This window comes from Phycisphaerae bacterium (genome assembly GCA_018003015.1).
Taxonomy (GTDB): domain Bacteria; phylum Planctomycetota; class Phycisphaerae; order UBA1845; family PWPN01; genus JAGNEZ01.
The window spans coordinates 1-47,216 of the sequence record JAGNEZ010000051.1 but is presented as its reverse complement, the minus strand read 5'-3'; the positions used below and the strand labels follow the sequence as shown (position 1 = coordinate 47,216).

Below are 47,216 nucleotides of genomic sequence, written 5' to 3'. Positions count from 1 at the left end.
GACAAGGATCAGGGCAGGGTTCGGGCAAGGGCTCAGGACAGGGCAGCGGCCAAGGCCAAGGGCAGGGACAAGGATCAGGGCAGGGTTCGGGGCAGGGTCAAGGTTCGGGGCAAGGCCAAGGACAAGGACAGGGGCAAGGTTCAGGCAAGGGTTCAGGGCAGGGCAGCGGGAGCGGGATTGTGGGCAGCGGCGGCTCGCAGGACTCCAGCTACGGCGTCGAACGGTCGAGCACCCCATCGACCCAGCCCAGCGGTTCCGTCGAGCCCCTTGAGTCGCCCGACAAGCCTAGCCCCAGACTTCCCTCCACCGGACGCATCGAGCAGGCGGTTGACGCCCTCGAACGCTCGCTGCGTCGCGGTGATGTCGATGAGAAGCTCCTGGCCGATCTCGGCTGGACCATCCCCCAGGCCCAACAGTTCGTCGATGCGTACAAGCGCGCCAAGCCGTCAGCCCAGCCACCCCGGGCCGACCGCACCTCTGTCCCAACCACGCAAGTCTTCCGCGAGGAGAAGCCTCCCGGCGATCGCGCGGTTCTCCGTGCCGGCAGTCCGACCGCGCCCGGGGCCAGGAGCCTCAATGCCTCAACGCGGCGATCCCCCGACACGACTCGCGACCTCATGGAAGTCGGTCGCCAGCGCGTCTTGCCCAAGTACGAACTGCTGATGGAAGCATACTACCGTTCGCTGACTTCCCAACCCGCCAAGTGAGTCGGCCGCCGATCGACGCGCCTTCGATGTGGCGTGACCAGGAAGTTTGGAAAGTGCCGCGGTGGCTGCGCCAATTCGGCTCGGGAAGACAAGCTCACCTATGGACCACATCATCAGACGCGGGCCTGATCGGTCGGACTCGCAGCGTTTGAGATTGCGAGAATCCCGCCGGTGCTCATCAGCTCATTGGGTCAAGCCCTCGCAATCAGGGTTGCTGGCCTGGGTCGCCTTGATGGACGGACCACTAAAGCAGGCCTGGAACTCCCAGAAGTCTTCTGCATCGACGGCGAGATTGTGGTTGCGATCCAGGAATCCGCAGCCGATCCGGTATCGCTCGAAGGGACCGCTGAAGCAGACCTGGAAGAAGCCGAAGTCCTGTTGATCCACGTCGCCATCGCCATCCACGTCGGCGAAGGGGACGTTGGCCTTGCAGTTGGGGTCTTGGCCGCAGTCCGGGTCGGCACAGTCGGCCAGCCCGTCGCCGTCATCATCCATGAAGTTGGTGCAGTCCGTTTCCACCGGGCAGGACGCCACGCCCTGGCAGTCGGGATCCTCACAGTCGATCAACTGGTCTCCGTTTTCGTCCAGGAGGTTGTTGCAGATCTCGCAATTGTCGGGATCCTGGCACGTCTGGGGCCGGCCGACCATGATGTGGTCAATCCAGAAAGTGGCCGTCCCGCTCCAGTCGCCGTTCGTGTAGCTGGTCGCATCGTCCACCATGAAGTCGAGAAGGACCTGGGTAAGTTGATCCCGCGCCGGAACGCTGGAGGACGGCAGGAACGCGTCAACGACGTGCCAGCCCCGGTCATTCACGCCCACCCCGCTGGAGAGGAAGTTTGTCCAGCCGGGGACATACTCCCAGGTCGTGCCCATGTTGCGGAACACGATTCCGCCTTGGGCGTGGGCGCCGTAGGTGGTCTTGGGGGAGGCGGGGTCAAACTTCACGCGGGCGATAATCCAGCTGTAGTCCCGCAAATCGATGCCAAGGGGTGAGCCGGTGGAGACATCCCGCTGGAAGGTGAGTCGGTTCTGGTCGCGGGTGAGGTTCTTGTCCCATGTGACCGTGACTTTCATGGAGCCGGAAGCGGGGTTGTCGGCGTAATCCACTGTGCCGTCCCACTCCACGTGGCTCGGAACCGCGTTGGCGGTGGCGTTGCATGTATCGCCTCCGGTGGGGCACCAATCGGCGATACCGTCGGCCGTGTCGAACTCGCTCCACACGTGAAAACCCTGGGGCGCTATGGGCGGCGTGGCCAGCACGATGTTGTCGATCCAAATGGTGACCGGGCCGGTCACCCGGGCGACGGTGTCCCAACGGGGATCATTGCCCCAGAACTGGATCCTCCAGGCACGCACGTCCTTGAGATTCAGGGAGGAGAAGTTGCTCATGGGCATGGAAACGTGGTACGTCCCGGCTCCGCTCATGCGCGTACCACCGGAACGCACCCATGTCAGATCCGGGCCGTAGATGGGTCCGAACTCGACGTAGGCACTGGTGCCCTCGTTCTGGGCGCCGAAATCGACGCGCATGTCAATCTCGAACGAGCCATATCCGCGAAGGTCTAGGCCTACCGGCGGAGTGCCACTCAGGGCGAAATCCTTGGTGATCCAGAAGTTGTTGCAGCCCCTGTCGGCCGGGTCTTCCGGGTTGGTGCATACATCCTGGTGCTCGGTACCCGCGCAGGCGTCGCAGTCGGTGGCGTCGCCGGCATAGTTGACCACCACCTTCATCTCCCCACCTTCCACGGTTTTGGAAACCAGCTCGCCGCCCATGTTTTCGCCGGCCACCCACTGATCCGCCTCGGCCGGGTCGTTGAACTTGTTGATGGTCAGCGGCTCGGTCGCCGGCGGGGGCGGCGGCTCCTTGGGAACAAACTTGATGTTGTCAACCCAGAAGGTGACGTCGCCGGCCATCTTGCCGAGCAATTCGAAACCGACTCCCTGAACGTTCGAAGCCGAACTGGGGTTGCCGGCGTAGTTCTTGAAAGAGGCCATGGGGATGCTGACGTGAAACCACTGGTCGTCATTGAAGCCATTGACGCCGCCGCCCAGGGATCGGGCTGTGGCTGCCTGCCCCATCCATTGCGATTGCGCAACACTGCCGTAGAAGTAGCCGATGGTCAAGTAACCGTGATCACCAGTGCTTCTCGTGGCCGAAGTCGAAGTGACGTAGATGTCCATATCCAGAGTGGCGACATTGAGCATGTCGCCGAACGGCGTCGGTCGGGCGATCGCGATACGGCGGTTGGCGGTTGCGTCGGTGAAGTGATAGACGATCTTCATGGCCCCACTGGTAGCGGAGCCGGCGGCATCTGCGGTGGCGTCAAAGGTGAGCAGGTCCATGAGCACGCTGGCGTCACCCCAGACCTTGGACCACGAACCGGGCACTTCGTCCGCGGTGTCAAATGTGTTGACGATCTGCCCGAACGCGGCGGGCACCATCAGACCAAGCAGCAGCACCGCCCACGGGCCGGCGATCTTGTTCCGCGACCACATTCCAGCACCTCCATTCAGGTAAGACCATGGCCCGCGCCCGGGCGACTGAGCCGTCGGTGACTTGCGATGCTCAGAGCGCGCCCCCATGCGGCCAACACGCGCCGCCACGCTGCGAAGCCATGCGTGTCCGCGACGACATGACATGCACTACACCGGATGGGTCGTAGCCATCAGGCGGAAACGATGAGCCTGCTCCGCGAGGGCGTTCTTCACGCCCCACCCATGCAGCGGCTCATCGGAAAACCCTCCCCGCAAACAGGGGGCCGGCCCACACGACGACCGAGAACCCAACTCGATCACCATGCCGGCCGGACCGTCGAATACCAGGGCCGTGGGCGAAGCCGCCCGGCCAACGCTCGACCTGCCCTCAGGCGGGACGCCGGCGGCGAATAAGAAGCAGACCAGCCAGGGCGATCAAGCCGCTGGCCGGCTCGGGCGTTATGATCACGTTGTCCAGGTAGAAGTTGACAGGCACCGCGGCGTCGGAATTGGCGCCTGTCCAGAACTGGAACCACTCGTCGCCAGGTTCCCAGCCAAGCTGACTGAAGGGATAGTCAAAGTGCATGGTCAGGAATGCGGCGTCGTCGGCGGGATGCCACCCGGAGACGGTGAAGATGTTGTCCGTCTGGGTCCAGCCTGTGGTGCCGGCGCTGTTGCCCACAATGTTCAACTGAAACCACGTCTGGACTCCCGCTGGGAAGCTGGCGCCATCAACCATGGCGTCGAAGGAGATCCGGGCGGTCCCGAGGTTCGCCAGCCTCTGCATCTCCAGCTGCTGGTTGTCGTTTCCGCCCCCAGGTGCCCAAGAGAACTCCTTCGTCATCATCATCTGCCAGCCCCCGGCCGTATGCGTCTGCTGGACCGTGGGTGTCCCCGACCAGTCACCCGGGGCCGCGGGAGACCAGGCGACGTTCTGGAAACCCTCTTCATCATTCTCAAACGTGTAGGTCAGCTGACCGTACGCGGAAGCGCTGACGGCAAGCCCGGCGATGACCGCCGTCACCAAGTGAATCTGTCTCATCCTCTCCTCCCTTCAAAAGCGGTGAATTGACTTCCTTCCACACTTCGCCTGGTCTGGAGAGCCCTACACCATGTCGCTCCCCGTCAGCAGGCTGCAACAAGGTCCTGAAATGCGCCCATAGGCGAATGATGCCCCTCCACTATCCACGCTAACAAAGCCCGACAAAGCTGTCAAGCCGGCGTCAGGACCGATCGGTCCGGGCGAGCATTCTTCTCCCACGTCCGGCGAACTTGAAGTTCGGGCCGCGAGTTGACCATGGGCGGCGTTAGCCCATTGCCGCAAAAGGACATAGAGAAGCCCGCCAGACCTGGCGGTCGCCATCGCCCGAGCATGCCTCGGCCCAGGTCCGCGGACACCAGACGCCGGACGGTCAGGGCGATCGCCGTCTTCGTCGATCCGACAGATACTCCCGGTCCGGACACGACCGCCGGTGCAATCCGGGTCCTGGCCACCTTGCCGGCCCAGTCCGCCATCGTGGGCAAGTCTCTTTAAACCTTGGCCGTCTAAGTCGCTGATCCCTTCCGCCCTCCAAGCGACCACTATGGTTACTGCGTCCGCTCGTTTCGGCTATGATCACGACGGTGATGTTGGTTTGGACAGCTTCATGGTATTGCGGCATTGCGTTGCGGGCCCGAGGACGCTCCAGGACGGTTCAATGAGCCGTCGGTTGTTCGATGCGGATACGGATGGCGACGTGGACCAGACCGATTGTGGCCCGTTCCAGCGGTGCCTCAGCGGGGCGAACAACCATGCCGATCCCGATGGCACAGCCTGACCGTGCCATTGGGCTCCTGCGGTCCAGCTCTCCTTTCGTGCCAGCATGAGGCACGAGTACCATGTACGATGGACGCCAGCCATTCACTGATACGCATCGGCGGCGGATAGCAGTTCAAGAGGAACATGATACCCCGCGTCAATCGCTGTGTCGGAAATGCGTCCGCTCGCCAAAACGTGGGAGTTGCGAGTTGAGGATCAATCCGTGAGGCACACATTCCGATTGTCTTATCCTGTCCTGGTTGCCACATTGGTCATCTCGGCAGCGGCCATCGGTTCGTTCGCCGCCGATACCGGACCTGCTGCTCGGCCGAACATCGTCCTTCTCATGGCCGACCAGTTCCGCGCCGACTGTCTGGGCAGCGACGGAAACAACGCGATTCGCACGCCCAACCTCGATGGCCTCGCGGCCGATGGGGCGCGCTTTCGCTGTGCGTACACCTCCACACCATCCTGCACACCGGCTCGCAGCGGTCTGCTCACCGGTCTGTCACCGTGGCATCATGGCATGCTCGGCATGGGGCGGATGGCCGAACACTACGAGCGTGAGCTGCCCGCATTGCTCCACGGGGCGGGCTACTACGCAATCGGCGTCGGCAAGATGCACTACTACCCGCAGCGCAACCTTCACGGCTTCGATAGGACGATCCTGGACGAGTCCGGCCGCATCCAGACAGCGGACTTCGTCAGCGACTACCGCTGCTGGTTTCGCTCGCTGGCTCCGACCCTCGACCCGGACGCCACCGGCATTGGCTGGAACGACTACCGGGCCAAGACCTACGCCTTGCCGGAGGAACTGCACCCAACCCGCTGGACGACGGACGTAGCCGTGCGATTCGTCCAGAACTACAGCGGAGCTTCGCCCTTCTTCTTGAAGGTCTCCTTCGCCCGCCCGCACAGCCCTTACGATCCGCCCGAGCGGTTCATGAAGATGTACGTAGATACCCAAGTCCCGGCCGCTCACCTCGGCGGCTGGGCGAGCGGCAACGACGTCCCGCTCGATCCGCCAGACTACAATCGCTGGCGGGGCGATCTCGGCCCCGAGCAGGTTCGCCAGTCTCGCCGGGCCTACTACGGGTCGGTCACATTCGTCGATGAGCAGATCGGCCGCATCCTGGCGGCGTTGCGCGAACGCAAACTGCTCGACAATACGCTCATCCTCTTTACCGCCGACCACGGCGATATGCTCGGCGACCACCATCTGTGGCGAAAGACGTACGCCTACGAATCCTCGGTTCGTATTCCGATGCTCATCCGCTGGCCTGTGAGCATGGCGGCCGAGCGCGGGCAGGTGCTGGCTCAGCCCGTCGAGCTCCGCGATATACTGCCGACGTTCCTCGACGCCGCAGGCGTGGCCGCACCTGCGGACGCTTTCGACGGCAAGAGCCTGCTGGAACTCGTCCGCGGCAACGCGGCCGGCTGGCGGCCCTTCATCGACTTGGAGCATAGCCGCTGCTACAAGGGCACGGAACACTGGAACGCTCTGACCGACGGGCGGACGAAGTACATTTTCTTCTCCCACAGCGGCAAGGAGCAGTTGTTCGATCTGCAGTCGGACCCCGGCGAACTGCACGATCTCGCCGGCGACGCTGGCCACCGCGAACGGCTTGAGACCTGGCGCGCCCGCTTGGTCAGGCATCTGGCCGAGCGCGGTCCCGCCTTCGTTCGCGACGGCAGGCTCGTTTCGCCGCGCCCGGATATGCTCTACGGCGATCGGTTTCCCAAGAAGGCTGGATAAGAGCCGTCGAATACCCTCCGCATTTTCAGGGGGTGCCTGAAAGGTCGGCAACGATCCTGTGTGCTGAGAAACCAGACCCCGCGAAAGCGTTTGCCGCAGTGCTGCCCGAAGTGGTATAAGCTCGGTCTTTGAGAGCGTCCCTCCCCGCCGGATGTGTTGCAGGAGGGGGAGCTCCCTCCGAGACCCAGAGTCGAGACAGGATCTTCCGTGAACGAACCGCTCACTCCCCAGCGTATCATGGAATCGCCGCCCGGCCCTGAGACCGTCATCGACGGCCGGCGGTACGTTTACTTCGGAGGTACAAGCTACCTCGGCCTGCACGGCCACCCGGACATCATAGAGGCGGCCTGTGCGGCAATCCGCAAGTACGGCATTCACACCGCGACCTCCCGGCGCGGCTTCGGCAACAACCCCGTCACGCTCGAGGCGGAGCGGTTGGCCGCCGCCTACTTCGGCACGGCCGGCGCCTTCTACTTCCCGTCCGGCTACTTCGGTACCACCACGCTCATCCACGCCCTCGGCGACACGTTCGATCTCATCCTGGCCGACGAACATTGCCACTTCAGCGTCATGGAAGCGGCCCCGCTGCCGGGTCGTCCGATTCACCGCTTTCCCCACTGCGACCCGGACGGCTTGGCCGCCGCCCTTCGCGAACACGTGCCCGTGTCCACACGGCCCCTCGTGCTGACCGACGGCGTCTTCTCATCCACCGGAGAGATCGCCCCCGTCGATGCGTACCTGACAGTGCTCCGGGCCCGGCCGGGGGCGACCATCCTGCTCGACGATGCCCACGGCGTCGGAACCGTCGGCGAAAACGGGCGAGGAACACTGGACCACCTGGGCCTCTGGTCCGACTGGGTCAACGCCGACGCGAGTGAATGCCCCGCGAACTCCACCCGACTGTGCTTCTGCGGCACCCTCAGCAAGGCCCTCGGCGGCTTCGGTGGAATCATCCCCGGAACAACCGCCTTCATCGATCGCCTGCGTTCGGCTTCCCATCTGTTTGACGGGGCCAGCGCCCCGCCGACGGCCGCCGCCGCCGCGAGCGCGAGAGCCCTTGAGATCGTCATGGCCAAGCCGGAAATACGTGCCCGGCTTCTCCGGAACGTGCTCCACCTTCGCCGGGGCCTGCGCGACCTCGGGATCGCTGTGGCCGATAGTCCCGCTCCTATCGTCTCCGCTCGATGCGGCACCGGTGAGCGCATGCGGCAACTGCACGAGGCACTCAAGGAGCGAGGCTTCCTCGTACCCCATACGCGAAACTATGCCGGCGTCGGCCCGGAGGGCCACATGCGAATCGCGGTTTGTGCCGGCCACACCCAAGAGATGATCGACCGCCTCCTGGCCGCGCTTCGACGACTGCTATGAACAGGTCGCAGCGGTCGGCCTCGAGACATCACCTTGACGCCAGAACGGTCACGTGATCCCCCAGCGGTCGCCACACGCGCGGATCAGTGGTCGTGAAAACGGCCAGCGTACGCACGCCGAGGGCCGCCGCCAGATGCGTCATGCCGCTGTCGTTGCCTGCAAACAGGTCGGCCTCGGCGATCTCCCGGGCTGCCACGAGAAGATCCGCCTCGATGATCAACTTCTCGCCACGCCGCTGGATTCGATCGCGCAGACCGGCAAAGCGATCGTCACCTGCCTCGCATTCCGCCGGCCCAAGCATCCAGGCGATCGCCACGCCGTCCATCTCGTCCGCCATCACCATGAATCGTTCGACCGGCCAACACTTGCCTCGACCACCGCTGCCGGGATGAATGACAACCCGCGCCGCTGAGCTCTCGCCAGTGTCCCCAATAACCGGGCTGTCTGGTGATGACCCTGCCGGCGTCTTCTCCATCCGGATGAACGTCGGCTTCGCGCTGCCGATCGCCAGAGCCTGGGCTCGAACGGCCGCTACCCACTGGGCGGTGATGTGCCGCCCGGCCGCCAGGGTCTCCTGGTTCGGACGAGGATCGACCGACACGACGCGTCCGGGCGTCGCCGCACAAAGGCGGTGGTGAGACGCCTCCGCCGGTCCGCCGAGGAAGCTCAATACCAGCGACGCCTGCTCCAGTCGCCGAACGAGGCCCTCGTCCAGATCGCTGCCCTCTCCAAAGAGCGTGTGGAGGCCCACCTGCTCGGGCGAAGTCCAGGTATCGACAACGCTTCGCCCGGCCGCAACCCGGGCCGAGCTCGCCGAAGCGACCACTTCGACACGTGCAGCCCCGGCCGCCTCTCTCGCAGCTTGGATGACCGGAAGCGTCAACAGAAAGTCGCCGATCGCTCCCTGGTGAAAGACGAGAATCACGGGATCGCCCCGATTCGCCGGGGCTCCGTCTTGGTGCTCGACTTTCGGTGTTCTGGCGCTCACTCAATCCACCCGCCGCCAAGAACAGCGTCGCCTTCGTAAAGCACGGCAGCCTGCCCAGGCGTGATCGCGATCTGTCCGGCATCGAATCGGGCCCGGAACCGCTCGCCGGGCAGCAGTTCCACAGTCGCCGGTGCTGCGCGATGGCTGTAGCGGATCTGAACTTCGGCGCGGAATGCCCCGGCCGGCGGATCAGTCAGCCAGTGAACACGATTGGCCTCCAGCACATCGCGGGCCAGATCCTCCTTCCCTCCAACAAACACCGTGTTGCGCGCCACGTCGATACGCGTCACGTAAATGGGATGTCCGGCAGCCACCCCCAGTCCGCGCCGCTGACCAATGGTGAAGTTCACCACCCCCTCGTGCCGGCCCACCTCGTGACCCGATCGGTCCACAATCGGTCCTTCGCGAAACACCTCCGGCCGCCGCTCACGAACCAGCCGGGCATAGTCCCGGTCCGGTACGAAGCAGATATCCTGAGATTCGTGCTTCTCGCTGATCTTGAGCCCAAACCGCCGGGCCTCGCTGCGGACCTGATCCTTGCTCAGACCGCCGATCGGAAACAGCGCCCGGGCCAGCATGCCCCGGTCGATCCCAAACAACACGTACGACTGATCCTTCGTCGGGTCGACCCCCCGGCACAATCGATACCCTTCACCGACGGCGACTATCCTGGCATAGTGCCCGGTGGCCACCCAATCCGCCCCCGCCGCCCGGCCGTAGTCCGCCAGCCGACCGAACTTGAGCTGCTCGTTGCACATCACACACGGATTCGGGGTCCGGCCACGAACGTACTCCTCAACAAAGTAATCGATGATCCGGTCAAAGGCCGGCTTGAAGTCCAGGGCAAAGAACGGGATGCCCAGCATGCCGGCCACTGCCCGGGCGTCCGCCGCGTCAGCGGCACTGCAGCAACTCCAGTGGCGGATGTCAGGATTGGCCGCAGAGACCTCGCTCACACCGCCAGCCTCGCCGTCCGCGGGGGTGGGGGCCTGCACCCCGGTACGCATGAACAGACCCGTGACCTCGTACCCCTGCTCACGCAGCAGGCACGCGGCCACACTCGAGTCCACGCCGCCGCTCATCGCGACGACCACCCTGCCACGGCTATGCGACATTTGACCTCGATGCCGGATCCCGTGTATCACGAGCCATCAGACAGGGACGATTATAGAATCACGCCGACATGACCCGCAAACGGGAGAATGGCCATGATCAAGACACTCAATGTACGCACCGACTCGCAATGTCAGATGATCGACGTGACCGACAAGGTGCAAGCCGCAGTTCGAGAAACCGGCCTGGTTGACGGCTGTGCTGTCTGCTACGTGCCCCATACGACGGCCGGCGTGACCATCCAGGAGAACGCCGACCCGGACGTGGTTCACGATATCCTCTGGAAGCTGGATCAACTCATCCCCCGCGACGACAGCGGCTTCCGCCACAGCGAGGGAAACAGCAACGCCCACCTCAAGTGCTCGCTCATCGGCATGTCCCAGACCGTCCTGGTCGAGGGCGGACGCCTCATTCTGGGAACCTGGCAGGGCATCTACTTCTGCGAGTTCGACGGCCCGAGGCAACGACAACTGCTGGTCAGATGCCTGGCCGGCAGCCCCTGACACCCCGACGGAACACCAGATCCGTCCAGGTCCGCGCGGCCCACAGGCCCCCTTGTCCCGCCGACCAGACGCCCGGTCACGCGGTCGTATCCTGTTTTTAAATAATGAGTTACGGCGATTCCGCCCGCCGCCGCACCCGGGCCAGCCCCGGGGCTGGCAACCGCCCGCCAATTCGTCTATACTGCCTAGGCTCGGCACGGATGGAGCAGGCGCGAGAGGTTCGCGCCGCGTGGCCGACGTCTCTTTTCCCCGTCGCGGCTGCCCTCCCCATCAAGTCGCAACGTCGTGAGATGACTCTCCTCTCCCGGGATCGAGCAAAGTGAGAGCAAAGGCACAAAGGTCTACGAATGGTCGATTATAACCTGATCCATAGTCTCGAACTGGACAACAGCATTGAACAGCAGATGATCGATGCCCTCGGTTCCGGCGAGCCGGACCAGGAGGCCATCGCCTCAGTCATCGACGCGACTGTGGGCAGCTTCCAGCCCGGTACGCTGCTCAAGGGCCGCATCGCCGGCTTGGTCGGCGACGACGTCATCATCGATGTCGGCCTCAAGAGCGAGGGCCTGGTACCCGCCAGCGAGTGGGACGATAAGTCGGCCATCGATATCGGCGATACCGTGGATGTCTGGCTCGAAAGCGTCGAGTCCGACAGCGGCTTGGTGGTCATCAGCAAACGCAAGGCCGACCGGCTGCTCAACTGGCAGCGCCTCGTCGAGACCGCCCACGAAGGCGATGACGTCCGCGGCCGGGTCATGCGCAAGATCAAGGGCGGCCTGCTCGTCGACATCGGCGTGCCCGTGTTCCTGCCCGCTTCACAGGTCGATATTCGCCGCCCAGGCGACATCGGGGAGTTCATCGGCCGCGAAATCGACGCCAAAATCCTCAAGATCGACACCGAACGCCGCAACATCGTCATCAGCCGCCGCAAATTCATCGAGGAGCAACGCCAGACCGCCAAGGAACGCGTGCTCAATGACATCAAGATCGGCGACGTGCGCAAGGGTATCGTCAAAAACCTGGCCGACTTCGGGGCCTTCGTCGATCTGGGCGGCATCGACGGCCTGCTGCACATCACCGACATGAGCTGGGACCGGGTCAACCATCCATCCGACTTGCTCCGGATCGACCAGGAAGTCGAGATCAAGGTCCTGAATGTCGATCGCGAGAAGGAGAAGATCGCCCTGGGCCTCAAGCAGCTGACACCCAACCCTTGGGAGAACATCGAGACCCGCTACCCGGTGCTTTCGCGGCATAAGGGCGAGGTGGTCAACATCACCAATTACGGCGCTTTCGTGAAACTCGAGCCCGGCGTCGAGGGCTTGGTCCACATCTCCGAGATGAGCTGGACGCGGAGAATCAATCACCCGTCCGAGATCGTCAACCTCGGCGATGAGGTCGAGGTCGTCGTGCTCGAGATCAACAAGGACAAGCAGGAAATCAGCCTGGGCATGAAGCAGATCGAGTCCAACCCCTGGACCAGCGTCGCCCAGAAGTACCCGCCGAACACCATCATCGAGGGCAAGGTGCGGAACCTGGCTAACTACGGAGCCTTCATCGAGATCGAGGAGGGCATCGACGGCCTCCTGCACGTCTCGGATATGAGCTGGACCAAGAAGATCAGCCACCCGTCGGAGGTGCTCAAGAAAGGCGATACCGTCCGCTGCGTCGTGCTCAGCGTGGACCAGGAGAAGATGCGCGTCGCCCTCGGTACCAAGCAGCTCAGCGAGGATCCGTGGATCCAGGCCATCCCCAAGACCTATATCCCCGGCCAGATCGTCAAGGGCAAGGTCACCAAGATCACCAACTTCGGCGTCTTCGTCGAGCTGGAGACAGACCTCGAGGGGCTGCTGCACGTGAGCGAGCTGGCCGACCACAAGGTCGAGGATCCCCACGACGAGGTCAAGGTCGGAGCGGAAATCGAGGTCAAAATCCTGCGCGTCGATCCGCAGGAACGCAAGATCGGACTAAGCAAGAAGCGAGCCGAGTGGGCGACCGAGGAAGGCACCTCGCGCTCCGGCGAACCCAAGCTCCGCCGAGGCGGCCTGCATGGCCCGGGTCAGGCCTCGACCGATGTGATCACCAATTTCCCGTTCCGTACGCCGGAAGAGAACCCGAACAAGGATGTCGAGTCCTGATCGTCGCCGAGGGCCGGTGGCCCTCGTTCGCCGTCAGTTGACCGGGCCCACGCCCTACGACGTGGGCCACGACGCATAGGAGGCCGCTGCCATCGCAATCGAAAGTGGATTGCAGCACTATCTCAAGCAGATCGACGAAGCCCCGCTCCTGACTGCCCAGGAGGAGCAGGAGTTGGGGCGGGCGATCCAGTACGCCCTCAAAGTGCCTGCCCTCTTCCAGCAGCACGAGATCACACTCAAGCAGAAGGAAGAGGCCGAACTCACCGCCGCTCGGGCTCGCGATCGCATGATCCTCTCCAACCTGCGCCTCGTGGTCAATATCGCCAAAAACTACCTCAACCGCGGGCTGGCGCTGGCGGATCTCATCGAGGAAGGCAACATCGGCCTCCTCCGCGGTGTCGAAGGCTACGATCCCACCATGGAGACACGGTTCAGCACCTACGCCTCCTGGTGGATCAAGCAGGCCATCAAGCGGGCCTTGATCAACTCGGTTCAGCCGGTACACATCCCCGCCTATATGGTCGCCATGATCGCCGACTGGAAGAAAGCCTTCACCGAACTCGAGCAGAAACACGGCAAACAGCCAACCTTGCAGGAGATGGCCAGGCACATGAACCTCACCGAACGCAAGGTGAGAATCATCCGCCGCGCGGTCAAGGCGTTCAGTGCCCCCACCCAGTCGGGCAGCGCCGACGGCAGCTTCGGCCTCAACGAACTGCTCGCCGATCAGAAAACGCCTTCACCCCAGGACTCGGCCTTCAGTAACGCCGACGCCGAGGTCATCAGCAAACTCCTCAGCAAGATCGACGAACGCGAAGCCACCATCCTGAAGCTCCGCTACGGCCTCGATAACCAGGAACCCATGACCCTCAAACAGATCGGCGTCAAGGTCGGATTGACCCGCGAACGCGTCCGCCAGCTCGAACGCGAAGCCTTGGTCAAGCTCCGCGAAGCACTCAACGAGATGTGAATCGACCGGCCGTGCGCAGCCTTCCACGCCGCTCAGCCTGCAGGACCCTCGTATTCCGCACAGGTCTTCGGCGTCTCCCAGACCCGAACCCGCTTCAGCCGGGCCGGCCCCATCCGCCCCTCGAGCAACCCCCAGATCGTTCGGGCAATGTTCTCCACCGAGGGATTCACCGCAGCGAACTCCGGACAGTCGCGGTTCAAGTGCTTGTGGTCCAGCCGGTCAATGACCCGCTGCTTGACAATGTCCTCCAGCGACTCAATCGGCAAAAGCACACCCGTGCTCGGGTCCGGTTCACCCGTGACCATAACCTCCAGGCCGTAGTTGTGCCCGTGCCCGTTGGGGTTGTTGCACTTGCCGAAGACGCGACGGTTCTCCTCGTCGCTCATGGTCGCACAGTGCAGGCGATGCGCGGCAGAAAACTCGAAACTCTGCTGAATGTCCACCATGTTCGGCGCTCCCGCCTGCGTGCCATAGGAGAGAAAGGGCGTGACGTTGAGTTGCCAGTCGGCCCACCACGTGCCAGGCGGGGGACTGTTCAGCAGATCGACGGCTACCGCCCGGATCAACTGCTCGCCGGTAACGCCTGGCCGCTCGTTCCACAGACAGCACACCATCGGAATCGCCCGGTCACGAATCATCTCGTCGATCACCGCAATGTTGCACAGGTAACCAGTGATCGGATCGGGATCCCCCGTGACCCCGGCCCGCAAAGACAGGTGAGGCTGAATGCCCACCGCGCTCGGCCAGCCCCCCCAACTGTTGGTCATCGGCCGGTCCAGCGGGGAACCGACGCTGAATCGCACTTCTCGGGTCAGCCGCATGGTCGAGGTCCGTTAAAGCTCCCCGCTCTTGGAGGCGTCCAGGAAGCCTTCCAGCTTGCGGGATCGCACCGGGTGCTGAAGCTTGCGGATCGCCTTGGCCTCGACCTGCCGAACCCGCTCGCGCGTCACCTTGAAGATCTTGCCGACCTCCTCCAGCGTGTACGTGTACCCGTCGCCAATCCCGTAACGCAACTTGAGGATCTCACGCTCCCGGTAGGTCAGCGTCTTGAGCACTTCCTCGATCCGGTCGCGGAGCATCTCGTTGCCGGCCGATTGAACCGGCGACTCGGTGCTGTCGTCCTCAATAAAATCGCCAAAATACGAGTCCTCGCTCTCGCCTACCGGGCGATCGAGCGAAATCGGATGCCGGCTGATCTTCATTACCCGCCGGGCCTCGCTGACCGGCATCTTGGCCTTCTTGGCGATCTCCTCGATGGTCGGCTCCCGGCCAAGCTCCTGCAGCAGCTGCTTGGCAATGTTCCGCAGCCGACTCATCGTCTCGATCATGTGCACCGGAATCCGGATCGTGCGAGCATGGTCCGCGATCGCCCGCGTGATCGCCTGGCGAATCCACCAGGTGGCGTAGGTGCTGAACTTGTAGCCCCGACGATATTCGTACTTGTCCACCGCCCGCATCAGCCCAGTGTTCCCTTCCTGGATGATGTCCAGGAAGCTCAGGCCGCGGTTGCGGTACTTCTTGGCAATCGAAACGACCAGCCGCAGGTTGCCGCCCGACAGACGCCGCTTGGCATCCTCGTACTCGGAGAAAACCTGCTTCATCCTCTTGAGCCGTTCGCCCAGCTGGCCACCACTCTCGAGCACCAGGGACTCCATGCCGGCCAGTTCCTCACCCATCGCCTGGAGATCGTCGTCCGACGATTCAACCCGCTTCTTCTCCTCCTCGACCCGCCGCTCGAGGTCACGCATCTTGCGGTGCACCGACTCGAGCTTGCGCATCAGGGGTATGATCCTGCTGGTACGCAGCGAAAGCTCCTCCAGCAGCTTGGCAATCTTGCGACGCCGGGCATTCATCTGCTGGATCGCGGTCGCCTTCTCCTTCGCCGCCATACGCACGGTCTGCAGCCGCTGATGGTCGCCGGTATTGTGCTCCATCAGCTTGCGGACCGTGGCTAGGTTCTCGGGCAACAGCTTGGTGATCGTGTTCTTGGCCATCGCTTCGGACGTCGAAATCTTCATCGTACGGTCAAAAGGAAGCCGGCCGTCCGAAACCTGCTGAAGAATGTCAACCGCCTGGGTGATGCAGTAGTCGCTCTCGAGGACCTGCTTGCGGAAGGCCATGCGGGTCAGCTCGATCTTCTTGGCCAGGTCGATCTCCTCCTTGCGAGTGAGCAGCGGAATCTCGCCCATCTGGGTCAGGTACATGCGGATCGGGTCATCGATCCGCCGCGAGCCGCTCTCGTCAGCCTCAACCGCCTCCACTTTGCCGTCATCGTCGGTGTCCCCAAGATCCTCGGGTTCGGGCAGCGGCGGCAGGACGGCATCAATCTCCCTTTCGTCGGTCTCGGGCTCCTCTTCGAGCGCCCGCTGCCGGGCGGCGGCGGCCAGAACCTCCGCGGCAATGCCACCCAGCCGCTGGGCCTCGACTTCGTCCACCATCTCGATCTTGTTCTGCTCGAGCCTGAGCATGATGGTCTCGAGATGGTCCGGGGCAATCGCCTCGTCGGGCAGAATCTCGTTGAGTTCCTGCCAGGTCAGATACTTGCGCTTGCGGCCCAGGTCGAGCAGGATCTCGGTTGCTCGATCCACGGGATCCAGAATCATCTGATCGGTGTCCGACATCGTTGTCTCCAAAGCACGCGGGATGCAGCAACCCGCGCCACACACTCTCACGGTGCCTTTCTTGGTCACTGCAGCAGGAACTTGCGGCGAGCTCCCGCTGGTGAAAAGTGCGTCTGCCGAATGCCGGCCGCAAGGGCCCGCAACCGCTCGTCTTCTTCCTCGCCAACCGGCTCGCCTTCCCTGCCAGCCTGCTTTTGCCTGATGCTCTCTGCCAACCGGTGCGTCTCCCGGAGCCGAGCGCATGACTCCAGGCTGGCTAACGCTCTGTTCAGCACCTCCGCGTAATCCTCCATCTGCTCCCCGGCCGCTTGAAGATCGGTGATCAGCTGAGCGAACTCCGTCGATTCAAACCGCCCAATAAACTCCGCCAGGCGGAAAGCCCCGCCTGCAGACATCACTTCGACCAGGGCCCGGGCCACCCGGCACACCGAGGCGTCGGCAATCAGCTCAGGCTCAAACTTGCCGGCCACACGCCCATACAGCTCCGGTGCGTTCAACAGAACCTCCACGATCTCCCAGAGGGCCCGCTGCTCTGCGTCTAGACGCAATGCCGAACCGGTCTTCTCACCCTCCCCCGAAACCCCGCTCACCGCCGCCGTGAGCGGACGGCGCCACCGCTGGGCCAGGCGGCCAAGCTGGCGATGCAAGTCTTCCGCCGGCAAGCCCAGGATCTTGCTCAACTGGTTGACCATTAACCCCCTCTCGATGGGATCGATGACGCCCCGACCCGTCCAGGCGGCCAGTTCCTGTAAATACGCTTCAATCGCACGTCTCCGCGCAGGACCAGTCGTCCCGGCTTCATACTGCCGGACAACCTGGTGCCACCTGAATTCTAGCGCGCCGACCGCGTTTTTCAGCACTTCCTCGAAAGCACCCCCCCCAGCCGCCACAAGGTAGTCACAGGGGTCCTTGCCCGCCGGGACCTTGGCCAGCATCACCTCCAACCCGCCCAGCAGGGTCACCGAAACCGCCCGCTCCGCCGCACTCTGGCCCGCTTCATCCGAGTCAAAGACCAGGATCACACGGTCCGTATAACGACGAAGCAACGCCGCGTGAGCCTCGGTCAATGCCGTGCCCAGCGTCGCTACCGTCTCGCTGAAGCCATACTGGTGGGCCATCATGCAGTCAGTGTAGCCCTCGACCACAACCATCCGACCAGCCTTCGCGGCCGCGTGCTTGGCCCGCTCGATCCCGAACAGACTCGAGCTCTTGTCAAAAAGCACGGTGCCGGCCGTGTTCAAGTACTTCGCCGGATCGTCAGCTAGCGTCCGCCCCCCAAAGGCAATCAGCCGCCCCGTCACATCGTGAATCGGGAACATCAGCCGGTGGCGGAAAGCGTCGTAACTGCCCCCTCGCCCACGCTCCTTCACCAAACCAGCCGCCAGCAGCAGCCCCGGCTCGATCCCCGCTTTCCCCGCCTGTTGAATCAGTTCGTCGAAACTGTCGGCCGCGTAGCCAAGCCCGAAATCCTCCACCAACCTGTCCGTCAACCCACGCTTCGCCACGTACTGCCGAGCCACCTCTCCACCCGGTCCTTGATACTGACGGCGAAAAAACTGCTGAGCCCAGTCATTCACCCGAACGAGGTCGCTCTTGCCCGGCCCCGATGAGGCCGTTCCCCCCACACGCTCGAACTCCACAGAGATCCCGGCTCGCTCAGCCAGCATCCGGCGCGCCTCAACGAAATCTACCTTCTCTTTGAGCTGAACGAAGGTGAAAAGGTCCCCGCCAGCCCCACAGCCGAAACACTTGAACGTCTGCCGCGCGGGATTCACCATGAACGAGGGCGTCTTCTCCTCGTGGAAGGGGCACAAACCCTTGAAACTGGCCCCCGCTCGCCGGAGGGTCATATACCCGCCAACCACGTCGACGATGCTGAGACTATCGCGGATCTGCCTGGTGATGGTTTCGCGATCAGCGGCTGGCACCTTGAATCCTCGTGTTTGCCCCAGCCCGGTCGGCCGTGTTCGCCCCGGGTCCCCGATGCTCCGACAATGATCTAAGCTTATGCTCTGCCGGACGTTAGGCCTAGAAAGCCAGGCCCCCGCCACCCACCTCGCCAAATGGTAGGACCGGAAAATATACCACCAGTTTCGGGGCCGGTCAAATCAACTTAGCATTTTATCCTTCAGTGAGTTACAGACGTTAAGATGGGAAGCAAACGACATGCCACCCACGCTCCGGAATCGCCCCCTCTCCAGCCCCAGCGGACGCCTGAGCCGCGGATTGTCCCCCATCTCCGCCAATCCTCCATCTAAGAACCGTTTCCCCACTATTGGGCAAATATCCCCGACCATGGGATGACGCCGCCGCAGCGATCCGCCGCCGACCGGTCCGCCGGCCCCGAATCACGGAACACGTCGCAGCCAGGTATTCGCCAACACGATCTCCAGGGCAAGAAGAACGAAGACGCCAACTAGCAGGGGGGGGAGAGAGAGCGGTCCGATACGCAGGGCTTGGGTTGCTAGTTCCTTGTACTGGTAGAAACGCTTCTCGACCGTCTCCTCCTTCTCCATCTTGTCGATCTCAGTGTAGATGTCCCGGAGAGAGTCGGTGTCGGTGGCTCGGAAGTAGCGGCCGCCCGTGGCCGCGGCAATTCGCCGAAGCGCATCCTCGTCAATGCGCACCTGGGTCGAGCGCAGGACCGTCCGACCCGAAAACGGATCGATCATCGGCACTTCCGCCAGGCCCCGCGTGCCCACGCCAATCGTGTAGATCTTGGTCTCGAACGTCGCGGCCATCTGAGCGGCCTGCAGAGGATCAATATCACCCGCGTTGTTCTCGCCGTCGGTCAGAAGAATCATGACTCTGCTCTTGACCTTCTGGCCACCTCGAGATCGCCGCTGCTCATCCAGGGCCCGCATCTGTTCCACGCCCAGAGCGATCGCATCACCGATCGCCGTGCCATCCTCGTCCTGGGCTTTACGCGGATCGACGATCTCGGTCTTGCTCAGAGCCTCGAGCAGAAAATCGTGGTCCAGCGTCAGCGGACACTTGCTGTCCGCATACCGGGCAAAGCTGATCATGCCGATCAGGTCGTCGGGCCGGCCAGCCAGGCTCCCGGATCCCTTCACAAAATCGCGAGCCACGTTCTGGACGGCGGTCAATCGGTTTACCCGCTTGCCGTTCAGCTTGAAATCCAGGGCCTGCATGCTCCCCGACCGATCGACCAGAAGCTGAATCGCAATGCCCTCGGCCCGGACGCGGGCCTGTTCGTTGCCTTTGCGCGGGCGAGCGACCGCGACAATCAGCAGGATCAGGGCGGCGGTACGCAAAGCCGGCAGCAGCCATCGGGCTCGCGTTCGCCAGGTACGCGGCAACCGGACAAGGGGGGTGACCGAGGAAAACCGAACGGCGATCGGCCGATGACGCAGGTAGGCTCGCCACCAGATGACCGGCACCAGCAGGAGCAAAAGGAGTGCCCAGCGGGAATTCTCCTGGAACTCGAAGCCACTCAGGGACATCATGGCCCCACCTCGGGCTCCATCGCCCGCACCCGCTCGGCAGTCGATGCGGCAGGCGCGATCAGTGCGGCCGTCCGGTCAACGAAGGTCTCCGCCGCCCCGAAGGCCTGGTCGATTTCGCATGGCTCCGGCGTGTACCGGGCGAACTTGACCATGTCACCCGCTTGCAGAAACCGGGCGAGCGAGTCGCGATACTCCTGAACCAGCGCAGGGTGGCTCTTCGCGGCCGCCAGGAACTCCTCGGTGGTCTGCTCGGCGGCCATGATTCGGAATCGCCGCTCGATGTACAGGCGGACAATGCCGGTCATTCTCGAATACAGCTCGTGCACCAGACCACGCTCTACCAGGTTGTCCTCGCGAAGCCGGCGCAGCTCTTCCCGAGCCCAAACGTGGGGCGGAATGGGCCGCGCAAAACGAAGCCTCGCCGAGCGACAACGCAGGTATACCCATAGGCCGGCCAATGCCAGCACCGCCGTAGCCGCGCCGGCCGTCCAGAAAAGCCAGGCCCGGCTGCGCGCCGCGGGAAGCTCAACCGTGCCGCGAATATCCTCAAACTTCTCCAGGTCGATCTCGCCTTCGATCGCCGAAACGACTTTGATCGAAAACGGGGTGGAGGAGAAGTAGTGAGCGGTGAGTGATGAATCATGAGTATCGAAAGCCGAGTGTTGAGTGCTTGGCGCCAAGGGCTGGGTGCCGAGTACCGAGTGCTGAGTAGGAGAGGCATCGCTCGGACTCGCGCCGGTGGGCTTGGCAGAGCGGCGATCCACGTACTTGACGGCGATGCTCGGAATCTCGTAGCTGCCGGCGATGAGTTGATCGAGCTCGTATTCCTGCCGCCATCGTCGACCGCGGTCCGTGGGAATGGCAGGTTCGTCACGATGGCGGCGGATGCGGAACTCGCCGATTCGTTCCTCGAATCTCGGCATCTCGATGTCCACGTCGTCGGGGGCGATCACCTCGATCGTCAAGCCCAGCTTCTCGGCCACCAGAATCTGCTCCTTAGCTGCCCGAACGGTCATCGCAACCGGGCCGTCTTTCGCGTTGACCTCGAACGGCTTGGGAACCTCGGCCGCAGGCTGGGAACAACGACAACCGCCGGCCAGGCCAAGACCTAACCCCAGGCTCAACATGATCCATGACCCACACGCAAACCGGCAGCGGGTGCTACACTCCGGCCATCGGAACGGACAATGGCGGATGGCGAACGGAGAGAGTCCGGCCCGGCGTGCGGGCTCGGTCTCCGAGCGTCTCTTCTTCCTTTCTCCATTCTCCATTCTCAACTCCCTGTCACCTCCTCGTCTCCCGCTTCCGAAAGAACCGGGTGAGCGGCTCGACAAACGGCTCGCCGGTTCGGGCCTCGATCGTGTCGATGTTCATCCTGCGCAGCAGGGCATCCCGCTCCTCGGTCATCCGGCGAATGTCTTCCTCGTATTGCCTTCGCACGCGCCTGCTCGAGGTATCCACGAGCACGACCTGCCCCGTTTCGGCGTCCGTCCACTGGACCAGGCCGATGTCCTCCATCTTCTGTTCCCAGGGGTCGGAAATCACGATCGGGATAACATCATGCCGGCGGCGGGCAACGCGCATCGCGTCCTCGTAGCTGCCGGTCTGGAAGTCGCTGACCACGAAGACCACCGCCCGCCGCTTGACGGTCCGGTTCAGGTGCTCCAACGCCGCTCCCAGGTTGGTGCCTGATCGGCAAGGGCGGTGGTACAGCAGCTCGCGCACCACGCGAAGTACGTGCCGCGCGCCCTTGCGAGCCGGTACGGTCTTCTCGACTTCGTCCGTGAAGCACATCAGTCCGATCTTGTCGTTGTTGCGGATCGCCGAAAACGCAAGCGTCGCCCCGATCTCAGCCACCAGATCCCGTTTGAGCTGCTCACGAGTGCCGAAGCCGTGCGACGCACTCATGTCCACCAGCAGCAGGACGGTCAGCTCACGCTCTTCACGGAAGACCTTCACGAACGGCCGGCCGTACCGGGCACTCACGTTCCAGTCGATGGTCCGCACGTCGTCCCCATACTGGTAGTCGCGCACCTCCTCGAACTCCATCCCTCGACCCTTGAAGGCGGAGTGATACTGCCCGGCTAGCACGTCGTTCACCATGTGCGACGTGCGAATCTCGATACGCCGGACTTTTCTCAGGAGTTCAGACTGAAGCATGAACGCATCTCGAAAACCGAAAGCCTCAACTCGAAGGAAGCAGTCATTCGCATGCCCCGGTGTCTGCCAAGACATCCTGCGTCTTTCTGGCCATCGCCCCAGCGATCCTCATGTGCTCATCGGCCTCCTGAACATCCCGCCGGTGTCAATCTCCCAGCAGCTGCCTTGCCCGCTCATACCATCCGAGCCGGCAGCACGTCTCGAAGCTCCTCGCCAGGTGGGGCAGGAAGTTCTGCAGTACTCCACACGCTCGCCTGCCGGGCCACTAGGGTACCGGCACATGATCCAGGATGGCCTGCACCAAATCCGCCGCGCTCTTCTCCTCGGCCTCGGCTTCGTAGGTGACAATCACGCGGTGACGAAGCACGTCCAGGGCAACATCCTTCACGTCCTGCGGAACGACGTAGCCGCGGCCAGCGAGAAAGGCGTTCGCCTTGGCCCCGAGCGTCAGATAGATGGTCGCTCGCGGAGAAGCACCATACTGGATCAGGCCTTCCACCGGTACCCTCGCCGCAACCGGGTCCCGCGTGGCCACGACCAGATCCACAATGTAATCCTTGATCTTGTCGTCAATGTAGATCTCGTCGACCACCGCCCGGGCCTGCTGAATCGCGGCCGGCTCCATGACCGGCTGGATCAAGCGGTGCGGGTGGGTCGTGGACATGCGGTCGAGAATCTCACGCTCCTGACTGCGGCTCGGGTACGAGACGATCAGCTTGAGCATGAACCGGTCCACCTGGGCCTCGGGCAGCGGGTACGTCCCTTCCTGCTCGATCGGGTTCTGCGTGGCTAAAACGAGAAACGGCTCCTCGAGCGGGAACGTCTGCCTGCCAATGGTCACCTGTCGCTCCTGCATGGCCTCGAGCAGGGCACTCTGGACTTTCGCCGGCGCTCGGTTGATCTCATCCGCCAGTATGAGGTTGGAGAAGATCGGCCCCTTCTGGACCACGAATTGGCCGTCCTGCGGTCGGAAAACCATCGTCCCGATCAGGTCCGCCGGCAACAGGTCGGGCGTGAACTGCAGCCGCTGAAAGCCAGTGTGAATGCCGGCCGCCAGACACGAGACCGCCGTCGTCTTGGCCAACCCCGGGACCCCCTCAATGAGAATGTGCCCGTTGGATAGCAGCCCGACCAGCATCTTGTGCAGCAGATCCTCCTGGCCGACAATCACCTGCCGGATCTGCTGGAGCAGCAGCCGAAAGGGCTCGCTCTTGACTCTGACTTGTTCGCCGATCTGCTTGATGTCGTACTGCGTGGTGGCCATGGCCCGTTCTTCTCCTCTGTCAGCCGTTCGGCGGGCCGGTCCAGGCCACGCCGCAGGCGAACTATTGAACACAAGATGAACCTCAACTGCAAGATGCCAGGTCGGACAACCTCCCTGCCAGTCACGGCCTTCTCCCCGCGCCGCGGGCTCGCCCTGATCACTGCCGCCGGCAACGCGGTTTTCACCTTATTACGTCGCCATCGGCCGATCGTTCAGGCTCAGCGGGCCAGGAACGATATAACCCCGGACACCAGAGTCCGGCAGATGGCTGCGGTACCGCCGGGCCCGCGCACCCGGCAGGCTGACCCCCTGCGTCCGGTCCGAGATCCCCGCGAAATCAAGGCGGCATCCTGGTATGATGGAGTCTCCAAACGCCAGCCGTAAAACGCTCGCTCGGGCAGGACGCTGGCCGAGGAGGGATATCCCTATGGCATGTCTCATCCATGACCGACACGGGCCGGCTGCCCTGCTCGTCCTCCTGGCGGCGGGCGCAGCCTTGGCCGCCGAACCCGCCGGGCGGCTCCAGGGCCATGCCCGGTTCGAGAAGATCAAGGGCAAGCCAGCCGCCGGCTATCTCGAACTCTACGAGACGAACCTGTTCCTGTCCGGTTGGAACTCGCTTCCCGCTGGCCCGGCCCGCCGGTTGGGAACCACCCTCTACGAAAACGGGTCGTGTGTGATCCGGACGGTGCACGACGGCTCTTACTGCATCGACGGGTTGTCGGCCGGCTCCTACTCCATCCTGGTCAACCAGCCGCTGTTCTTCGTCGCTCCCAGGATCGTGCCCAACGTCCCAGTTCAGGATCCGGGCGACCTCTCCTTCAATGTCGAACTCGGCCTGGACTTCTCCACTTACTTCAAAACCGACTGGGTCGGCAATGCCCCCGACACCCACCCCCCGGACAGCCCCTGGTACCAGACCTTCGTCGCCACAGGAACGGCCATCCGCGGCGTGGCGTTCAGCTTCGCCGGGCCGAACAAGAACCCCGTCGCGGTCGCCATCCTCGAGGACAACGGCGATGCCGACGTCCGCAAGTGGAGAAAGATCGCCGAACGCACCGACTCCGTGAGCATCAGTGACGTGACCGACAACTGGGTGCGATTCCGATCCGCGGAGGCACCCACCGTCCCAGGCAGGCAATATGCCGTACGCCTGACCGTCCAGGGCAACACCATCCAACCCTACAAACGAAACAAGGACAGCCTCAGCTACGCCCACGGCCGGGCCTACGATTCCTCCAGCAAGGCCATGAACTACGACCTGTGCATCACCGTCTTCAGCGATAACGACAACACCATGGTCACCATGAACAAGCGGACCAAAGGACTCGGCGATCTGCGCGACGGTAACTTCGCGTGGAAGTGGGGCCAGACCTTCACCGCACGAGGGGCGAGCCTCGCCGCCGTCGATGTCTGGGCCGCCGGGGCTAACTCCAAATGGGACCTCGAGTTCATCTGGAGAGTGTATCCCGGTTCAAACCAGATCGGACCGACCGGCCCGCAGATCGGACCCACCAAGATCACCCAGGCGGCCTACCAGTCCTTCGGCGTCGGCCTGCATGGTGTGAGCTACAACCCCAACGAGATACTCCTTACCCCCGGCCAGTCCTACTTCATCGAGTTCGAGGTCCATGATCCTCCTTCGGATTCGCAGGGCTTCAACCCCTTCATCATGAACGACGACAGCTACGACCAGGGTAACGGCTTCATCTGGACACTCAGCGGCTGGGGGGGCCGGCCCCAAGACGACGTGTGCATGACCGTCGTCGAGTACGCCCTCCTCGATCCGGTCATCCAGTGCAGTCCGGCGGTCATCGAAAGAAGTGCCTTCCTCGGGGCCAATGCGGCCCCCGACCTCTTCAGTGTCGCAAACGGTGGCAACGGCACAATGTCCTTCGAGGTGGACGAAACCCTCAACTGGCTCGACCTGACCCCGCGAACCGGAACGGTGATCGGCAATCCACAGACGGTCACCATCAGCTACGCCACCAGTGCCCTGCCGCTCGGCACGTACCAGGGCACCCTGCGCGTGTCGGCCTCAGGTGCCACGAACACGCCCCAGGTCGTCACGGTCAATCTCCACGTGGTGACCGTGCCTGCCGACTTCAATCGTGACACCGACGTGGATATGGATGACTTCGCCCACTTCCAGGCATGCTACTCCGGCGTTGGCGTCACCCAGGCCGACCCGGCTTGCGCCGACGCCCGCCTGGACGACGACCTCGATGTGGACAAGAAAGACTTCGAGCGGTTCATCCTCTGCGTGAGCGGAGCCGGCATCGTTGCCGATCCGACCTGCGTGAACTGAAACCGGGCACCGCCCGCCTCGACGGGAGACGCCATGGCCAACCGCTACTCCATCATCATATGGTGCGCGGTTTCCATTCTCGGACAGGCCGCCGCCGCAGCCGAATCCCGCCCCAGACCCTCGACAGCCTTGAGGCCGCCCTGGAAAACACTCGCCGACTATCCCCGCCCGCCGGCACCGGATACCGGCTGGGGAATCCATGACAACCCGAACTGCTCCTGGAAACCGGAACGACCCGCTGAGTTCTTCAAGGAGTTGCGCAGTCGCTACGGATTCACCTGGTTCAAGGTGCTGGCCTGCGGGGCTAACAAGCTCGACGTGGTCGAGGCCGCCCGCCGCCAGGGCGTTGAACCGGTGGTCCGGCTGTACGTCGATCGCCCCAGCCCACATTACCCGCGACCGGGCGGCGAGGAGACCGGGTTCCGCAAGCTGGTTCGGGCCTACGTGACGGCCGGCGCACACTACATCGAGGCCGGCAACGAGCCCAATCTGAGCCTGGAGTGGTCAGAGGGAGAGTGGGATAAGGGCAATCGCGAAACGCGGCTGTGCATGCAGTGGCTCAGAACCCGTCGGCTGATCGCCGAAGAGGGCGGCATCCCCGTCTTCTACGCCATGAGCGTCGGTGGCAACGACGGGCGAAACGCCGGCCAATGGTGGGACGATTGCTTCAAGACCTTCGCCAAGATGGACACAATCGAACAGGCCTTCGCGGGTTGCGCCTTTGGCGTTCACTGCGGGCCCCTCAACCGGCCGATCGACTACCCTTTCAATCTCGAGAAGAACCTGCCCCACGCGACTCGGCAGGACCGTTTCGACTCGCTCATGAAAGACAATACCACCTACCTCGGCGTCGAACTGCTCCAGTACCTGATGGCCAGGTACCTGCCACACCCGATTCCCATCCTCGGCACCGAGGGCGGAGCCTTCCCCGACAACCACGACGACAAGAACTACCCGCCGGTCACACCGGAACGTCACCGCGACCTCAACCTCGAGATCCTCCGGCGATTCAACCCGGATCACCCACGGTATTGGGGCGATCCGCTCTTCGCCCAGATGAACTGGATCTACCACGCCGATACGCCGCCGTTCGCCAACGACAGCTGGTTCGACCATCCCAGCTATGGCCGTATGCCCATCCTCGAGGCACTGGAGAAAGAGCCTCGCTTCGATCGGGGAGCTGTCCTCGGGGAACACACGCCCGGCAGGCCGCCGGGCCCGCGAGTGAAATGAAAACCGCCAGACCTCGGTCAACGACCTGAGCGCCAGCGTCGATTGGCTGCACTGTCCGGCGAGTCGGGTTCAGTCCATGCAGTCCGGATCCGCCGGAATACCCGCCCCGCTGAGGCACTGCGTGAACAGGGCCGCGTCGTTCTTGTCAACGTCCTCGTCGTCGTCTAACTTCGCGTTCTCACAGGCTGGATCGGTCTGGACCACGCCGATGCCAGTGAGGCATGCCTGCAATCGGCCCCAGTCGTCCAAATCCACGTCACCGTCCCGGTCAAAGTCCGACTTGACCGTGGTGATATCCAGCCTGATGCTGAGAACCTGTGGGTCGTTGTAGGCCGCAGCGTCCGTGATCAACAAAGTGGCGGTCTGTGTGCCTGCGCCGACCCCGGTCAGATCGTAATGGATGGTGATAGCGTCGGTATCGCCCGTCGATTCGCCGCGGGTGGACGAAAGGACCACCCACGAGCTGTCCGGCCAGATCTCGTAATTCAGCGTGCCAATTCCCGCATTCCTCACCGTGAAGGTGTCGTCGGGAGGACTCTCGCCAAAGCTGAACGTGTGGCTGAACGCCGTCGGCTCGATCGCGATCAGCGGCGCCAGCGGCGGAGTCACCGTGACGCCGCGGCTGATCGCGGCTTCGTTCATCGCCGCATCGTAAACCGCGACCGTGGCCGTGTAGTCGCCCGGCGGCAGCGTGCTCGTGTCCCACTCCAAGTGGAAGGGGTCCTGCGGGTCCCGCACGCTGGCCACGACCCGCTCCTCGGCCACCTCGACCAGCGAGACGTCGTCGAACCACGCGGCCACACCCGCTCCACCCTCCCCGGTGTTGCCGGCTTTGAGCACCACCGTCAGGGTGTTCCCCGTGGCGGTGCGCTCCCCGTGGCGGCTGTTGTAGTCGTACTTCGTGCCGTCCTGGCTGTGAGCCCAGAGCCAGCCAAAGGTCGCTCCGACGTTCCCTCCCAGACCCGTGCCGATCAGATTGTCGTACGCATACATGTAGTTGGTGCGCACCACCGGTTCGCCGCCACTGTCGGCCTGGTCAATGTCAAAGGGACCGTCCAGCAGCAGGATCTCGAACCAGTTCGAGGATCCGGTCTTCTGCCCGCGCCAAAAGGCGTCAACGCGATAGGTCTTGCCCGGCTCGACCGTCACCTGCTGGTGGACGCCGAAGCTCCCCGTGGTCGAGGAACCTCCGAGCTTCAGGCAGAAGCTGCCCTGATGCCCCGCCTCGGCATCCGCAAAATCGCGAACGAACGGGCCGCCCCAAGGCGATTCCCAACCCGTCCAGCCGCTGGCATCCCCAGTCTCGAAATCACCGTTGACCAGCAGATTCGGTCTCCTGGCTTTGACCATCAGCTCCGCCTTGGCCAGACCGTTGTTGTCGCCAACGCCGGAACCAGTCACCCTGATCGTGCCCGCGACCGTCTGGCCTTCGTCCAACGAAACACTGTCCAGCCAGGGCGAGCTCCTCTCCGCTGCGACCGACTCACCGCGGTTGGGGAAGTCCATCCGAACCGCGGCCACATGATCGCCCACCACCGTGATCAGCGCGGTCCCGCCCGTGCCCAGGGCACGATTGTCCGCCCAGGCGATGTGGCCTACTTGCGTCGGATCGTAGCCCATGGTCAACGAGCCAATGGTGTCAACCGCCACCGAGTCGCGACCGGCTATGACCAACTTCCGGGCCGGCAACGCCTTGGTCACCACGCCGCCGTCGCCCACCGGCCCGTTGGTGATGCCCACCAGCCCGTCCACCACCGCGAAATCGTTCGGCCGCACTAGGTTGAGATCCACGATCGTGTACTGGACGACGTAGTTCTCAACGTTCGTCGCCGCGGGAACCGGATAGTCGCCGCCGTCCACCACCGTCCGCCCGAACCCGCCCGAGGTGGTGTGAACCAGGGACCACTTCATCTGCTGGGTGTATGGGGCAAACGTGGCATGATAAATGTCACTCGGGGCACAGCCCACGCGATTCTTCATCGCCAGCGTGACCGCGCCGTTGCCGTGATTCTTCAAGACCGGCACACTGATCAACACGTCACAGAAGCCGCCGTCCGCCGGCTTCAGCAACATCCTCGGAACCCAGTACTTCGTCCGAATCACCCCGTTCGGGATCGTGACTTCCGAGACCCTGTTCCCATCACGCTTGTCCAGGCCGCCAGTATCATTCAGGTCGTAGAGTTCCACTCCAGTCTCGTCATCAAGGCGATCGCCGTTCGCATCGTAGCCGGAGTCCTTGAACGCCTTCCAGGTCACCTGCCGCGACGTGTCTTCGTTGTTCCGCGAGCTGGCGGTGCCTTCCGCGATCACGATCCGTCCCGCCCCGGCCTCCTGGACCAGCCGCACCACGGCTCGAACCACCCGTGGATCCGTGGTGATGCCGTCACCCGCCGGGGCCAGGGTCTCCACCAGATTCGGCTTGATCACCACCGTTTGACCCGGTTGGACAATACTCCCTAAGCCACCCGCCAGACCCACCACCCTCCGGACCATCCTCTCAACCTCGGCATTCGCCAGCGGCTCACCAACATCCTGAACAATGGCCACCGTGGTCGGCTCGGGTATCGACGTCCGCGGCGGCGGCAACTGGACACCGGCGGCCGCCACCTCCTCGTCGTTCGAGTACACGTTCACCCCGGCAGACACCAGGACAAAGAGAATGCTCGCCAGAGCCACCGATCCCGTCGCCAGTCGAACCCTCCGCCAGCGATCGGCCCCCACCCGCTGCATCCTCCGTCGAGCCAGAATCGGAACCACCAGCACCGCCAGGGCGCCAAGATTGGCCGCCGCAGCCTGCTGGCAGGGGTAGGCCATCCGCCTCGGCTGCGTGCCACTCCGCCAGATCAGCCACACCAACGAGGCAATCCCAATCGCGAATCGGTTGCGAAACAGGAAGAACCAGGTCCATCGCCACAACCCCAGGACCAACTCCAACCCACCCGTCGCCGTGCCTCCGTCCGGGGCTGAGTCCACGACGTGCGGAGGATGCAGAACCGGCCGCGCATGACCTCGTCGACGCGGGCTCGCCCCGTGCTCGTTCGGCTTATGACCCATAGAGAATCCCATTCCACTTGCAGGGAGGGACTTCCATCCACTCCGCAACACCAGCTGCCCCGCCTCACCTCATCGGCATCGCCTTCACCCGGTCGGCATTCCGGACACCGAAACGCTTCAGCCAGTAACCATACTTGTCCATGTCCGCCCACTCCCGCGGAGCCAAGGGCACCGACGCAGCATGAGCGTCAAAAAACACCGCGTTCGTGAAACGACCAAGATGCATCTTTCGCGCCACACGCCTCGTCCCGGGACTGTCGTTGATGTTCACCCCACCACCGCCCTCCGGCAGGTGTTCGCCCAACCACGTGTCCATCGCGTCAATCCCATTCGCGCTCGCTTGGCCGTTCTCGTAGTTCCTCCGACAGGTGGCCAACGAAGGGCCAAGCCCCTCCACGTTCCGGTCCTCATACTCCGCGTCCGTCAGGAAGATGGTCTCCGTCGGCTGCTTCACCTTGCCGAGATTCGACATCTTGGCTTCAATCCATTGGCCCTCCTGTCCGGCAGGCCTCGACACACGGTCAAAATCCAGGGCGTTCACCACATAGTCGAGAAACGGACTCGCAAGGGCCTTGCTTCGCTCCGGACACTGAAACACGCCTTGCTTGGCCACCGGGACCTCGTTGCAGTTCGTGTACGGCCGACGGTCGCCCAACATCTTCACCACCAGCATCGTCCAGTTGATCTCGAACTGGTTGCTGCCCCGGGGAACCCAGTCCCGATTGCTCGTGGCATACGCCGCAATCGCCACCCCAAACTGGTGCTCGTTGCTCAGGCATTGCGTGGTCCGCGCAGCCGCCCGCGCACGCCCCAGCGAGGGCATCAACACGGCGATCAGCAACGCAATGATCGCCACCACCACCAGTATCTCAATCAGCGTGAAGGCCGGACGGGCCCTCAGGGCAATCGTTTGTATGGTTCGAGAACGCATCGAGTCACCATCCTTCGCCTGCTACGTTCCCAGTAAGCCAATCGTGAAACTCGACCCCGCCCCGCACGGCAACCCAGCACCCATGGAGCGGCTGCCATCGAACTGGCCCATCCTAGTATAGCGACCTCCACGTTCCATGTCACGGCGACACAAGCCTTGCCCCCACCCTCTCCACCAGGCACCCCATAGCTAATCCGTTCACCTGACAGTGTACTTAAGTAATCCCTGCTGGCTCGTCCACCTTGCCGCACCGGCTCTGACTTATCGCCCCGGCCTCGCTACGTACAAACTCAGCGTGGTGATGTCCGCCGGACTGATCCCACTGATACGGGCCGCTTGACCCAGGTTCCGGGGACGGAATCGGGCGAACTTCTCACGGGCTTCGAAACGCAATTCCGTCAGCGAATCATAGTCGAGCCCCGCGGGAATACACCGCGACTCAAGGTGCCGATACCGCTCAATCAGCCGGTGTTCACGTTCCAGGTAACCGGCGTATCTGGCCTCAATCTCCACCGCTTCGCGAACTGCAGCTGGATAGCCGTCCACGGCCAGCTCAGGTACCCGAACTCCCAGCTCTGCCAGACGAACCTCAGGTCGCCGAAGCCACTCCGCCAGTGAGACCCCGTCCAGCCGGGTCGCCTTCAACGCCGCCGTCAGAAGCCCAATGCTGGCCCGCTTGGCCTCGAATGCCGACCAGCGACGGTCATCGACCAGACCAACCCGTCGTCCAATGGGCGTCAGACGCTGGTCGGCGTTGTCGCTACGCAAGTGCAGCCGGTACTCGGCCCGCGACGTGAACATGCGGTACGGCTCGTCAGGCGGCTTGGTGACCAGATCGTCAACCATCACCCCGATGTAGGCCTCATCACGCCCGAGTACCACCGAATCACACCCCCTGATCCCAGCGACCGCGTTGATGCCCGCCATAAGACCCTGACCCGCCGCCTCCTCGTAGCCGCTGGTCCCGTTGATCTGCCCGGCCAGGTACAGACCGGCCATCCGCTTGGTCTCCAGCGTGGCGTCAATCTGGTCAGTGGGAACCCAATCATACTCCACGGCATATCCGTATTGCATGATCCTGGCACGCTCCAGACCGGCAATCGAGCGGACCATCGCATCCTGCACGTCGGACGGCAGCGAGGTCGGAATCCCATTGCAGTAGACCAGCGGACTGCCATACCCCTCCGGCTCAAGAAAAACCTGATGCGAGTCCTTGTCGGCGAACCGCATCACTTTGTCCTCCACGCTCGGACAATACCGCGGCCCCCGCGACTTGATCTGCCCGGAATACATCGGCGCCCGCTGAATGTTGCCGCGGATGATCGCATGCGTCCGTTCGTTCGTGGAGGTGATCCAGCACTGGATCTGCGGCCGGGTAATGGCTGGCGTCAGGAACGAAAAAGGAACCGGAGGTTCGTCGCCCGATTGCGCGGTAACCGCGGCGTAGTCTATAGACCCTCGGTCGATCCGTGGAGGTGTCCCAGTCTTGAGGCGCCCGAGCGTGAAGCCGAGGCGGCTGAGATGCTCGCTGAGACCTGCGGCCGCCCCTTCACCGAGCCGCCCACCTTCCCATTGACGCGTGCCGCAGTGCATCAGGCCGCGAAGAAACGTGCCCGTAGTGATAACCACCGCTCTGGACTGAAGTTGCCGCCCGTCGGCCAGGCGGACACCGGCTGCCCGTTGACGGGCCGTCCCGCTCACACCGGCCTCGACCACCAACGCCTCAACCAGGCCTTCGATGATGTCCAACGAGCCCGCCGTGGACAACAAACCCTGAACGGCTTCAGCGTATAGCTTCCGGTCGGCCTGCGCCCGCGGGGCCCAGACCGCCGGACCCTTGCTTCGGTTGAGAACCCGGAACTGAATCCCACCCTCGTCCGCGGCCAGGGCCATCAGACCCCCTAAGGCGTCGATCTCCCGGACAATGTGGCCCTTGCCGATGCCGCCGATCGCCGGATTACACGACATCCGCCCGATGGCCTCCACGTTCATCGTGACTAAAGCCGTTCCACACCCCATCCTGGCAGCAGCCCAGGCGGCCTCCGTGCCCGCGTGTCCACCACCCACCACAATCACGTCGTAGTCCATACCTGATCTCGTCAACACTCAAGTCACCCGCGTTCACCGTCCGAATATCAGGCTAGCGGGCTGATGATTCAGGGTCAATCGACAGAGAAATGACGCAATTCATCTGTTTTGCCCCACTTTTCTCGACCCGGCGGAAAACCGCGGTGTATAGTTAACCTGAGAAATCACAGTCCAAGTCACGCCAATTTGCGTGGGACGATTCGGACATCACGCGTCAAGGAAGACCGTGTCGTCACTCGTGGGAATCGTATGGGGCCTGTGTGGAGCAGCCGTCAGTTCGCGATCCCCGAGGTTTCGTCCCAGTCATGCAACACGGTCCGTCGGCCTGGAGGGTGGCCGACGGGGAAGCGGCACCAGCTCAGGAACACCGGTCCTTTGGAGCCGGGCACGCGGTCGTGGTCGAAGGCGGCGGACGCGCCGCCCCGCGGAAAACCTGTTCGGGAAAGAAGCACGGAGGCCAGAAATGCCAGCGGTTAGTCAATCCCACCAACGATTACCAGAGTACGCTTTGCCCCCGTTCCAGGCAGATACGGGTTTCCCCGATCTCCAGAGCGCTGCGGCACGTCGAGCGTGCCTGATGCAGTGGGTCCGCGCGACCCCAGACGATGAGAAACGGCAGGGGAGGCGGCGCAGCCTTCGCTGCGAAATGACCCTGCTCAGTTGTCCCGAAGATGTCAGCGATACCCAGCCGGCCCGCATCGTCGGCCATGTCGTCGAGTTCGGCGACGGCGGATTGTACGGCATCGTGCCCATCGGCTACGGCGTGGCGATCGGCCAGCGTTATACCTTCCAGCTTGCCATCCGCGAGCGCGGGCCCGAGCCAGGCTCCGGACAGATGATCACCCAACAGGGACTGATCGTCCGTACCGAACTCCTCATCAACGCCAACGGTGAAGGTGATCGCGTGGGGATCGCCGTCCGGTTGTTCGGCCAGCGATGTGGCTTGGTGCCCATGCCCGACCGCATCTGAACGGAAACCCGTGGGCAGGCAACGGCTGGCCCGCTCGCAGCCCGACACAACCGGTTCGGCCACAGACCAGAGAACGGGCCTCTCCAACCCATCGGTTATCGTCGCGGGGGGGCTTGGTGTGTCGAGCTTCCGAAGACCGCCTCGGCCGCTTCCATGACCGTCTCCGACAACGTCGGATGGGGATGGATGCACAAGGCCAGGTCTTCAGCCGTGGCACCCATCTCGATCGCCACGACCGCCTCCGAAATCAGCTCGCCCGCTCCAGAACCCACGATGCCGACGCCCAGAACCTGCTTGCTGGCCGGTGAGGCGATAACCTTGGTCACCCCGTCGTTGCGACCGTTGGCCGTGGCTCGTCCCGAAGCACCCCACGGGAACTTGGCAATCTTAACCTCGGTCCCCGCCGCCTTGGCCTGATTCTCGGTCAAACCGGCCCAGGCGATCTCCGGATCCGTGAAAACCACCGCAGGGATGGCCTTCGCATCCACGGCCGCCTTGTGCCCCGCAAACACCTCGGCCACCACCTTGGCCTCGTAGGCCGCTTTGTGGGCCAGCATCGGCTCCCCGGCAATGTCGCCAATCGCCCAGATGTGCGCGTCGTCCGTACGCAGCTGTGGGTCTACCTCGACGAAACCACGCCCGGTCACCTTGGCCTTCGTGTTCTCCAGCCCCAGCCCGTCGCTGTTCGGCGTCCGGCCGACCGACACAAGCACCCGCTCAAACTCCGCGGTCGCCGGCGGCGCCTTGGGGCCGGCCTTGGCCCCCCCGACCGCCTCGAACGTGACCGCGACCCCACTGCCGGCCTCGGTTACCTTCGACACCTTGGTGTTCAAGTAGACGCTCTTGAACGCCTTCCTGAGCCGCAGCTCGAGAACGCGAACCAGATCGCGATCCGCGCCCGGCAGCAGCCCCTCGGTCATCTCCACGACGGTGACCTCGCTGCCCAGGGCTGCGTAAACCGTCCCCATCTCCAGGCCAATGTACCCGCCGCCCACGATCAGCAGCGTCTGCGGTACGGCGCTGAGCTCCAATGCGGAAGTCGAGTTCCAAATCCGCGGACTGCCGATGTCGAACGCCGGAATGACCGCGGGACGCGAGCCGGCCGCCACCACCGCCCGCTTGAACTTCAGACGACCTCGGTCGGGAGCCGCCCCACGCTCGGTGCTGAGCAGAAGCGTCTGGGAATCCTCGAACCGCGCCCACGCCCGCACCAGATCTACCTGGCGAAGCTTGGCCATCTGCCGGATGCCTCCGTTCAGCTTCCCGATAACCTCGTTCTTCCAACTCCGCAACCGGGCCACGTCGATCCGCGGCTCTCCGAACGAAAGACCCCACTCCTTGGCCTCCCGAACCTCGCCGATCAGGCGAGCCACGTGCAGCAGTGACTTCGATGGAATACACCCCCGGTTCAGACACACACCACCCGGCTCCGGATCGGCGTCCACCACCGCGACCTTGAACCCCCGGTCGGCGATCGCAAACGCGGCCGCATAACCCCCGGGCCCGGCACCAATAACCACCACGTCGGTTTCACGGACCGCTGCATCACTCATGTGTCATCATCCTCCGCACCTGGCCTGCGTGGTCGGCCCCGCCGCCCGCGCTCATGCCCCCAGGAGCAGCACCTCCGGGTCCTCCAGCAGGCCGGCCAGCTTGCGAATGAACCGCGCCCCGTCGGCTCCGTTGATGACCCGATGATCGTACGACAGGCACAGCGGAAGCATCAGTCGCGTGGTCAGTTTCCCGTCAACCACCGCCGGCTCCTCCTTCGAACGAGCCAGCCCGAGAATCGCCACCTCCGGATAGTTGATGATCGGCGTGAAGGCCGTGCCCCCAATCCCCCCCAGGTTGGTCACCGTGAAGGTGCCACCCTTCAGTTCGTCCAAGCCCACCTTGCGCTTCCGCGTCCGCTCGGCCAGTTCGTTCATCTCCGCCGCGATCTGCAGCACGCCCTTGCGATCCACGTCCCGCAGCACGGGGACAATCAGCCCCGCCTCAGTATCCACCGCCACGCCAATGTGGTAGTAACGCTTGAGAATCAACTCGTTGGTGCGATGCTCAAAGGACGCGTTGAACTGCGGGTGGGCCTTGAGAACCGTGGTCAATGCCTTGAGCACAAAGGCCGTCACCGTGAGCTTGGCTTCCTTGCCCTGCGGCGTGTCGCGGAATCGCTTGCGGAGAACCTCCACCCGCGTGATGTCGCACTGCTCGAACTGGGTCACGTGCGGGGCTAGACTCCAGCCGACCGAGAGGGCCTCGGCTGTCTTCCGCTGCAAGCTCGAGAACGGTACCCGGTCCACCGGCCCCCACTGACTGAAGTCGGGGAGCGGGGGGGCGGCCACCACGCACGTGCCCCCTCCAGCCGCCGCCGCACCCGTCGTCATGGCCTGTTTGACAAAGGCCTTGACCATCTCGTCCGTTACTCGGGTGCCGGGATGGCTTTGGGCGATGACCCGGAGATCGACGCCCAACTCCCGTGCCAGCCGTCGTGTGGCCGGACCGGCTGCAATCGGCGCCTCGTCACGGGCAGGCCCTGCCGGGGCCGCAGGCGATGCGACCGAATGAGCCGAAACCGGCCCGGCGACCGGCACAGTCTCCTCAACCGGCGCAGTGACCTGCGGGGCAGAGGGCCGGGCTACGCGGTCCGCGGCCGGCGCGGGCCCCGCCGCCGGCGGAGTCGCCGCCACCGCCGCAGTGACGTCCGTCTCCACGCTGATCAGCGTCTGCCCGACGACAATGTGATCCCCCTGAGCGACCGAAACCTGAACGACCTTACCCGCCACCGGGCACGGAACCTCAAGCACCGCCTTGTCGGTCTCGACCTCGGCCACCGTCTGCTCGGGCTTGACCACGTCGCCAGGTGAGACAAGCACCTGGATGACATCGCCCCCTTTGACCCCTTCGCCCAGATCCGGCAACTTGATTTCCTGAAGACTCATGCGGAAGCTCTCAGCATTCAGCGGTCACCCAATCGGCCATCCCTTCCCCCCCTCGACCGAGGGGAGACCAAGGGAGGCTCCTGATTCAGACCCCAAAACCTCCAAACCGGCCCGCTCTTCACGCCCGCGACGGGTCAGTCGCCTCCGGGTCCACACCCATGTCCGCAATCGCCTGCCGGACTAGGTCCCTCTTTACCATCTTGCGACTGGCCAGAGCGTCAATCGCCGTCACGACAATGTGCTCGGCATTGACCTCGAAGTGCCGCCGCAGCGACGGCCGGTCCTCGCTCCGCCCGAACCCGTCAGTCCCCAGCGTGGTCAAACCCCCCGGTACCCAGCGGGCGATCTGGTCAGGCACGATCTTCATATAGTCCGAAGCCGCTACCACCGGGGCGGAATCGTCCCCCAGAGCGGCCGCAAGGTGCGACTTCCGCGGAGCTCCGTCCGGGTGAAGCCGGTTCCAACGCTCGACCTCCAAACACTCGCGCCGCAGCAGGTTGTAGCTGGTCGCGCTCCAGACATCGGCGGCTACGCCATACCGCTCCGCCAGTATATCGGCCGCCCGTAGCCCTTCCCGAAGAATCGATCCGCTGCCGAACAGCAACACCCTCCGGTCGCTGACCAGGCCCGATTGCTGGTAACGGTACAGACCTCTCAGAATACCCTCGGCTACCCCGTCAGGCATCTTCGGCTGCTGGTAGTTCTCATTTCCGATCGTCAAGTAGTAGAACACGTCCTCGCGGGCCTGGTACATTCGCCGGATGCCGTCCTGAATGATCACCGCAAGCTCGTAGGCGAAAGCCGGGTCATACGCCTGCATGGTCGGCACAACCGAGGCCAGGAGGTGGCTCTGGCCGTCCTGGTGCTGGAGCCCCTCGCCCGCCAGGGTGGTCCGACCAGCCGTACCCCCAATGAGGAAACCCTTGCAGCGCATGTCCGCCGCCGCCCAGATCAGGTCACCAATCCGCTGGAATCCGAACATCGAGTAGTAGATGAAAAACGGGATCATGTTCACGCCGTGAGTCGCATACGCCGTCCCGGCAGCAATGAACGAAGACATCGATCCCGCTTCCGTAATGCCCTCCTCGAGAATCTGGCCGTCCTTGGCCTCGCGGTAGTACAACAGCGTATCCCGGTCCACCGGCTCGTAGAGCTGACCAGTACTGGCGTAGATGCCGCATTGGCGGAACAGCGGCTCGAGGCCGAAAGTCCGAGCCTCGTCCGGAATGATCGGGACAACCAGCCGGCCGATATCCTTCTCCCGCAGCAGTCGGGTAAACAGCCGGGCGAAGGCCATCATCGTCGATGCCTCACGCTCTCCGGTACCCTCGAGCAACTCGTTGAAGACCTCCAGCGGCGGAGCGGCCACCGGCTCTGATCCGACCACCCGCGTCGGCACGAATCCGCCCAGCGCTTGCCGACGTTCGCGAAGATAACAGATCTCCGGACTGTCCTCCGGCGGCCGGTAGAACGGAGCGGCAGCAACCTCGCTGTCCGAGATCGGAATGCCAAAACGGCTGCGGAACTCGCGCAGCTCCTGCTCGTTGAGCTTCTTCTGCTGGTGCGTGATGTTCTTGCCTTCGCCAGCCTCCCCCAGTCCGTAACCCTTGATCGTCTTGGCGAGGATCACCGTCGGCGCACCCTTGTGCTCGATCGCCGCTTTGTAGGCCGCGTAAACCTTCTCCGGATCGTGCCCGCCACGACGCATCCGCTGGATGAAGTCGTCAGAGAGGTGCTTGACCATCGCCGCCAACGCCGGGTACTTGCCGAAGAAATGCTCCCGGGTGTACGAGCCCGGCGACACCGAGTACTTCTGGTAGTCGCCGTCCACCGCTTCCTGCATCCGGCGGGCCAACCACCCATCCTTGTCCTGCTCCAGCAGCGGATCCCAGTCGCTACCCCAGATCACCTTGATCACGTTCCAGCCGGCACCACGGAACGCCGCCTCCAGTTCCTGGATGATCTTGCCGTTGCCTCGGACCGGACCATCCAGCCGCTGCAGATTGCAGTTGATCACGAAAAGCAGGTTGTCGAGCTTCTCACGCGAGGCCAGAGTCAACGCGCCAAGCGTCTCCGGCTCGTCACACTCGCCATCCCCCAGGAACGCCCATACCCGACTGCTACGGGTGTCCTTGATGCCGCGATCGTGCAGGTAACGGTTGAACCGGGCTTGATAGATCGCCATGATCGGGCCAAGCCCCATCGAAACCGTGGGAAACTCCCAGAAACCCGGCATCAGCCACGGATGCGGATAGGAGGAGACCCCGCCGCCACTCTTGAGTTCGCGCCGGAAGTTCTGCAGCTGCTCCGGACGAAGCCGCCCCTCCAAAAAGGCCCGCGCGTAGATGCCCGGTGTGGCATGACCTTGGAAGTAAATCTGGTCGCCCGAGGACGCGCCGTCTTTCCCTCTGAAAAAGTGATTGAAGGCCACTTCGTAGAGCGTGGCCGCCGACGCAAAGGTCGAAATGTGCCCCCCAATCCCCGACGATTCGCGGTTCGCCCTCACCACCGTCGCCATCGCATTCCAACGAATCAGACTCTTGATCCGCTTCTCAACCTCCCGATTGCCCGGGTAGGCAGGCTGGCTGGCCGCCGGGATCGTGTTGACGTAAGGCGTGTGGGCGGAAAAAACCGGCGCTCCACTCTTCTTGCACAGCCATGCCCGCAGCACCTCAACCAGTTCCCAGGCCCGCTCCGGCCCTTGCTCCCGCAGGACATAGTCCAGGGACTCCAGCCATTCGCGGGTCTCTTCCGCCGACCCCTCAGACGGTCGTGTCGGGTCCGATGCCATAACCTCTCAAACCCCAATCCCATACGTACCCAATGCGGGACACCTCTGGCCCTCACCTGCCACCAACCATGACTGGCCAGCCGGCGGCCAGTATGGCCGAACCGCCCGGCAAGGTCAACGCGAACGCCGGTTGTGTGCTGTATGGTAGGCGCGCCATACAACCGAGGTTAGTGAGTCCTGTTTGGGACACGAAAAAAGCCGCCTGGAACCTCGAGCCCGCCCCTGCATTGCATCCTAGACCACGGTCGGGTCTAATACCCTATTCGCCTGATCGTGATTCGGCGACCCCCGGCATGAGGCCAAACCGTGGATAGCTTCGCCTATCGTGATGGAGAGCTGTACTGCGAGCAGCTGCCTGTCCGGCGCATCGCCGAGACCGTCGGTACGCCAACCTACGTCTATTCCACCGAGACGTTCCGAAATCACTATAGGGCCATCGCTAGGAGTTTCGCCGAGCTGAATCCGACGGTCTGCTACTCGATCAAAAGCTGCCAGAATCTGCATATCCTGCGGCTGCTGGTCGGCCTGGGGGCCGGAATGGACGTGGTCAGCGGCGGCGAACTGTTCCGGGCCCTCAAGGCCGGGGCCGACCCCGCCAGAATCTCCTACGCCGGCGTGGGCAAGACCGACCCCGAAATCCGGCAGGCCCTCGCGGCCGGCATCGGCCTATTCAACATCGAGTCCGAGGCCGAACTGGCCAATCTCATCGAACTCGCCCGCCAGACCGGCCGGAACACCCGAGCAGCCCTGCGGGTGAATCCCGACGTCGATCCGAAGACCCACCGACATACCGCCACCGGCAAACGCGAAAGCAAGTTCGGCGTCGACTTGGAGCGAGCCCGCCGCGTGTTCGAGCAATACGGCCGCAACTCCCACGTCCGACTCTGTGGCATCCACCTGCACATCGGCTCCCCGGTCAATACCGTCGAACCCTACGTCCAGGCGGTAACCAAGGCCGTCCAGCTGATCGAGGATCTTCGCTCCGCTCGGTTCGAGGTGGATACCCTCGATCTCGGCGGCGGATTCGGCGCTAACTACACGGAGGGCCAGTCGGCCGAACTCGCCCAGTACGCCGAGAAACTCGTCCCGCTCATCCGCGGCCGCGGGCTGAAAACGGTCATCGAACCGGGACGCTCGATCTCGGCCAACGCCGGCATCCTCCTGGTTCGGACCACATTCGTGAAGCCGGGACCGGACAAGCAGTTCGTGATCGTCGACGGCTCCATGACCGAACTGATCCGCCCAGCCCTGTACGACGCCTTCCATTTTGCCTGGCCGGCACAGCCAGGCTCGGCCTTCGTGCCGCCGGTCCGCCAGGCCGACCTCAACTTGCCCGGCAGCGTCGAAGTGGACATCGTCGGCCCAGTTTGCGAAAGCGCCGATTTCCTGGCCAAGGCCCGCTACCTGCCGCCGATCAAACGCGGCGACCTCATCGCCGTCTTCACCGCCGGCGCCTACGGCTTCGTCATGGCCAGCCACTACAACTCCCGCCCTAACGCGGCCGAAGTCCTCGTCGACGGCGATTCCTTCAGGACCATCCGCCGCCGCGAAACCTACGACGACCTGATCGCGGCGGAAGAGAACGCTTGATTCGCGGTTGGAGCCTCAGGACCGCGAAAACCCCCGTGCATCCGATGGCCGTGGGCGTCGCCCATCTTGAACCGCGACACGGTTCCACAACCACGCCCGAAATCGCACAGCCCGCCCTGGGGCACGCTCCGTCGACTCGCAGTTCAGATCGACACCCCGTTCTCCAATTCCACGTCCGGCACACCCATCGCCCGAAGACCAGCCGGGTTCTTGGCGAACCGGTGCGCGGTCCGGGCGGCAATTCTTCGAGTACACGCCAGGTACGAGAGGTTCTCGTCCAGCGACTGCATGCCGACCTTCTTGCCGGTCTGGATCAGCGAGTCAATGGTCTCGACCTTGTTCATCCGAATCGCCGCTCGCACCGCGTCGTTGGCCACCAGGATCTCGAGAGCCAGCACCCGCTTCTCGTCCGGCTTGATGTTAGGCAGCAGATGCTGGCTGATCACGAACCGCAGCGACAGCGACAACTGACTGCGAACGTCCTGGTGCTGGTCGACCGGGAAAATGTCCACCAGCCGGGTGATGGCCCCGCGGGCGTCCTGGGTGTGCAGCGTGGTCAGCACCAGGTGCCCGGTCTCCGCGGCACTGATGGCCATCTGGGCCGTCTCCCGATCGCGGATCTCGCCGCACAGGATCACGTCCGGGTCCTGCCGCAAGCTGTACTTGAGCCCCTCCGCGAAGCTGTCCACGTCGATACCCACCTCACGCTGGCTGATCACCGAGTTGGCCGCTGCCTTGAAAATGTACTCGATCGGTTCCTCAATGGTCACGATCCGGCGGTTGCCCGACTGGCTGACCATCTGCACCAGACCAGCCAGCGTCGTGGTCTTGCCCGCCCCGGTCACGCCGGTGATCAGTACCAGCCCCCCCGGTAGCGACGCGATCCGCCGGGCCAGGTCAACGGGGATACCCATCCACTCAAAGGAGGGTATGGTCGGCGGAATGAACCGGAAACACGCCCCCAGCGACCCCTGGTTGTGGAACACGTTGACTCGAAAGCGGGCCGGCTCATCTCCCTGGCTGAACGAGAGTGAGAAGTCCAGATCCTTGCGGAGATCCCGTTGCGGCTTCAACGCTGCCGGCATGACACGGTCGATCATCCGGGCAATCCCTTCACCCGACGAAGGCCTTCCCGCCAGCGGTTGCAGACGACCGTGGATCCGTAGGGTAGGGGGGTACCCGGCCACCAGGTGAAGATCGGATGCCCCGGCCGCGAGCCCCTGCGCCAGAAAGCCCATCAACTCCCCATCATGTGGCACTGAACTGGTCGTCTCCATGATATCGCTCCAAGCCGCCGGCACCGCGTCAGACATGCCGAAGGCCCCGTCGCAACCTGTGTGGCAGGGCCCCCCACCACCCGCAAGCCCAGGCGGAACTACCCCTGGGCCGGCTCGGCGGCCTTGCCCGCCGAACACCGACGCCCAAGACCTCTCGATTACGACGGGTCCGCCGCCTTCTCCCCCTTCAACTCCTTGAGCATCACCTTGCGATACTCGATCCATCCGGTGGGATTGTGCGAATCCTGCAGACCAATGAAACCCTTGAGCGGAATACCCTTGGCCGACTCAACCTTGCTCTGATCCACGTCGATCACCGGCACGTTGTCCGCGAACACCTTGATCCTCGAACCCCGGCACTGGATCTCGAACTCATGCCAGACATCCGGCGACTCATCCGGCCGCGGATCGACCGCCACACGGCCGTACATCGACCCCGTGCAGTGCATCGCATCCCGCGGCTGGTTGCTGATCTGGATCTCGTGCCCCGTCTCCCACGGATTGCCCTCCGCCTTGCTGCGGATAAACACCCCCGCGTTGCCGTCCTTACTCACCCGCCACTCGACGCGAAGCACGAAGTCACCCAACTCGCGGTTGTAGCGGAGCCACTGCCCGTTCTTGCCGCTGTCGCTGCGCACAATGCCATCCTTGACCACGAACCCCGCCCGATCAGCAACCACCGTCCAGCCGTCCAGGTCCTTGCCGTTGAAGATCGGCTCAAATCCCTTCTCCGAAGGATCCGGCAACCGCCCGGCCACAAACCGAATCGCCTGCCCCACCTGTCGCCGGTAGTTCGGGTTCTCGAACGCGAAGTGATCGTGCCCACCCTGCATGTAGACGACCGCGCTCTTGCCGTAAGTGTGCGTCCATGCCACGGTCTTGTCGCTGTGCGGATTGTCCGTAGTCAACAGCGCGTGCGTCCCAGGTAGGAACTCCATCGCCCCATACCCTTCGTCGTGAATGTCGTAGTCCTTCATGAACCGCGTCACCGGATGATTCGGATCGGCCACACGGATCCTGAGCTGGATGCCTTCCTTCCAGGTGGACGTGCCCCGCCCGCCGCTCGGCTTGGTGTAGAACTTGCCACCCAGAATCTTGATCGCCTCCGGCCAGTCCTGGTAGTTGGCGATGCTGTGATGAAGGGCAACCAGCGGCTTGCCCTTGTCGAGCAGGGCCTTGAGGTTCTCCAAGTCAGCCGGCTTGACATCGTCCCACAGGTCGTACCAGACGAGAACGTCGTATTCCCTGCTCTTCTCGGCCGTGTACCACTTGAGCGCCTCCGGCTGCTTGACCTCCCTGAACGTCATGTCCGGGTAGGACTTGAACATGGCAAAAAACGGATCGCGCTCGAATCCGTGCCCCCCGGTCACAATCAGCAGCCGGATCTTATCGGGACGGGAGGGCGGCGACGAAACCTGGCCTTCCTCCCCAGCCGCCACGACGGGCGGGACCGCGCTCACCAACGCCAGGACCAAGACCGACGTAATCATCGACAGACAAAATCGCTTGGCCATGAGGACTACCTCCTTGTGAACACTTGCCTTATGATGCCCCTTCAGATTCGCCAGGCAGGTTACCCCCAACAAACGGGGTCCGGCAAGGGAGGAAGCGGTCAAGGATCCTCGACGCGGTGGCCGATGTTTATGGCACGGGATGCGAATCCCAACCCTGACCACCTCGCCGATGGAGTCAGATGACCGTGTCCACCCTGCCCCCTAACCTGGTCGGCCCCCTCCTGCAGAGCCACTTGGTTCAGCAGCAGGTGTCCCGGGTGCGCGACACTGAACGGGCCCAGGAATTGGCCGCTCGACGTAAACAGAGTAACGCAATCGACCAGCAGGAGTCCACGGTTGAAACAACCGACAACGATACCCAGATCTACGCCGAGGCCGAGGGCACCGGCAGCCAGGGCCGGCCATTCTCCACGCCCGAGGAACAGCAGCCCCCCGCCCAGGATAAGCCCACCGGCGACGAAATCGAAGGCCGCCTCCTGGACCTGGAAGCGTGAACCCCAGAACGTCAGAACGTCAATACACCCAAACCCCAAAACGGTAAGCCACGGCCCGGGTCGGAGCCCGAACCAAGCCTTTCAACCTGAAACTTGACTCCCTTGAGCCACCTACTCGTCTTCCTGTTTCCAATGATCGTGGACATGGTCCTGTCCAGCGCTTTGTTCATGGCCACCGTCTGGGCCGCCGAAAACGGCGCCAAAGCCTCCGCCGTCTCCAACCTGCTCAGCGCCTGGTCGGTCATCTACATGCTCGCCTCACTGGCCATCGGCCGGGTCGTCACCCGACGCAACGCGGCTTGGCTCTTGATCACCGCCTGCCTCGCAACAGCCATCCAATCCGCCCTTCTCGCCCGCTGCTCCGGCCTGCTGGGTATGTACCTGCTCATCGGGCTGCTCGGCGTGACCATGGGCATGTTCTGGACCCCGTTCCAGGTCTTCATGAAGGTCGTCGGCGAGGGCCGCCAGCGCCCGATCACCCAATCGGTCGGACTGTATACCCTGTCCTGGAGCATCGGCTACGCCCTCGGCCCGTTCTCCGCCGGCTTCCTCTGGGACCGGCTCGGCTGGCACGATTGCCACCTGCTCAACGCTGCAGTCGTGATCGTCGTCGCCTTCGGCATCTGGCTGCTTAAACACCACGCCACCAGCCATCCGGCCGCCGATCACCAGCCCGACACTACCCCTGAAAACGGCACCCACAACACCCCCTATGCCAAGATGCCCGATCTCGCCTGGATGGGCTGGATCTTCGGCGGCGTCTGCTGTATGGCCGTCTCCATGGTCCGCGGAGTCTTCCCAACCACCGGCGCCGACCTGCAACTCTCGAAGTCAACTCAGGGACTCACCATGGCCGCCCTCAGCGCCTCCCAGGGCCTGATGGGCATGAGCCTTGCCTACGGCCGTTGGTGGATGTACCGCCCGTGGCCGATCCTCGCGATCGGCGCCGCCGGCACAGTCGCTCTCACCCTCTTCGCCCTCGCCGGAACCTCAACGACCTTCTATGTGGCGGCAGCCTGCCTCGGCCTCTACACCGGCTCCATGTACTTCTACCTGGTCTTCCATTCCCTGGTCCATCCTGAACGTAGCGCCCGATATGTCTCCATCAACGAGGCCATGGTCGGCCTCACCGGCATCGCCGGCCCGGCACTCGGCGGCCTGGTCGCCGACCTCCAGAGCCCGTCATCCTCATATCTCGTCACCGCAGCCATCGTGATGGTGGCCGTCGCTGTCCAGGCCGCCCTCCACGCCCGGCTGGCCACCAACCCGCCAGCCGCTACCAACAAGTAGAGCGGGCGGTTCCGCGGGCTCGCCCGCTAAGCCGCTGCTGAGCCATTTTACCTTTGGCCGCACCACGCTATCATTTCCCTCCATGAGCAAGCGAGAAACAATGACTTCGCGCGAACGGCTGCTGGCGGCGGTCAACCACCAAATCCCCGACCGTGTCCCTATCGATCTGGGCGGTTTCCAGACCGGAATCCATAAACGCGCCTACCAATCCCTGCTCGACTTGCTCGACGTGCAGGTTGAAATCGTCATCCAGGATCCAGTCCAGCAACTGGCCCGACCATGCGAGCAGGTGCTCCAGCGCTTCCACGTCGATACCCGTTACATCACCGCCCGCAAACCCGCTGGCTTCAAGAGCGAAATCAAGCTCAATGAACGCGACGGTCGCCTTTGGAACGATCTCAAGAGCGAGTGGGGCGTCGTCTGGTCCATGCCCGACGACCAGCCCCTGTACATGGACGTCTCCCTCCACCCCCTCGCCAACGCCAGCGTCGCCGACCTCGATCTCTACCCGTTCCCCGACGGCAAAGACCCCACACGCTTCGCCGGCGTCCGCGAGCAAGCCCTGAAAATGCGCAGGGATACCCATTACGCCCTCTGTACCGGCATCGGCGGCGTCATCTACGAGCACTGCTGGTACATGCGCGGCCTGGAACGCTGGCTTATGGATCTGCTCGAAAACGAGAAATTCTGCGAACGCCTCCTCGATAAAGTCCTCGCCTACTGGACAGACTTCTACACCGGCTTCATCCACGAGGTCGGAGACCTCGTCGACGTGGTCATGGTCGGCGACGACCTGACCGGCCAGCGCGGCCCCCTGTTCAATCCCAAAATCTACCGCCGCCTGGTCAAGCCCCGTCATAAGGCCCTCGTTCAACATATCAAGTCCATGACCCCCGCGAAGATCTGGTACCACACCTGCGGATCCTGCGCAGCCTATATCCCCGACTTGATCGACAACGGCGTGGATATCCTCAATCCCGTCCAGATCGGCATCCCCGGCATGGACCCCACGGCCCTCAAACAGCAGTTCGGCCGGCAGATCACCTTCTGGGGCGGCGGCATCGACGCCCAGCACGTCCTTCCGTCCGCCAGTCCAGCCGTCATCCGCGAACACGTCCGCGCCAACCTCGAGGTCTTCAAGCCCGGCGGCGGCTACGTCTTTAACAACGTCCACAACATCCAGGCCGGCGTTCCCCCGCAGAACATCGTCGCCATGTTCGATGCCGCCTGCGAGTTCGGCTTCTACGACGAGTAACCGGCCTCCGTGCCCCGCCTCCCCCCGCTAACCCAAGTTACTGAACAACTGCGATTTTGAAAAGATCTTCGGGTTGGCATCCGCGTTCTCCGGGCGATCAGCGGGGTTGGATGGCGTTTTCGGCGATGTAGTGGAAACCTACCCTCTTGAAGAT

32 protein-coding genes are annotated in these 47,216 nt (G+C 63.5%); 13 read left to right on the top strand and 19 right to left on the bottom strand.

Features of this window, described 5'->3' with window-relative positions; genetic code table 11:
• Positions 1 to 707 (top strand): hypothetical protein (locus KA354_18680; GenBank protein ID MBP7936673.1); only part of this gene is annotated, 707 nt, incomplete at its 5' end.
• Positions 708 to 890: 183 nt separating this feature from the next.
• Here KA354_18680 and KA354_18675 read toward each other — a convergent pair.
• On the bottom strand, positions 891 to 3,203 hold the full coding sequence (locus tag KA354_18675) for a hypothetical protein (GenBank protein ID MBP7936672.1): 2,313 nt from the start codon (positions 3,201 to 3,203) through the stop codon (positions 891 to 893).
• Between the two features lie 367 nt (positions 3,204 to 3,570).
• On the bottom strand, positions 3,571 to 4,224 hold the full coding sequence (locus tag KA354_18670; GenBank protein ID MBP7936671.1) for a hypothetical protein: 654 nt from the start codon (positions 4,222 to 4,224) through the stop codon (positions 3,571 to 3,573).
• Positions 4,225 to 5,155: 931 nt separating this feature from the next.
• On the opposite strand from KA354_18670, the gene KA354_18665 reads away from it, so the two are divergent.
• Positions 5,156 to 6,736: an arylsulfatase gene (locus KA354_18665; protein ID MBP7936670.1), complete on the top strand. Its 1,581-nt coding sequence runs from the start codon at positions 5,156 to 5,158 to the stop codon at positions 6,734 to 6,736.
• A 207-nt stretch (positions 6,737 to 6,943) separates the two neighbouring features.
• The gene (locus KA354_18660) at positions 6,944 to 8,104 is read left to right on the top strand and encodes a pyridoxal phosphate-dependent aminotransferase family protein (GenBank protein MBP7936669.1); all 1,161 of its coding nucleotides are present in this window, start codon (positions 6,944 to 6,946) and stop codon (positions 8,102 to 8,104) included.
• 28 nt (positions 8,105 to 8,132) lie between these two features.
• On the opposite strand, the gene KA354_18655 is transcribed toward KA354_18660, so the two are convergent.
• Positions 8,133 to 9,092, bottom strand: a complete 960-nt coding sequence (locus KA354_18655) for a glycosyltransferase family 9 protein (protein ID MBP7936668.1) — start codon at positions 9,090 to 9,092, stop codon at positions 8,133 to 8,135.
• Positions 9,089 to 10,174, bottom strand: coding sequence for a tRNA 2-thiouridine(34) synthase MnmA (mnmA, locus tag KA354_18650; protein MBP7936667.1), 1,086 nt, complete (start codon positions 10,172 to 10,174; stop codon positions 9,089 to 9,091). Before mnmA ends, KA354_18655 begins: the two co-directional genes overlap by 4 nt.
• Before the next feature lie 126 nt (positions 10,175 to 10,300).
• On the opposite strand from mnmA, the gene KA354_18645 reads away from it, so the two are divergent.
• From KA354_18645 to KA354_18635, 3 genes are all read left to right on the top strand, one after another.
• Positions 10,301 to 10,708 (top strand): secondary thiamine-phosphate synthase enzyme YjbQ, encoded by a 408-nt coding sequence (locus KA354_18645; GenBank protein MBP7936666.1) that lies wholly within the window; start codon positions 10,301 to 10,303, stop codon positions 10,706 to 10,708.
• 347 nt (positions 10,709 to 11,055) lie between these two features.
• Positions 11,056 to 12,846: a 30S ribosomal protein S1 gene (locus KA354_18640; protein MBP7936665.1), complete on the top strand. Its 1,791-nt coding sequence runs from the start codon at positions 11,056 to 11,058 to the stop codon at positions 12,844 to 12,846.
• A gap of 109 nt (positions 12,847 to 12,955) precedes the next feature.
• Positions 12,956 to 13,816 carry a sigma-70 family RNA polymerase sigma factor gene (locus KA354_18635; protein ID MBP7936664.1) on the top strand — a complete coding sequence of 287 codons (861 nt, stop codon included), beginning with the start codon at positions 12,956 to 12,958 and terminating at the stop codon, positions 13,814 to 13,816.
• Positions 13,817 to 13,848: 32 nt separating this feature from the next.
• On the opposite strand, the gene KA354_18630 is transcribed toward KA354_18635, so the two are convergent.
• The 7 genes from KA354_18630 to KA354_18600 all read right to left on the bottom strand — a co-directional run bounded on the left by KA354_18630 (position 13,849) and on the right by KA354_18600 (position 23,328).
• Positions 13,849 to 14,262, bottom strand: coding sequence for a 6-carboxytetrahydropterin synthase (locus tag KA354_18630; protein ID MBP7936663.1), 414 nt, complete (start codon positions 14,260 to 14,262; stop codon positions 13,849 to 13,851).
• A 387-nt stretch (positions 14,263 to 14,649) separates the two neighbouring features.
• A complete protein-coding gene (rpoD, locus tag KA354_18625; protein ID MBP7936662.1) occupies positions 14,650 to 16,419 on the bottom strand; it encodes an RNA polymerase sigma factor RpoD in 1,770 nt (589 codons plus the stop codon).
• Between the two features lie 83 nt (positions 16,420 to 16,502).
• Entirely contained in the window at positions 16,503 to 18,365 is a 1,863-nt protein-coding gene (locus tag KA354_18620; GenBank protein MBP7936661.1) for a DNA primase, read from the bottom strand.
• 420 nt (positions 18,366 to 18,785) lie between these two features.
• Positions 18,786 to 19,901 carry a VWA domain-containing protein gene (locus KA354_18615; GenBank protein ID MBP7936660.1) on the bottom strand — a complete coding sequence of 372 codons (1,116 nt, stop codon included), beginning with the start codon at positions 19,899 to 19,901 and terminating at the stop codon, positions 18,786 to 18,788.
• The gene (locus tag KA354_18610; GenBank protein MBP7936659.1) at positions 19,901 to 21,031 is read right to left on the bottom strand and encodes a hypothetical protein; all 1,131 of its coding nucleotides are present in this window, start codon (positions 21,029 to 21,031) and stop codon (positions 19,901 to 19,903) included. The genes KA354_18615 and KA354_18610 overlap by 1 nt, the downstream gene beginning before the upstream one ends.
• A 157-nt stretch (positions 21,032 to 21,188) precedes the next feature.
• Complete coding sequence (locus KA354_18605) at positions 21,189 to 22,064, bottom strand: DUF58 domain-containing protein (protein MBP7936658.1); 876 nt, start codon at positions 22,062 to 22,064, stop codon at positions 21,189 to 21,191.
• Between the two features lie 265 nt (positions 22,065 to 22,329).
• A complete protein-coding gene (locus KA354_18600) occupies positions 22,330 to 23,328 on the bottom strand; it encodes an AAA family ATPase (GenBank protein MBP7936657.1) in 999 nt (332 codons plus the stop codon).
• A gap of 427 nt (positions 23,329 to 23,755) precedes the next feature.
• Here KA354_18600 and KA354_18595 point away from each other — a divergent pair, with 427 nt between their 5' ends.
• Complete coding sequence (locus KA354_18595) at positions 23,756 to 25,636, top strand: hypothetical protein (GenBank protein ID MBP7936656.1); 1,881 nt, start codon at positions 23,756 to 23,758, stop codon at positions 25,634 to 25,636.
• 33 nt (positions 25,637 to 25,669) lie between these two features.
• Positions 25,670 to 26,869, top strand: a complete 1,200-nt coding sequence (locus KA354_18590) for a hypothetical protein (protein MBP7936655.1) — start codon at positions 25,670 to 25,672, stop codon at positions 26,867 to 26,869.
• A gap of 69 nt (positions 26,870 to 26,938) precedes the next feature.
• Here KA354_18590 and KA354_18585 read toward each other — a convergent pair whose 3' ends face one another.
• The 3 genes from KA354_18585 to mnmG all read right to left on the bottom strand — a co-directional run bounded on the left by KA354_18585 (position 26,939) and on the right by mnmG (position 32,942).
• On the bottom strand, positions 26,939 to 29,923 hold the full coding sequence (locus tag KA354_18585) for a DUF362 domain-containing protein (GenBank protein ID MBP7936654.1): 2,985 nt from the start codon (positions 29,921 to 29,923) through the stop codon (positions 26,939 to 26,941).
• A gap of 64 nt (positions 29,924 to 29,987) precedes the next feature.
• Entirely contained in the window at positions 29,988 to 30,854 is an 867-nt protein-coding gene (locus tag KA354_18580; protein ID MBP7936653.1) for a type II secretion system protein, read from the bottom strand.
• A 261-nt stretch (positions 30,855 to 31,115) separates the two neighbouring features.
• Positions 31,116 to 32,942, bottom strand: a complete 1,827-nt coding sequence (mnmG, locus tag KA354_18575) for a tRNA uridine-5-carboxymethylaminomethyl(34) synthesis enzyme MnmG (protein MBP7936652.1) — start codon at positions 32,940 to 32,942, stop codon at positions 31,116 to 31,118.
• Between the two features lie 463 nt (positions 32,943 to 33,405).
• Between mnmG and KA354_18570 the strand changes: the two genes are divergently transcribed.
• The gene (locus KA354_18570) at positions 33,406 to 33,912 is read left to right on the top strand and encodes a hypothetical protein (protein ID MBP7936651.1); all 507 of its coding nucleotides are present in this window, start codon (positions 33,406 to 33,408) and stop codon (positions 33,910 to 33,912) included.
• A 95-nt stretch (positions 33,913 to 34,007) separates the two neighbouring features.
• Here KA354_18570 and lpdA read toward each other — a convergent pair whose 3' ends face one another.
• The 3 genes from lpdA to aceE form a co-directional block, all read right to left on the bottom strand.
• Complete coding sequence (gene lpdA, locus KA354_18565) at positions 34,008 to 35,465, bottom strand: dihydrolipoyl dehydrogenase (GenBank protein MBP7936650.1); 1,458 nt, start codon at positions 35,463 to 35,465, stop codon at positions 34,008 to 34,010.
• A 51-nt stretch (positions 35,466 to 35,516) separates the two neighbouring features.
• Positions 35,517 to 36,851 carry a 2-oxo acid dehydrogenase subunit E2 gene (locus tag KA354_18560; protein MBP7936649.1) on the bottom strand — a complete coding sequence of 445 codons (1,335 nt, stop codon included), beginning with the start codon at positions 36,849 to 36,851 and terminating at the stop codon, positions 35,517 to 35,519.
• A 118-nt stretch (positions 36,852 to 36,969) separates the two neighbouring features.
• The gene (gene aceE, locus KA354_18555; protein ID MBP7936648.1) at positions 36,970 to 39,642 is read right to left on the bottom strand and encodes a pyruvate dehydrogenase (acetyl-transferring), homodimeric type; all 2,673 of its coding nucleotides are present in this window, start codon (positions 39,640 to 39,642) and stop codon (positions 36,970 to 36,972) included.
• A gap of 306 nt (positions 39,643 to 39,948) precedes the next feature.
• Here aceE and lysA point away from each other — a divergent pair, with 306 nt between their 5' ends.
• A complete protein-coding gene (gene lysA / locus KA354_18550; protein ID MBP7936647.1) occupies positions 39,949 to 41,232 on the top strand; it encodes a diaminopimelate decarboxylase in 1,284 nt (427 codons plus the stop codon).
• A gap of 143 nt (positions 41,233 to 41,375) precedes the next feature.
• On the opposite strand, the gene KA354_18545 is transcribed toward lysA, so the two are convergent.
• Entirely contained in the window at positions 41,376 to 42,509 is a 1,134-nt protein-coding gene (locus KA354_18545) for a PilT/PilU family type 4a pilus ATPase (GenBank protein ID MBP7936646.1), read from the bottom strand.
• 158 nt (positions 42,510 to 42,667) lie between these two features.
• Positions 42,668 to 44,023 carry a DUF1080 domain-containing protein gene (locus KA354_18540; GenBank protein ID MBP7936645.1) on the bottom strand — a complete coding sequence of 452 codons (1,356 nt, stop codon included), beginning with the start codon at positions 44,021 to 44,023 and terminating at the stop codon, positions 42,668 to 42,670.
• Positions 44,024 to 44,202: 179 nt separating this feature from the next.
• Between KA354_18540 and KA354_18535 the strand changes: the two genes are divergently transcribed.
• The 3 genes from KA354_18535 to KA354_18525 all read left to right on the top strand — a co-directional run bounded on the left by KA354_18535 (position 44,203) and on the right by KA354_18525 (position 47,062).
• The gene (locus KA354_18535) at positions 44,203 to 44,517 is read left to right on the top strand and encodes a hypothetical protein (GenBank protein MBP7936644.1); all 315 of its coding nucleotides are present in this window, start codon (positions 44,203 to 44,205) and stop codon (positions 44,515 to 44,517) included.
• 102 nt (positions 44,518 to 44,619) lie between these two features.
• On the top strand, positions 44,620 to 45,807 hold the full coding sequence (locus tag KA354_18530; GenBank protein ID MBP7936643.1) for an MFS transporter: 1,188 nt from the start codon (positions 44,620 to 44,622) through the stop codon (positions 45,805 to 45,807).
• 82 nt (positions 45,808 to 45,889) lie between these two features.
• Positions 45,890 to 47,062, top strand: coding sequence for a hypothetical protein (locus KA354_18525; protein ID MBP7936642.1), 1,173 nt, complete (start codon positions 45,890 to 45,892; stop codon positions 47,060 to 47,062).
• Positions 47,063 to 47,216: the final 154 nt, after the last annotated feature.

Bases quoted from the DNA above. Each gene is read 5' to 3' on its own strand.
- aceE (MBP7936648.1), bottom strand. From the start codon at position 39,642: ATGGCATCGGACCCGACACGACCGTCTGAGGGGTCGGCGGAAGAGACC.
- KA354_18535 (MBP7936644.1), top strand. From the start codon at position 44,203: ATGACCGTGTCCACCCTGCCCCCTAACCTGGTCGGCCCCCTCCTGCAG.
- mnmG (MBP7936652.1), bottom strand. From the start codon at position 32,942: ATGGACTACGACGTGATTGTGGTGGGTGGTGGACACGCGGGCACGGAG.
- KA354_18615 (MBP7936660.1), bottom strand. From the start codon at position 19,901: ATGTCCCTGAGTGGCTTCGAGTTCCAGGAGAATTCCCGCTGGGCACTC.
- mnmA (MBP7936667.1), bottom strand. From the start codon at position 10,174: ATGAGCGGCGGCGTGGACTCGAGTGTGGCCGCGTGCCTGCTGCGTGAG.
- KA354_18560 (MBP7936649.1), bottom strand. From the start codon at position 36,851: ATGAGTCTTCAGGAAATCAAGTTGCCGGATCTGGGCGAAGGGGTCAAA.
- KA354_18605 (MBP7936658.1), bottom strand. From the start codon at position 22,064: ATGCTTCAGTCTGAACTCCTGAGAAAAGTCCGGCGTATCGAGATTCGC.
- KA354_18590 (MBP7936655.1), top strand. From the start codon at position 25,670: ATGGCCAACCGCTACTCCATCATCATATGGTGCGCGGTTTCCATTCTC.
- KA354_18540 (MBP7936645.1), bottom strand. From the start codon at position 44,023: ATGGCCAAGCGATTTTGTCTGTCGATGATTACGTCGGTCTTGGTCCTG.
- rpoD (MBP7936662.1), bottom strand. From the start codon at position 16,419: ATGATTCTGGATCCCGTGGATCGAGCAACCGAGATCCTGCTCGACCTG.
- KA354_18525 (MBP7936642.1), top strand. From the start codon at position 45,890: ATGAGCAAGCGAGAAACAATGACTTCGCGCGAACGGCTGCTGGCGGCG.
- KA354_18600 (MBP7936657.1), bottom strand. From the start codon at position 23,328: ATGGCCACCACGCAGTACGACATCAAGCAGATCGGCGAACAAGTCAGA.
- KA354_18595 (MBP7936656.1), top strand. From the start codon at position 23,756: ATGGCATGTCTCATCCATGACCGACACGGGCCGGCTGCCCTGCTCGTC.
- KA354_18570 (MBP7936651.1), top strand. From the start codon at position 33,406: ATGCCAGCGGTTAGTCAATCCCACCAACGATTACCAGAGTACGCTTTG.
- KA354_18630 (MBP7936663.1), bottom strand. From the start codon at position 14,262: ATGGTGGACATTCAGCAGAGTTTCGAGTTTTCTGCCGCGCATCGCCTG.
- KA354_18640 (MBP7936665.1), top strand. From the start codon at position 11,056: ATGGTCGATTATAACCTGATCCATAGTCTCGAACTGGACAACAGCATT.
- KA354_18585 (MBP7936654.1), bottom strand. From the start codon at position 29,923: ATGGGTCATAAGCCGAACGAGCACGGGGCGAGCCCGCGTCGACGAGGT.
- KA354_18645 (MBP7936666.1), top strand. From the start codon at position 10,301: ATGATCAAGACACTCAATGTACGCACCGACTCGCAATGTCAGATGATC.
- KA354_18670 (MBP7936671.1), bottom strand. From the start codon at position 4,224: ATGAGACAGATTCACTTGGTGACGGCGGTCATCGCCGGGCTTGCCGTC.
- KA354_18580 (MBP7936653.1), bottom strand. From the start codon at position 30,854: ATGCGTTCTCGAACCATACAAACGATTGCCCTGAGGGCCCGTCCGGCC.
- KA354_18675 (MBP7936672.1), bottom strand. From the start codon at position 3,203: ATGTGGTCGCGGAACAAGATCGCCGGCCCGTGGGCGGTGCTGCTGCTT.
- KA354_18665 (MBP7936670.1), top strand. From the start codon at position 5,156: ATGCGTCCGCTCGCCAAAACGTGGGAGTTGCGAGTTGAGGATCAATCC.
- KA354_18610 (MBP7936659.1), bottom strand. From the start codon at position 21,031: ATGTTGAGCCTGGGGTTAGGTCTTGGCCTGGCCGGCGGTTGTCGTTGT.
- KA354_18545 (MBP7936646.1), bottom strand. From the start codon at position 42,509: ATGGAGACGACCAGTTCAGTGCCACATGATGGGGAGTTGATGGGCTTT.
- lpdA (MBP7936650.1), bottom strand. From the start codon at position 35,465: ATGAGTGATGCAGCGGTCCGTGAAACCGACGTGGTGGTTATTGGTGCC.